The sequence below is a fragment of the Carnobacterium sp. genome, assembly GCF_040274425.1.
In genome coordinates, this window is the sequence record NZ_JBEMBC010000002.1 from 1 (window position 1) to 57,671 (window position 57,671).

General features: G+C 31.3%; 48 protein-coding genes (1 of these 48 running past the window's edge). 2 read left to right on the plus strand and 46 right to left on the minus strand.

Annotated elements, in window-relative coordinates; translation table 11 throughout:
• The 18 genes from ABS911_RS00535 to ABS911_RS00620 all read right to left on the minus strand — a co-directional run.
• Positions 1–328, minus strand: a 328-nt coding sequence (locus tag ABS911_RS00535) for a terminase gpP N-terminus-related DNA-binding protein (RefSeq protein WP_502880484.1), incomplete at its 3' end; no start/stop codon positions are given.
• A gap of 536 nt (positions 329–864) precedes the next feature.
• Entirely contained in the window at positions 865–2,334 is a 1,470-nt protein-coding gene (locus tag ABS911_RS00540) for an AcpB/EbpR/MafR family transcriptional regulator (protein WP_350465772.1), read from the minus strand.
• The gene (locus ABS911_RS00545; RefSeq protein WP_350465773.1) at positions 2,324–3,661 is read right to left on the minus strand and encodes an FAD-dependent oxidoreductase; all 1,338 of its coding nucleotides are present in this window, start codon (positions 3,659–3,661) and stop codon (positions 2,324–2,326) included. The genes ABS911_RS00540 and ABS911_RS00545 overlap by 11 nt, the downstream gene beginning before the upstream one ends.
• 165 nt (positions 3,662–3,826) lie before the next feature.
• The gene (locus ABS911_RS00550) at positions 3,827–4,966 is read right to left on the minus strand and encodes a cell division site-positioning protein MapZ family protein (RefSeq protein ID WP_350465774.1); all 1,140 of its coding nucleotides are present in this window, start codon (positions 4,964–4,966) and stop codon (positions 3,827–3,829) included.
• Between the two features lie 68 nt (positions 4,967–5,034).
• Positions 5,035–5,208: a hypothetical protein gene (locus tag ABS911_RS00555; protein WP_350465775.1), complete on the minus strand. Its 174-nt coding sequence runs from the start codon at positions 5,206–5,208 to the stop codon at positions 5,035–5,037.
• Between the two features lie 59 nt (positions 5,209–5,267).
• On the minus strand, positions 5,268–6,614 hold the full coding sequence (locus ABS911_RS00560; RefSeq protein ID WP_350465776.1) for a hypothetical protein: 1,347 nt from the start codon (positions 6,612–6,614) through the stop codon (positions 5,268–5,270).
• 16 nt (positions 6,615–6,630) lie between these two features.
• The gene (locus ABS911_RS00565; protein ID WP_350465777.1) at positions 6,631–7,629 is read right to left on the minus strand and encodes a superinfection immunity protein; all 999 of its coding nucleotides are present in this window, start codon (positions 7,627–7,629) and stop codon (positions 6,631–6,633) included.
• 649 nt (positions 7,630–8,278) lie between these two features.
• Positions 8,279–9,478, minus strand: a complete 1,200-nt coding sequence (locus ABS911_RS00570; RefSeq protein ID WP_502880485.1) for a MalY/PatB family protein — start codon at positions 9,476–9,478, stop codon at positions 8,279–8,281.
• Positions 9,479–9,492: 14 nt separating this feature from the next.
• Positions 9,493–11,049 carry a maltose/glucose-specific PTS transporter subunit IIBC gene (gene malX / locus ABS911_RS00575; RefSeq protein WP_350465778.1) on the minus strand — a complete coding sequence of 519 codons (1,557 nt, stop codon included), beginning with the start codon at positions 11,047–11,049 and terminating at the stop codon, positions 9,493–9,495.
• A gap of 144 nt (positions 11,050–11,193) precedes the next feature.
• The gene (locus ABS911_RS00580) at positions 11,194–11,970 is read right to left on the minus strand and encodes a MurR/RpiR family transcriptional regulator (protein ID WP_350465779.1); all 777 of its coding nucleotides are present in this window, start codon (positions 11,968–11,970) and stop codon (positions 11,194–11,196) included.
• A 132-nt stretch (positions 11,971–12,102) separates the two neighbouring features.
• A complete protein-coding gene (locus ABS911_RS00585) occupies positions 12,103–13,314 on the minus strand; it encodes a phosphopentomutase (protein ID WP_350465780.1) in 1,212 nt (403 codons plus the stop codon).
• Positions 13,315–13,318: 4 nt separating this feature from the next.
• A complete protein-coding gene (locus ABS911_RS00590) occupies positions 13,319–14,476 on the minus strand; it encodes a YhfX family PLP-dependent enzyme (protein WP_350465781.1) in 1,158 nt (385 codons plus the stop codon).
• 22 nt (positions 14,477–14,498) lie between these two features.
• On the minus strand, positions 14,499–14,846 hold the full coding sequence (locus tag ABS911_RS00595; protein WP_350465782.1) for a hypothetical protein: 348 nt from the start codon (positions 14,844–14,846) through the stop codon (positions 14,499–14,501).
• 17 nt (positions 14,847–14,863) lie between these two features.
• On the minus strand, positions 14,864–15,787 hold the full coding sequence (gene yhfZ / locus ABS911_RS00600) for a GntR family transcriptional regulator YhfZ (protein WP_350465783.1): 924 nt from the start codon (positions 15,785–15,787) through the stop codon (positions 14,864–14,866).
• A 4-nt stretch (positions 15,788–15,791) separates the two neighbouring features.
• On the minus strand, positions 15,792–16,922 hold the full coding sequence (locus tag ABS911_RS00605) for an aminotransferase class V-fold PLP-dependent enzyme (protein ID WP_350465784.1): 1,131 nt from the start codon (positions 16,920–16,922) through the stop codon (positions 15,792–15,794).
• Positions 16,923–16,948: 26 nt separating this feature from the next.
• Positions 16,949–17,824, minus strand: a complete 876-nt coding sequence (locus tag ABS911_RS00610) for a phosphotriesterase family protein (RefSeq protein ID WP_350465785.1) — start codon at positions 17,822–17,824, stop codon at positions 16,949–16,951.
• 74 nt (positions 17,825–17,898) lie between these two features.
• Positions 17,899–19,200 (minus strand): YhfT family protein, encoded by a 1,302-nt coding sequence (locus tag ABS911_RS00615; RefSeq protein ID WP_350465786.1) that lies wholly within the window; start codon positions 19,198–19,200, stop codon positions 17,899–17,901.
• Between the two features lie 23 nt (positions 19,201–19,223).
• Positions 19,224–19,589 (minus strand): DUF2620 domain-containing protein, encoded by a 366-nt coding sequence (locus ABS911_RS00620; protein ID WP_350465787.1) that lies wholly within the window; start codon positions 19,587–19,589, stop codon positions 19,224–19,226.
• 181 nt (positions 19,590–19,770) lie between these two features.
• On the opposite strand from ABS911_RS00620, the gene ABS911_RS00625 reads away from it, so the two are divergent.
• On the plus strand, positions 19,771–20,817 hold the full coding sequence (locus ABS911_RS00625) for an amidase family protein (RefSeq protein ID WP_350465788.1): 1,047 nt from the start codon (positions 19,771–19,773) through the stop codon (positions 20,815–20,817).
• A 307-nt stretch (positions 20,818–21,124) separates the two neighbouring features.
• Here ABS911_RS00625 and ABS911_RS00630 read toward each other — a convergent pair whose 3' ends face one another.
• The 28 genes from ABS911_RS00630 to ABS911_RS00765 form a co-directional block, all read right to left on the minus strand.
• A complete protein-coding gene (locus tag ABS911_RS00630) occupies positions 21,125–22,486 on the minus strand; it encodes an oligosaccharide flippase family protein (RefSeq protein ID WP_350465789.1) in 1,362 nt (453 codons plus the stop codon).
• Positions 22,487–23,695: 1,209 nt separating this feature from the next.
• Positions 23,696–24,760 (minus strand): glycosyltransferase, encoded by a 1,065-nt coding sequence (locus tag ABS911_RS00635; protein WP_350465790.1) that lies wholly within the window; start codon positions 24,758–24,760, stop codon positions 23,696–23,698.
• Positions 24,761–24,894: 134 nt separating this feature from the next.
• Complete coding sequence (locus ABS911_RS00640; protein ID WP_350465791.1) at positions 24,895–26,145, minus strand: glycosyltransferase family 4 protein; 1,251 nt, start codon at positions 26,143–26,145, stop codon at positions 24,895–24,897.
• Complete coding sequence (locus ABS911_RS00645) at positions 26,142–27,512, minus strand: O-antigen polysaccharide polymerase Wzy family protein (protein WP_350465792.1); 1,371 nt, start codon at positions 27,510–27,512, stop codon at positions 26,142–26,144. The genes ABS911_RS00640 and ABS911_RS00645 overlap by 4 nt, the downstream gene beginning before the upstream one ends.
• A gap of 535 nt (positions 27,513–28,047) precedes the next feature.
• Positions 28,048–29,283, minus strand: coding sequence for a glycosyltransferase (locus ABS911_RS00650; protein ID WP_350465793.1), 1,236 nt, complete (start codon positions 29,281–29,283; stop codon positions 28,048–28,050).
• Positions 29,284–30,307: 1,024 nt separating this feature from the next.
• On the minus strand, positions 30,308–31,432 hold the full coding sequence (gene wecB, locus ABS911_RS00655; protein WP_350465794.1) for a non-hydrolyzing UDP-N-acetylglucosamine 2-epimerase: 1,125 nt from the start codon (positions 31,430–31,432) through the stop codon (positions 30,308–30,310).
• 3 nt (positions 31,433–31,435) lie between these two features.
• Positions 31,436–32,545: a capsular polysaccharide biosynthesis protein CapF gene (locus ABS911_RS00660; protein WP_350465795.1), complete on the minus strand. Its 1,110-nt coding sequence runs from the start codon at positions 32,543–32,545 to the stop codon at positions 31,436–31,438.
• On the minus strand, positions 32,520–33,566 hold the full coding sequence (locus ABS911_RS00665) for a polysaccharide biosynthesis protein (protein ID WP_350465796.1): 1,047 nt from the start codon (positions 33,564–33,566) through the stop codon (positions 32,520–32,522). Before ABS911_RS00665 ends, ABS911_RS00660 begins: the two co-directional genes overlap by 26 nt.
• Entirely contained in the window at positions 33,559–34,803 is a 1,245-nt protein-coding gene (locus tag ABS911_RS00670) for a glycosyltransferase family 4 protein (RefSeq protein WP_350465797.1), read from the minus strand. The genes ABS911_RS00665 and ABS911_RS00670 overlap by 8 nt, the downstream gene beginning before the upstream one ends.
• A 10-nt stretch (positions 34,804–34,813) precedes the next feature.
• The gene (locus ABS911_RS00675) at positions 34,814–35,680 is read right to left on the minus strand and encodes an NAD-dependent epimerase/dehydratase family protein (protein WP_350465798.1); all 867 of its coding nucleotides are present in this window, start codon (positions 35,678–35,680) and stop codon (positions 34,814–34,816) included.
• Positions 35,673–36,296 carry a sugar transferase gene (locus tag ABS911_RS00680; protein WP_350465799.1) on the minus strand — a complete coding sequence of 208 codons (624 nt, stop codon included), beginning with the start codon at positions 36,294–36,296 and terminating at the stop codon, positions 35,673–35,675. Before ABS911_RS00680 ends, ABS911_RS00675 begins: the two co-directional genes overlap by 8 nt.
• Complete coding sequence (locus ABS911_RS00685) at positions 36,265–38,151, minus strand: polysaccharide biosynthesis protein (RefSeq protein ID WP_350465800.1); 1,887 nt, start codon at positions 38,149–38,151, stop codon at positions 36,265–36,267. Before ABS911_RS00685 ends, ABS911_RS00680 begins: the two co-directional genes overlap by 32 nt.
• Positions 38,152–38,284: 133 nt before the next feature.
• On the minus strand, positions 38,285–38,437 hold the full coding sequence (locus ABS911_RS00690; RefSeq protein WP_350465801.1) for a CpsB/CapC family capsule biosynthesis tyrosine phosphatase: 153 nt from the start codon (positions 38,435–38,437) through the stop codon (positions 38,285–38,287).
• Positions 38,438–38,781: 344 nt separating this feature from the next.
• Positions 38,782–38,940, minus strand: a complete 159-nt coding sequence (locus ABS911_RS00695; RefSeq protein ID WP_350465802.1) for a CpsB/CapC family capsule biosynthesis tyrosine phosphatase — start codon at positions 38,938–38,940, stop codon at positions 38,782–38,784.
• Positions 38,941–38,949: 9 nt separating this feature from the next.
• Positions 38,950–39,657 carry a CpsD/CapB family tyrosine-protein kinase gene (locus tag ABS911_RS00700; RefSeq protein WP_350465803.1) on the minus strand — a complete coding sequence of 236 codons (708 nt, stop codon included), beginning with the start codon at positions 39,655–39,657 and terminating at the stop codon, positions 38,950–38,952.
• Positions 39,658–39,671: 14 nt separating this feature from the next.
• A complete protein-coding gene (locus tag ABS911_RS00705) occupies positions 39,672–40,466 on the minus strand; it encodes a YveK family protein (protein ID WP_350465804.1) in 795 nt (264 codons plus the stop codon).
• A 141-nt stretch (positions 40,467–40,607) separates the two neighbouring features.
• A complete protein-coding gene (gene galU / locus ABS911_RS00710) occupies positions 40,608–41,492 on the minus strand; it encodes a UTP--glucose-1-phosphate uridylyltransferase GalU (protein WP_350465805.1) in 885 nt (294 codons plus the stop codon).
• Between the two features lie 30 nt (positions 41,493–41,522).
• On the minus strand, positions 41,523–42,689 hold the full coding sequence (locus ABS911_RS00715) for a nucleotide sugar dehydrogenase (RefSeq protein ID WP_350465806.1): 1,167 nt from the start codon (positions 42,687–42,689) through the stop codon (positions 41,523–41,525).
• Between the two features lie 173 nt (positions 42,690–42,862).
• Entirely contained in the window at positions 42,863–43,828 is a 966-nt protein-coding gene (locus ABS911_RS00720; RefSeq protein ID WP_350465807.1) for an LCP family glycopolymer transferase, read from the minus strand.
• A gap of 275 nt (positions 43,829–44,103) precedes the next feature.
• Positions 44,104–47,367 carry a GW dipeptide domain-containing protein gene (locus ABS911_RS00725; protein WP_350465849.1) on the minus strand — a complete coding sequence of 1,088 codons (3,264 nt, stop codon included), beginning with the start codon at positions 47,365–47,367 and terminating at the stop codon, positions 44,104–44,106.
• 484 nt (positions 47,368–47,851) lie between these two features.
• On the minus strand, positions 47,852–48,619 hold the full coding sequence (locus ABS911_RS00730; protein WP_350465808.1) for an acylneuraminate cytidylyltransferase family protein: 768 nt from the start codon (positions 48,617–48,619) through the stop codon (positions 47,852–47,854).
• Complete coding sequence (locus ABS911_RS00735) at positions 48,620–49,534, minus strand: Gfo/Idh/MocA family oxidoreductase (protein ID WP_350465809.1); 915 nt, start codon at positions 49,532–49,534, stop codon at positions 48,620–48,622.
• A complete protein-coding gene (locus ABS911_RS00740; RefSeq protein WP_350465810.1) occupies positions 49,531–50,517 on the minus strand; it encodes a Gfo/Idh/MocA family protein in 987 nt (328 codons plus the stop codon). The genes ABS911_RS00735 and ABS911_RS00740 overlap by 4 nt, the downstream gene beginning before the upstream one ends.
• Before the next feature lie 27 nt (positions 50,518–50,544).
• Positions 50,545–51,945 (minus strand): oligosaccharide flippase family protein, encoded by a 1,401-nt coding sequence (locus tag ABS911_RS00745; protein WP_350465811.1) that lies wholly within the window; start codon positions 51,943–51,945, stop codon positions 50,545–50,547.
• A 2-nt stretch (positions 51,946–51,947) separates the two neighbouring features.
• Positions 51,948–53,027, minus strand: coding sequence for a polysialyltransferase family glycosyltransferase (locus ABS911_RS00750; protein WP_350465812.1), 1,080 nt, complete (start codon positions 53,025–53,027; stop codon positions 51,948–51,950).
• Positions 53,024–54,499 (minus strand): O-antigen ligase family protein, encoded by a 1,476-nt coding sequence (locus tag ABS911_RS00755; protein WP_350465813.1) that lies wholly within the window; start codon positions 54,497–54,499, stop codon positions 53,024–53,026. The genes ABS911_RS00750 and ABS911_RS00755 overlap by 4 nt, the downstream gene beginning before the upstream one ends.
• Positions 54,500–54,549: 50 nt before the next feature.
• Positions 54,550–55,515: a glycosyltransferase family 2 protein gene (locus ABS911_RS00760; protein WP_350465814.1), complete on the minus strand. Its 966-nt coding sequence runs from the start codon at positions 55,513–55,515 to the stop codon at positions 54,550–54,552.
• 2 nt (positions 55,516–55,517) lie between these two features.
• Positions 55,518–56,366, minus strand: coding sequence for a glycosyltransferase (locus tag ABS911_RS00765; RefSeq protein WP_350465815.1), 849 nt, complete (start codon positions 56,364–56,366; stop codon positions 55,518–55,520).
• Positions 56,367–56,885: 519 nt separating this feature from the next.
• On the opposite strand from ABS911_RS00765, the gene ABS911_RS00770 reads away from it, so the two are divergent.
• Positions 56,886–57,671 carry the 5' end (the start) of a putative glycosyltransferase family protein gene (locus tag ABS911_RS00770; RefSeq protein WP_350465816.1) on the plus strand. It continues 918 nt past the right edge of the window, so 786 of the gene's 1,704 nt are visible here — the first part of the coding sequence; it begins with the start codon at positions 56,886–56,888; its stop codon lies beyond the right edge, outside the window.

Sequence of the window (57,671 nt, forward strand, 5' to 3'; positions counted from 1 at the left end):
GGATACCGTAGGTTTCGCGCACTTCTTTAACATATGATCGAATCGTACTCGATGCGGCCTCATGAAAATTAAACTGTTCTTTTAACCAATCCTCTACTTGTGCAGCGGATAAGTCAGGTTCATCACTCAGCCAGCCTACAATCGTTTCTTTATAGGGATCAAGCTTTTTAGAACGAGTTTCTTGAGCTTCAAGCCAAGAGATGCTGTCTTCTGGTTTTTTCTTTAAATATGCCGATACTGTGTTTCTATGAAGACCCAACAACCGGCTAATTTTTGTGTTTGGATAGCCTTTCTTTTTGTAATGATGTACTTTCGCTATAGTATTCAATTTTTCAAAATTCACCTTTTCCTGCTCCTTCAATTCAATAGATTAACTTTTCTAGTTTATCAAATCAAAGGAAGTAATTGGGGAAAAGTGCACATTCTTATTTAGCAATATCTGCACTATTTAGTTTAGCAGTCACAAGAGGAAAGTTACGGTATCAAATATCTATGATTGGTGCGGCGGAGTTTGTCCATTGAGAAGGATTCGATCCGTCCTACAAAAAGAATATAAGGCAGCAAATGTAGGGCGTGCACTGCATTACGTGTAATTAAAAAATCAACCATCTAAAACGACTCTTTTAGATGGTTGATTTTTTATTTGGTTTGCGTTGTGTACGGTAACTCTTATTAAAAGTTGACGTTAGAGTGCTCAAAACGGATTTATCTACCATAAACTTACCTAGTTTTTGAGGGATACGGTACGCAAACCTAGTTTGATGACCGTATCTCTTTTATAAAACACGCACATAGTAGGTAAACGCTTCTTAACTACCTTATGAACACAAATTTTTTTACTTTATGGTTGTTGGAGAGATTCCGTCAGGCGGTTAACTGTTTCACAATTGTTTGAATATTCTTCATGTCGAAAGAGGACATAATCTCAGAGAGAACATACACTCTGGCTTCACCGTATTGGTCCTTATCAGCTGGCTGCTCATTGGTGAGAATGAGATTGTATGATTTATTCGGTTGGTAGGCTTCTACATGTATACCGTTGATATGTCGCATATTCAGTATAAGCAACTGATTCAGTGTTTCAGTATAGATAGCTTCCATTTTTAGATCAATTCCAACTTGCAAAATGGTCGTCATCTTCAACGTAACAATCGCCAGTAAACTGATGTATTTTAGCAATCCTATCTTCAGTAAACTGTTGTCTTCGACTTCTTTGATGCCAAATTTATTTGTACTGATGGCAATCAATGTCTCTGCAAATGAAACCAAGTCTCTACCGGTAAATTGTTTTTCTTTGGCCAACATTCCCTCATAATCATAAATTTCCATGTCTCCTTGGAAGAAGTACAGTTTTGTGTGAATATGAGAAAGATGGTATTGCATGTCACGCTCCAACATGTAAGGCAATCTGCGGAACTTATATTGGATAATAATGGTTTCCACAATGTACGCATCCATCGTCGCAATAGGTGCACGACGGTCACGCTCTAGTGTATACTCATGAAAATCATGTTCACTCAGTATCGGAAAAGCTAGTAAAAACGCAAAGTGCAACATAGCTTCCTCTTCATCAACTTCAATAGAATAACGACTAAAGTAGCGCAAAACCATGATCCGAATTTTTTGGTACAGAGTATCCTCTAAGTAAGGCTGCATAAGTTCGCGCAAATGTGCATATTTCTTTTCTTTACTAGTGACACGATTTTTACTAATGAGCATCCAAACATTAAGACGTTGTTTATTTTCTGGTTCAATCGTAACTTGCAAGGAACTTTCCATAGCTTGTACCATTTGAGTGATCTGCTTGTCACTATGTGAAGTCATGAGGGATTCTTTGTCTTCGATATAGCTATAAAATTGAAAATAGAAATACCGAATGTGCAACTCTTCGCCATGTAACTGCCCATTACGGATTTTGACACCAAACTCTTTCAAATAGTTGTTCAACTCTTTGATTTTACGAAATAATGATGAATCGCTGATCATCAATTTTTGTGTCAGTTGAGTAATCGAGAACTCCTGATGCTTAAATAAAAACCGGATCAAGTTCACTTTGATTGATTGATTCAAATACAGCTGATGAATTTGCGGCAAAGAAAACTCATCGTTCATAGTTAAGGAAATGTATTGCCCATCGTAATTAACTTGTACTTGATCTGCAAGAGATTGAATCCTAAAAGTAATCGATTCCAAATCTTTATCCAGTGAAGCCCTAGCAACGGATAGATAGTCTAACATATCCGTATAAGAGAGTCTCCCACCGTTCAGCACGAGTTGTTTAAAAATCGTGACTTCTCTGATTTCATTTTTCTCAAGGAAGTGTTCAATTTTCATTTCCGTCGTCCCTCACTTCTGGCCAAGAAACAAAGTTGGTAGCCGAAATCATTTTGGAAAACGATGGATGGAAGAAATAATCTTTTTGTTGCAAATCTTCCAAGGTTTGTTTCGTTTGAATGGCTAACGCTAATGTATTGATTTTTTCTAAAATATCCGAAGTCGAAATCATCTGCGCACCAAGCAAAGTATGAGTTGTTGCATCGTAAACCCATTTAATTGTTACAGTATCGCTATTTGATAGACTAGTTAAACGCACTTCCTGACGATAAGTTTTCACCTTTTGATCAGTAAATACACTTTCAGCTTCAGTCATACCTGTGCTAGCAATATAATACCCGAATATGTACGTCCCAATCGTACGTAAAGAGCCTTTGAAAGCCATTTTTGGTTGGGTAAGATTAGTAGCAGCAACAATTCCTGTACGGACAGCATTATTTACAAGTGGAATATACACTGTTTCATCTTCTTCTCCATAAGCTAGTTGGATACAATCTCCCACGGCAAAAACATCTTTTACTGATGTGCGCATGTAGCGATCAACTGCAATGGTTTGGTCCATATGAAGACTGATGTGTTCATCTAAAAAGTGCAAGTCCGGTCTCACATTCACACCTAAGATAACGGCATTACTCTTAACTGTTTCATTTCCAAATCGAATAGTTGCTTGTTGATTTGCTTCAGCTTCAATCGCAGAAACCGTTTGGTTCAAGCGCAAATCAATTCCTTGTGCAATCATTTTCTGCTGCAAGGGTCGGATCATTTCTTTATCAAAATATTTGAATAACACATAGTCCATATTTTCAATCAATGTAACTTGCTTTTTCTGCTTGCTTAACAAATCGGCTGCTTCCACTCCGACTTGACCAGCTCCAATAATGGCTACACTTTGGCTAGCTTCAACTTTAGCTAAAGCATCTTCTGCTTCATGGCGCCGTTTATACTTCAAGACGTTCTCTCCATCGCTGCCGCTGATTTTTTGAGACAACTGACTTGAGCCCGTTGCAATGATCAACTTGTCATAAGTGATTGTCTCTTCTTTTCCATGTTGGAGATAGCTAATTGTTTTATGGATCGATTCAATTTTTTCAACAGCTGTTTCTAAGTAACAATGGATATTTTGCTTTTCCAATTGCACTTTCGTAATGAAGTATGCTGAATCTAAGTCAGCAATTTTATTTTCCCAGTACAAGTGCAGCCCATTCGGAATGTAACCTAAAGTAGGCTGCTTTTCCAGCAAAATAATTTCTGTATCAGACTGTTTTTTTCGTACTTCTAACGCTGCAGCTACCCCAGCAAAAGAAGCTCCTATAATAACTACTTTCATATCCTTACTCCTCATCAATGCGTTTTCAATTAGTATAACACAAGAAAGAAAAACTTTTGAAAGGTGAGTAGTTACCTATTAGAAGGCCTTAAGTTTATTTTTTAAAAAAATAGTATAGATTCCACTATTTGAATGGTCTCAATACTATTTTTATGGTTTATGAAATTACCCGTGATAATCTCCCGTTTTATTATTAACATTTACAATGTGAATAGGATTGTATCCATATTCTTCGTCTATGATTACTACGTCATAAGCATACGAATTTTCATCAACTAATTTATTTGGAACAAAATAATAATTACCATCTTCAATGTATCCATTTTCAGTTAATGAATTGATAACTTGCTCTTTTACACCTTCGCCCCATACCCAAGGTTTTTGATCGAAATTCGCTATTTTATTTGTCCATTCCTCATTATATCTCCAATCCCTGCCTTCATCCTCGTATGTGCTAAAAGTATATACTTTCCCATCTTTTGATAATCCGTACGATTCCCCAGGAGGAGCCATTCCGCTTTCTGTAAATTCATTAAAGTTAATAAAATATTTAAATTCATCTTCATTAGAGCTTGGTTCAACTACTTGCTGAAATAAGTACTGTTCTATTTGATTTGCACCTTCAGAAATCAAGAAAGCTGAAAAAATTTCTGGACTAGTAAAAATATCAGCAGTCGTGTTAAATACTTCAATCCAATCTGAAACGATCATCTCATTACCTTCATCATCAACTAATGAAATTTGAATTTCATTAACTTCCTTTGTTTCAAACGTATAAGAAATAGTTTGTACATCAGATGCAGCTATATCATCCCATTCACGACTTTCAATAATCGTATGATAACTATCGCCAGCTTCCACATATAAATCTTTTCCAGTTAATGTAACTCCTGTATCTGTTACAACTTTAATATTATCAGCTGTAATTGTATAGCTATCAGAAGTTGTCTGTCCATTATCAATATCTGGAAAAACATTAGAAGCCAACGCCATTGAGAAGGCATAGCTTTCTAATGAAGTTCCTTTTTTTTGAAACGAATCAACAACCATCGTTACATCGTCTTTGTTAAACAAGGTTCTATCAAATATATAATTATCTGGAATGTCGGTATTTTCACTTGACTCTTCGCTGGATTCTTCTTCAATAGATTCTATTTCACTTGAAGAAACTTTTATTTGCCTCTCAGAATTACCAGTGGATTCCTCTGAAACAGCTTTGTCCTCTCTTGATAAAAAGAATACCCCTTCCAAAAGTAAACCTATTGAAAACACAACTAAAAAACTTTGAATTACTTTCTTTTTCATTATTATTCTCCTTAAACATTGATTTAATTGTTTCTATTGATTGCTAGATAAGTCTACTAATTCGAAGTTCAAATTATATTTATCAATATCATATGGAAAATAGCTAATATTATCAGGGCACTTCCACCACCAATTATATAAGGATGGTAAGTAGGTCTATTTTCTAATTTATTTCCGCATTTCTCACAATAATTCCCACTTTTTTTACTTTTATGCCCACAAGCTGAACAAGCTTTATTCATTTCCGTCACTCCTTAATTAATGGCTTTATCGAAATAATTGATTTAAAAAAGCCTAAATACTATAATCCATACCCATCATTACTTATATAATCTTCACCTTCGTATTCAATATACATTTTCCCACCAATTTCTTTTAGTTTGAACTCTAAATCTAAATACTTATCTTGAGGAATACCATCTAACGGATTAGCTGATGAAAAGAGAGATACAGCTAAGGTATTTGAGTTTTTATCAAATGTTTGATCTATTATTTCTCCAAACATACCATTACCAGATTCTTGAACTGCTACAACTACGCTTTCTTCTGTTATGGTAATTAGTAAGTTATCTGTAGTCCACGTTCCCATAAAACTGGATGTGGCATATTTAGGTATAGCATCAATCATTTCTTGAGAAACTTCATCTAAAATATTCCCATCGTATTGATGCTCGATTTCTTCGAACGCAAAATTGGTTAATTGAAAATCACCATTTTCACTTACTGTATAGTTACCTTTCCCCATACCCATCATTGACCCTGGATTATAATACATGATTGTTCCAGTATTAGGAGTAGAGCTATAATCTACACTAAATTTGACCTTAGACGAATCATCTGTAATGTCAGATTTGCTAAAATAATAAGCCAAAATTCTGTTAGTCATCTCATCTTCAGTTAAATTAGCAGTATTTTTTGACGCTTTCTCTTCTTCTATTTTTTCCATAACTTCTTCTATTTCATTCAATTTGGCAGTAAATATTTCTTTTAAAGTAACATTCTTCACTGACTCATTCATACTTACTAAGCCTTCATACTCATCTCTCGTGGTGTCTCCTTTAATAGTTCCATCATTATATACAGATTCAATTTCTTTCTCTAAATTAGTATGTAAATTATACTGTTCTTGAGCTGTTGAATAGATTTCTGTATATTCCTTATAAAATGTTGGTGAATAAGTCTTTACTTTTTCGAGACTTTCTTTGATTGAGTCTAACTCTTTAATTGTTGATTTTTCATTTAATATATTTTCATCATTTAATACTTCTTTTGAACCTTCAACAACTGCTATCATACTAGTAGCTGCTGCTACATCAATAGACAATTTCTTTTTTAATTTCGAGTCATTCACATGATTAACTTTTTTAGTAGCTATTGCTATATCATCTTCAGTAATACTTTCATTTAAAGTATTACTTGAATCAAATAAATGAGCAACAGTATTCTTAGCTGTTGCTTCTTGATAGTAGTTGAATCCTACTACTCCTACCAAAACTAAAATTAAGATAACTACACCAGCTTTAAGCCCCATTTTCTGACTTTTTTTATCTTTTTTTTCTATTTTAGTTACATCTTGTTTTTCACCACAAAAAATACAAAAACTTACATCATCTTTAATTGACTTCCCACAATTAACACACTTTTTCATTCATATTTATTCCTTTCTACTCAACAGGCTTCGTACTTGATTGGATATTTATTTTGTTATTCTGTTGCATAACTTGCATTATATCCCACTTAGAATTATCATTCATAGCCCATACTAAACAAATGATCCAACCAATAATACTCCATCCAAATAACAAATTGATAATGAAAATGATTGTTTTTCCAGGTCCTCTTGAAATAAAAGTTGGTATATAATAAATCATTGAACTCAGGAAACTGATGATCAGTGTTGGCAATAATAATGACCCAGTAACGTCTATAAAAAAATAATCTGAGCTTAATATGATTGAAACTACTACTAAAATGGGAAGCATACCAAGGAATAGTATAATAGTATTAATATGACTTTTCTTTTTAGTTATACTTTCACCACCAAAAGTGATGTCTACAGATGTACTAGCTGCACTAGAACTTTCATATTTAACGTTCTCGTCGGTTACTAGTTCTTGCTGTTTAGCTTCTTCTTCAGCTCGCATCTCCAACTCTTTTTCTAATTGAATCTCATATTCTCTTTGTCTATCTTTTGTCATTTCTTCTTCTCTTTCAATTTTGGCTCTTTTTTGTTTTTCAAAATAATCTTTTATAATTATATCTGAATTTAAAAGATTGTTTTCAATCGTTTGATTAAATTTCATTTGATTACTCTCTGTTAGAAGAGGAAACAGGTATCCCCATAGCATTAAACAGATAATATAAATCCATCCTATTGCTGCAGGAGCAATCGTTAAAAGTAAATATGCTATAAAGTTTAAACAAAAAATTAAAACTAAATTTTCTTGAATGAAGGTTTTAATGATTTTTAGCTTACTTTTCTCAAAACTGATTTTTTCATACTGTAATTTTATATATTCTCTTCCATCTTTAAATGACTCTCCTTTATCTATATGGTTTGAATTAATCACACCTGTATCTAAATCAACTTTATTACCACAAATGGGACAATAGATAGTACCCTCTGTAGTTATTTTCTCGCCACAATTATTACAAAAATTCATTTTAATTTCTCTCCTTAATCTAAGTTCTTTAGAATTATTCAACTAATTTTTTATTGAGACCATTTTATGTATATTTCATACAATTTCACTTATACGAGCATACAAAAAAATTGCCATCTAATCTTTACAGAAGGCAATTTGCATCAAGTATTATATGTCTCCTATTATACTTTGTGCTTATTAATAACCTTTATAACTTAACATTCGTACTTATGTGTACCATTCTGTTAAACTGGAATTCAATTTATCCTTTTTGTTTAATTTAACTCTTTCCCAACTGGTAAAATAAATGCTAAAAGAACAGTACTAAGATAATATTTTTTTCACTTTATTCCCTTTCTAAGTTTATTTAATGTATTAAGTATACCAAATATCGCTTAATATTAAAACATTAGTTATTTTTATTTATTCATTATTTCTGAGTTAAAGTATTCCATATGAATAGAAACCATGCCCTAATATTTATTTATAAAACATCAGACTTGTGTATCCTTAATATAGAAATATATTAAATTAAAGAAACTTAAGAATAAATCTCAATAAATTACAGTTTTCAATATTAAAAAAGTACCCTAGAGAGTTAAATTATTAACAACTCTAGAATACTTTTACTTTTTGTTTACTAACATAACATTGATAATTTAACATCTTATTCAGTATTTTCTGATTCCATTCTTAAATACTCAATTACTTTTTTCAATCGCTCTAATCCATCTGTTACTTTTTCTCTTGAGCACCCTAAATTCATTCTCAAAAAGTCTTGACCTCCATAAATCGACCCATCCATAATGGCAACTGCACCTATGTTAACTAATGCTTGCTGAATCTCCTCCATATTGAAAGGAAGTTCACTTATATCTAGCCAAGCTAAAAATGTCGATTCTGGAATAGTAAATCTGATTTCCGGAATATTTTGTTTCAAATAATCGAACGTAAAATTCATATTTTCAGAAATGTACACATTCAATTCATCAACCCACTCTTGGCAGTCATTATATCCAGCCATAACACTTTCTATTCCCATTATACTGGCTGAAGATAATCCGTCTCTATTTTTTAGTATGTCTAAAAAATCATTTTGCAAGTCTATATCCGGGATTAGTGCATATGATCCAATCAGTCCAGAAGTATTAAAGGTTTTACTGGTTGAAGTACAAATAGCAATATTTGTTAACTTTTCAGCTATCCCTACAATTGGTGCGTGATGATGTCTCTCACGAACGATATCCATATGAATTTCATCTGATATTAAAAATACATCGTATTGACTACACAATGCTATCATCTTTACTAATTCACTTTTTGTCCAAACTCTTCCAGTAGGGTTATGAGGGCTACACAGCAATAATATTTTTGCTTTTTGATGAGCTAATTTTTTTTCTAAATCTTCAAAATCAATAACGTACTTACCATCTTCGTAATGTAACTTATTCTCGACTATTTCCCGTTTGTTGCTTTTTATGGTTTTAAAAAAAGCGTCATATGCAGGTGTTTGGATTACAACTTGATCACCAACAGTTGATTTCAATTCAATCAATTTCGAGATGGTATACATGACCGAAGGAGAGTAGACAATCCATTTTGCTTCTATTTTTATTTGAAACCGTTTGTTGTACCAGTTTACTATAGGTTCTTTAAAATCATTGTGATTCCATCTGGTATATCCGTATATTGGATGAGTGTTCCTTTTTTTCAATGCCTCACTGATTTTATTTGGAATTTTAAAATCCATATCAGAAATGGTAAAAGGCAATAAATTATTTACTCCAAAACGATCTTCTATATAATCCCATTGGGTACAATATGTGCCTCTTCTATCTATTACTTCATCGAATAGTTCTTTTCCCAAATAAATCAGTCCCTTTAATTAATTAATCTTTCAAGTTGATTTTTTAATGAGGCTACTTGTGTCCCAATAACTACTTGAAGATTTTGATCATCCAATTTCATGACACCTAAAGCACCATTTTCTCTTAAAACGTCTTCATTTATTTCATCCATATTATTAACAACTAACCTTAATCTGGTCACACAGTTATCTAAAGAAGCAATATTGGCTATACCACCTAACGCTGATAAAATAGCTGTAGCGTCATATTTGCCTTTCTTTTTATGACTTAACTCTTCTTGAGTATACTCAGTAGTGTTGACTTCTCTTCCAGGTGTTTTTAAATTGAATTTTACAATTGCAAATTTGAATACAAAGTAATAAATAGCAAACCAAGCAGCTCCAACTAATAGGACTAGATACCATTTAGTATCAGATCCTTGTAAAACTCCAAAAATCAAGAAATCTAAAATACCGCCATCTGTATTTCCAATTTTCACAGTCAATAAAGCCATCACCATAAATCCTAAACCAGTCATGATTACGTGGAATAAATAAAGTAACGGTGATACAAATAAAAATAAAAACTCAATTGGCTCAGTAATACCTGTGACAAAAGTTGCTAGAACTCCTGAAATCAATAATCCTTTAATCTTTGATCTATTTTCAGGCCTAGCAGTCTTATACATAGCTAAAGCAACAGCTGGCAAACCAAACATGAAGGTTGGCATTTTACCTTGTGATAAAAAGGCTGTAGCACTTGGACTAATGTCCACTCCATTTTGCAACTGAGCATAAAAAATATTTAATGCTCCTGACACAGTATTGCCGTCAACAATTTGTGTTCCTCCAGCTTCGGTAAATCGAATCATTGAAACAAGTATGTGATGCAATCCCGTTGGAAGTAAAAGCCTTTCTCCAGCACCAAAGAGGAATGGACCAAAAACTCCAGCTCTTTGAATTATGTTTCCGATACCCATAATCGCTGCACCGAATATAGGCCAAATTAATGGCAATAACAAACCGACTACTCCTAAAACGATTGAAGTAATGATTGGAACGAATCTAGCTCCTCCAAAAAATGCAAAAGCGTCAGGAAGCTGAATCTCAGAAAAACGTTTGTGCAATGAAGAGACTATGATCCCAACAATAATCCCTCCAAGTACACCCATTTCAAGGGTTTGAATTCCCATTACCATACCTTGTCCAGCTTCTCTCAAAGCTTCAGGGTCAGCCAAAAGATTAGCTTCTGTCAAATAAAAATTAATGGATAAATTCATAATGATGTAACCGACTAACCCTGAAAATGCCGCTACTCCTTTGTCATATCTGGCTAATCCTAAAGGAATCGCCATTGCAAACAACACCGGCAGATAAGTAAAAGCAAAACCACCAATCGTCGAAAGAAATCTAAAAAATAGTTGTAAGTAATCATTTCCTAAAAATGGCATGATCTCTATTGTTGTGGCACTGGTGAATGAACTCCCAATTCCTAAAATCAGACCCATGAATGCAAGCAATGCTACTGGCAACATAAATGTCTTTCCTAATCCTTGAAAAAATTCCCAAAAACTCCCCTTACCTTTTCCCATCTTCTTATCTCCTTTACTATTTATTTATAACTCTAAGTTAACGTTTTATAATTCTAGCGGCAAGCGTTTTCATTAATTTGAAAAGAGTTACATTTAATGTAAGGAGATACATCAACTTCAACGCGTCATCGACTATCCTTTGTATTATTTTTGTTTAATATATTCAAATATAATTAAATCCATTAGTAAACTGATGGAAAATCTGGAACTCATATCGATATCCTTATAATAGAAACTTTCAGAATACGCAGTGATTGTAAAATCCGCAAGTGTTTCTAAATAACTATTTTGTGTACCTGCCAACAATATAAATGGTACTTGTTTCTGTTTTAAAATGTTCGCATATTCCATCAGATGAAGAGTTTCTCCACTATGAGACAATAAAATAGCTAAATCATTTGACTTCATATTATTTGCGACTGCTCTTAATTCATCCCAGTCATTTCTGGCGGAAGAAATCTTTCCTGCAAATGTCAATTTTCTCGCGGCATCACTGCAAAATGGAAAGGATACCCCTACTCCAAAAAATTCAACTAAGTTACTATTGGTTAACAACTCGACTGCTCTCGTTATTTGTGAGGGGTTCACTTCAGCTAATGTTTTTTCTGTCTCTTTTTGAAATCGAGTGATATGTTCTGCTATGTCAGCATTCTTTTTATCCCCTTGGTGAAAGTCTTCTTTTGTTAAGTTGTATTGATCTAAAGCATACTTTAATTGTTGGTACCCTTTAAATCCTAATTTCTTGCACGTTCGGCTAACTGTTGCAGTGGAAATATAGATTTCATTAGCAAATTCATCTATAGTCAACTCTGCTACTTTATTCGGGTACTTTAATATATACTCCAATACTTGTGATTCTAATTTGCTTAAATCTTTTCGTTTCGCAATTAATTTTTTGAAAAATATATTTACTTCTGCCACTGTACTCACTTCCTTATTCTATAGTGTTTTAAAATATTCATTCACTTCTAAAATAGCTCTCTTTATCTAACAACTAACTTATAAAAACCATACACTCTCATTACAATTTGAGTTGTATGGTTTTTCATCAAATTATCTTAGTTTCTCTAGAAATGATTCGCCATGTTGTGGCTTCTTAACGCCAAAATACTCTGCTGCTGTAGCGGCAACATCTGACATCGTTTCTCTTTCCCCTATTTCTCTTCCTTCTAGACCTTTACAGTAAACCAACAGTGGAACTCGTTCTCTAGTATGTTGACTATGACCAATAGTTGGATCATTTCCATGGTCAGCCATAACAATTAAAATGTCCTCTTCATCTAACTGCTTCATTACTTCACCAATATTTGTATCACTTACTTCCAATCGATTGGCATAACGCTCAACGTCTTCTCCATGTCCTGCCAAATCAGTTTCTTGCACGTTCAAACAGATAAAACCATTGTCCATCTCGCTTATCTCTTGCAATAAGTAATTGAACAATTGCTGTGTATCGACACCAGGATAGAGGTGAGTACTTGAAGTCTGAATGATATCCGCTGCTTTACCGATCAATGCCACTGGAATGTTTTGATGATTCAAAATCGTTGGGATTTGTACCTCTGGGTTTATCCCGTATCCCAAATGAATAACTTGATACCCTTGATCGTATACGCCGGACTCCGGAGCATCCACACCAGCAAATTTATTTAGTTTCACTTTTCTGGCTTTCAATAAATCATTCAACACAATATGTTCTCCACCAAATGCTATTACACGTGATACTTTTACCACTTCACGGATAGCTCTGCCTACCCGTTTGACTTCTTCAAAAGGCATAATATCAAGGCAAGCTGATATATTATATACTTGCCCTAAATCTGTCTCTAAATTGTCTCCAACAGTTGCACATTCGTTGATGACTAATATTTCAGGCTCAGAATTTTTTCCTTCGCGCCGAACAGAATAGCCTTTTTTTACCAATTGTTGTTCTACTTCATCAATTACTTCATTAAAAGGCATATTAAAAGGAATTGGAGGAGTTGTGCCCATAATTTCCTGATGCCCTAGAAAAGAATCCGCACCTTGATGAGCTAAATTAGAAGTTCCCCAATTAGCTTTTTGTGATTTTTTCAGTTTTTCCGTTTCTTTATCAATGGCATTCATCAAACCTAATCTAACTAAATTTTTCATTTGAATGTCTGGCTTTCTTTCAATAATATGATAGGCTGTGTTACTTCCCACATCTTCTGGACGAACTTTAGCTACATCTTTCATATACCCGACTCCAAAGCTATCTAGTACGATGACGATAAATTTACCCATTTTTTCACCCTCTCAAATAGTTGCCTTGACTGTCATAGATACCTTCTATTGTTGGTTTGCCTTCTTGAATTCCACTCACTAAAGCAACTTCACTTCTTGTCACAAAAATTTGTGTACGAAAGGCCATAATAGCTGTAGCACCAACGGGCTCTGCTTCATCAATTTCTAAATAATAATCAATATTCTCATCTGAAAGAGCATTTATATGAGCTTCTGTTTGTTGTCCATGTTTATCAATTAAAACATTTTCCAGGTGCCCTCTTCTGTAGAAACCACCGCCAAAAAGGTACCCTTTCTCTTTAAAATTATGGGAAACTTCACTTACATAAACCATCGCCGGCTTTTCAGCTAATTCTTTTTCGGAGTGCATGGGCGTTGTGCCTGTTAATGCGTGTCCTGGTTCTCCTTGGGTACCTCCTATTTTTTTGATGAATGGAAGTGTGTACACTGAAGTAGCTGAAGGCATGTTCAATTCTTGAATATCGATTCCTTCATTTTCAAGTAATTTTTTAGCAGCGTTTACGGTTTCTATATTGTGTGTCGGTTCTAACGTTTCTTTTTCAGCATCGTATAAAAAACATGGAAATGAAGTTAATCCTGAGATTTCAATATATTTTAATTCCTTGAACAAGCTGATTAACGAAGGCAACTCTTTAAGTGTAAAGCCTCCGTACTGTCCAGGATAAAGTTCGTCTTCATCGCTTACTACTCTTAATAAAATCTTTTGCTTAGTACCTATTTCTTTTGCCAGTTCATTAATAGCTTGTAATTTTTCTAGTGAATAAACGGTTAAATATTTTGAGCCATATCTCATAATATCTTTTAGTAACATCTGTGGAATTTGCACGAGGTGGCCTACATTTCCCAAAGGAATATTATTTTCCATCATAATCTTTGCTTCTCGAAAATCCACTACCACAGCATTCTTTATTCCTAATTCAACCAACATTTTTGCAATAGCCGGATTTCTTCCAATTTGTTTAAGCATAAAAAATAGTTCAATATCATTTTGCTTCGCTGTCTCTATTAATTTCTTGGCATTTTCACGGATAATATCTAGATCAAGCACATACGTATCTGGAAGAATTTTCTCCGATTGATGCAGCGTTATGGCTTCTTGGATAAGTTTAGGATTTCTTTTTTTGACAACATCCATAAACATGCTTTTTCCCCCTAAACTTCTATTAATGATTCAATAATGTTACCAAATGCAAATGAAAATATTCTGCCTCATTTTCTCTAAAAGAAACTGGGGCTAATTCTGCAATTTTATTCCAGTAGTTTAAAGCTTCGTCATATTTTTGATCAGCTTTTATTTGTTCATTTATCATTTGATCTACCGAATTAATTGTTTCTTCTGTATATTGTCGTGCAGTTGCCATCGCTAAATGAGTAATAAAAGTATCTGCTTCATCTTCATTACTAATGATATTTTGAGCTTTCATAAATTTCAAAACTTCTTGCGCATAATCATATACTGAATCATTGATTACATTATTCTCTCTTAAAATGGTTAGTTTTTCTTGAATCATATTAAAGTTCTCTCCTTTTAATAACGAGGTGTCATTAACCCATTTTTTATTTTATCTTGAGTTTCCAACATTTTTTCTACTTCTATGTTCTTTCTACAAATAGATTCAATGACTAAATTATCTTTTTGACAAATAATGACAGCTTCGTTCATAGCCTTATGTTGTTCTTTCAATGGAATAAATTGAACATTTAAATCTTCATAGTTTTTATCTATAATCTCATCATAGTTCCAAATACCGGCATCAATTTGGTTTTCACGTAAGGCATAAATCAATTGATTAGCTGGAACCTCTACCAACTCTACATTTTCCCCTTCTATATGTTCATTTGTCAACATAAGGTGATCTAGTGAATCTCTGTCAATACCAACTCTCATACCATCGATAATGGACTCTTGTTCCTTTGAAGCCAATAATAAAACATGTTCTGAAAGGTACGATTTTGGTCCAAATTTTAAAGCTATATCAATAGTTCCATTTGCCCTTATCTCATGTTCAGCAGCAAATCTAGAGACTACCGCCATATCATATAATCCTTTTTTAACAGCCTCTATCCGATCTTCTGAACCACGAATATATACCATATTTAGCTTAATATCGCTTTCTTTAAACGCTAAATAAAGACCTGTAGCAAATCCTTCATAAAGTTTTGAGTAAGGTAAAGGCATGGTAGCTGTTAATTGATCTTTAACAACATACGATTGAAGAATGTGATAATCAATTTTTTTTATATACGTTCCTAAATGCCCTTTACTTTCAGTTTCAATTGCTCCTATTTCCTTTAAAAATGAAAGTGCATTTTGTACGGTTCCTCTAGACAATTCATATTTTTCTTGCAGTTCACTGATAATAGGCATTCTGTCATCTTTTGATAACAAAAATAATTCTGATGCTACTTTCTCAATAGCTAATCCTTTTTTTTGATAAAATGTTTCTTTCATAATGCTATGATCCTTTCAATTTCAAACTATTACCTGCTTTTTTAGACACAGCTATAATTGATTCATGTAAAATCCTTATGATGTTTTCACTACCTGCTCGCATTGGGTTGATTCGAATCATAGTTCTTTCTGCATCTGGATTGGCTGCTCTAAAAGTTCCAGATAAACGATAAAACATTGGTACAAACTCGTATTGTGATTCTGCGCCAACCGGATTTGGTGCTGCCCCCAGCTTTTCAGCTTCTTTCAGGACAGCACTTGCTATGGGTTCATCTAACTCAACTAAAATGACTTTTGATTGAGCATTAGCAATGTAGGCTTGTTTTACGCCCTTTACTTCTCCAGCATTCAAGCTATTTTTTACTTCTTCAAGTACTATAGCTGAGAGTGCTAGCGCTACTGGCGCATAAATCATTCCCCTCAAAACGTCGATTGCTTCATGACCTTGTACTTGCAATCCACCAGAATAATTTTCTGCTTTCAATTTTTCAATAGCTTTTTTCTTTCCAACGATACACCCAATTCCTTCAGGACCTAACAATTTAAAAGTTGAGAAACACGCTAAAGTTGCTCCCATTTGTGAGCCTATTTCCGGCGTTTTTAACACCGCATAATTATCATCTGTTACAATTGGTGTATTTGGCAAGTAATTTTGGATACACTGTATCACTTCTTTTGCATCATAAGAATCATCTGGTTTTTGGCGCGTAATTTGGATCAACACCCCATCAATAGCTTGATTTTTTAATGTGTCTTGTAATTTTTCTAAATCATTAAAATCCGTTGCAATTGTTTTTAATCCCATAGTATCAATAGATACTTTTGTAGTCGGATAAACGGGAGCATCATGTACTAACAACGTATCTCCAATATTCATTGTGGCATGTAAAGCCATACGGATTGCCATGGTTCCTGCTCCGCGGACAAGCATCGCTGCTTCAGCATTAAAGTAATTCCCTAGAACTTTTTCAACTTTGTTCGTTGTTCTAGGCTGATTTAAGCCAGGAATCACTCCTAAATCGCCACGGGTCAAAATATCACTTCCTCTAAAGACTTTAGTGATCTCATCAATTAAAGAAAATTGTTTTTTTGTAGCTTCTTCTATATTTAAACTAGTAAGAGGATACGTCTTCATTTTTTCCCACCTTTTTTGTTAGTGCTTTATAAATAAAATTTTTGCGGATTTTTGATCAACATTTCCTCAATAAAGGCTTCTGAAATGCCGCCTTTTAAAATCATTGGCACAAAAGTATCCAATAAATAAGAGTAACCAATGCCATTTTTATATTTCAGATTGGATTTTCTAGTTATATCCATGGATAAAAAAATTTTATCCGTAAATCCAGCTGCTTCTATTGCTAATAGCATTTCCAGTCGTTTCTTATCTGGCATATAGTTCTCTTTACCCACAGTGTCAAACTCAACATACACGCCTTCTTTCAGTAAAGACAATGCATAGTTAGAATCACCGGTTAAATCAACATGACCGATCACAACTTTGTTTAAATCAACTTTGTTCTCTTTAAAAAATTGAACTTGTTCTTTTCCATAAGTTCCTAGAGTTGTGTGCGTCGTAATAGGCACTCCTGTCTGACGGTGAGCAATAACAGATGCTTTAAAAACTTTATGTTCTCGTTCAGTCATTTGATTTTTACTTGTTGCAATTTCACCTATCAGCTCAGATTTGCTATCTGTTCCATCTATTCCGCTAGTAATATCTTGAATCATGACTTCTGCCATTTCTTCTACTGTGTGTTCATCTACAAAAGGCGGAAGAAATTTATCTTGATACCATCCAGTTGACTGAATGATGTTCATGCCAGATAATTCACCAACTTTTTTCACATAATCTGGATTACGATTCATTCCCATTACAGTCACATCAATGATATTTCGAACGCCTTTTTTGTACAGCTCTTTATACTCCGCAACTGTTTCGTCAAAACAATTCAAATTCGTATCTTCCGATTTTTTTAAAGAAGACAAGTCAATTGTCGTATGTTCATGAGCATATGTTATTCCTTCTTTTAAAGGCATGCTATCTCTCCTCTTTTTCAATTAAAGATAAGAGTGCTAAACAAATAGATTATTTAGCACCTCACTTTTATTCATTATCCAGCAACTGGAGCCCATAGGCCTAGTACATATAAAATATTCACAACAATTCCTAATACAATAGCAGCTACAGGTCCAACAGCCATATTAACCAATGGTTTTTTAGCTGTTTGATTTAATAAGTAAGCCCCAATCAGCCAGAAGTAACCGATTCCTGGTGCAATTTGCTCACTTGCCAACGCCCCACCAATTAGTAAAGCAATTTCTAACACACGATTCATCGAAGTACGGATATGTTCCCCCATTTCTCTAACTCCTGGGAAACGATCTAATCCTTTAGCAGCTCCGTTTAATAACATAATTTCAAAAAACATCACAATGGCTCCAGCAATGAAAGCAAATATAGGATGGCCTTGTAATAAAATACCAATAACAAAAACGAAAGTAGTTCCAGACGGACTGTATACTCCAGTTACAATAGCGGTAGAAAATACTAATGGAATGAAACCAATTCCACGAGCAAATGCAGCTAATGCTGCTTCACCAAATTTACCTTCACTCATCAAGTTCAATGAAATGGGGTCACCTGCAATAATAACTAAACTTGTTGCAGCAGCTACTAACCCTCCAGTAAGCGATAATAAAAGAGCATTTTTTTTGATTCTTGTCACACGCTCTACGAAGATACTGACAAGATTTTGATTGTCTGTTCCTTCGCCCTTTACACGAACAGCAAAGAATACCATTAAGATCATTCCAACCAATAAGGCCATACCTTCAGCACTTAATGTAAAAGTAGTTCCACTTGCTAATGTAATTATTCCAAATCTCTTAACTAATACCAAAGCTAATGTACTAAATCCTAAAGTAAGTGCTCCTTTTGTAAACCCATGTTGATAGGCAATAGCTAGTGCTGGGAAAACAGCAAATCCTATCACAATCGGTGTTCCAACTGCTCCTAAAGCATCTAAGAAGTTAACTGGCATTAAGGCAAATAAATCCACTACAACTTGTAACCCAATCGTAATTCCAATTCCCCACAAAGCTCCAATGATTCCCGCAATGACTGTTCCTTTTTTTCCTTCAGGAGCCCAAGTACCAATAATATCTGTCATTAAAAGAATACTATGAACTAAAATAACGCTCGCACCAAGTGAAACTGGGATTCCAAAACCAATAACCAACCCAAAACTAACAGCAAAACTTGTTGCGGCTAATTCCTTTTTTCCAATTACTCCCTCTAAATACTCTGGCATAACCGGGCGTAACCCATCATTAAAAACAGCAATTCCTTTATTGGCCATCATGGCTGCTAGTGCACCCAAAGCTCCTACAACTACTAATTCAATAATATCCACTTTGCTCTCTCCTCCTTAAACATTTAATTTATTTTTTTCAGCTCATCCATGATAATTGGAATAACAGTTTCTTTATGTTGAGCTGTAAATCCAAACGCTTTTTTGCCATTATTAACATTCTCTCTAATTTTTTCCTCAGACATAAGATTACTTGGCATAGATACGGTAACGGTTGCATCTCTTCCAACTAAAGCAATTGCCATCGCCAGAGCTCCTCCGCCTCCTGTGTTACAAGCACCAAAGTAATAGTCAGCTAACCCGTTTTTCAATGCCATTGCTGCTTCTAAATCACTTTTAGTTTCTATCGTAAATTTTCCTTCTCCATATTTTTCTACTAGTGCCGCTACTTCTTTTTTATCAATTTGTCCTCCGATAACAATCCTTTTCATTGTTCTCTCCCCTTTCAATTTTCAATATACATTTTTTTGTATATTTGTAAAGAAAACGTTCTCTTTAGAAAGAGTATAGCGGACATTTTAAAGAGATACAAGTATTAGTTCATAATTTATTATTTGCTTATTTAATTTTTAGAGGTACTATAAATTTAAAGACAAAAAAAGGAGTCAGACTATGAATAAAAATCCAATTATAAATGCAGCAAAAAAAAGCTTTATTGCTTTAAAGAATCCTTACCAGTCTGTAGTAAAAGTTTTCCCTGAAGCCTTGAATCATTTTGAAAAAGAGAATACAAACTACCATTACATCGGTGTAAAAAATAAAAAACACATTCCTCGTTCACTTTTAGAAAAGTTAACAAAAAACGGGAATTATCTCTTACATACACTGGATGCTTACAGTTTAGGCGGAAGAGCTGTTGATATTACTTTAAAAAATCCTATTAGTGGAAAGCCCATGACCGGTTCTTCAAGTGGTACTGCAATCAACGTCTTAGTTGGTATCAACGATTTAGGTATTGGTACGGATGGTGGCGGATCAGTATTAGCACCCGCAATGTCCGTAAACCTTTTTGGTTTTATTAGCAATTTGATTGAAGAAGAACATGTAAGAAAATTTATAAATCGTTCAACAGATAACATTTCTTTTACCGTTTCTATTGGATATATCACCCGTACTTTTCAAGAAATGCAGCGCGCATTAAATGCTACTTTCCCGGAATTGCAACTAACTGTAGAAAAAACTAACCGACTATCAATTTTTACATTAGATGAGCAAAAGATCACTTCTGCTTTAACTCAAGCAACTAAAACTGATCAGATAACTTCTCTCTCTCATCCTGATATCTATGGCCCTAGAGACCCGCTAATTGCCTTTCTAGAAATGCATCTAACCAACTGTGACTTCCTCATTTCCGAAGAAGGTCCTGTAGATTACCAAGGATTTGGAGATACAGTTATTGGACATATGGGGGAACAAACATACGAGCAACAACTATTAGCTAAAAAAGGATTGATACGTGTAGTAAATATGGCTAACGCAACAGCTATTGTTGTCCCTAAAAAAGAATTCGCTACCGGATATGTCTTGATATGTGAATCTACTACCGAAAAGATTCAACTCATGTTAAGCTTTGCTGAAAAAATAGCTTTATCTCCCGATGAATTAATTAACCGTTATTTTACTAATTTTGATCATTATTTTCCAGAAGAATTTATGTAGAGTGCTAATAGTTATCAGTATAACTATCATCTATACTGATAATTAGCTAATCTCCAGATGTTTCCCATCTGGAGATTTAGGCTTTTCTTCCGCAGCGGTTGGCTCCATGGTTCGCACTCACTGGCTCTAAGCTCCGCACAGGCGGCTCTAAGCTTTCGCAATATTCAATCATCACCAGTTCATCCGTGGTAAGATGGGTGTAGGTCATTCGTGATCACTCCTATGTCTTCTTTAGTCGGAAATACATGATGAGTGTACCACGAATGGCTTTTTTAGTTGTCTAGCTTAATTTTACAATCGGCGTAAATTAAAACTTCATAATATTTTTTAAATCATTTTTATAAAAACACAAAATAAACAATAGATATATAATATAAACTATCAGCCCATGATAAAAAGATAATATATTTACACACATATAAAAAAATAATATATGTGATATGATTAATAAACGCTCCTTATTTCCATCTTTTAGATATCTAAATTTAAAATTAGTTACTAAAAAATACCATAAAATATATGAAAATGTAGTAGCCAGTGCTATATATCCCATATTTGTGAAGAATACAGAAGCAAATGTAATCAAACTTGCAGCTAAAGCCAAAAATAATAACATATCAATCAAATACTGTTTATTATTATTTCTAGTTTTATATAAATTGATAAATACAACATTTGACACCATAATATAAGGAATTGAAATAAATGTTATAGATAAAATTCCTAAAGCGGGAGTATATTTTGAAATAAAATTAATTATGATGAAACTAAAAACAAAATAACCCAATCCACCAAAAATACCTAGTAACAATAATACTTTTTTTAAATTAATAAGCATTTTCTCATTTTCATTTTTTGCTATCAAATTAAAAAACACAAGACTAATGGCATTTACAATTAATAATAATATATTTAATAAGGAAGTTGAAAAAGAATATTGTGCAAAATCTTTAGTAGAAAAATTAAAATTTACAAACCAAGAGCCTATACTAGCAATAAAGGACACAATCATATTAGAAAAAAGAATAATTATCCCTATTTTAAATAAATTTAAAATTTCAAAATGATCTAACTTTATATATTCTCTTAATCCCTTCTTGAATTCAATATAATAATTATACTCGTAAAATAAATATGTTAGGAACAAAGCAAAAACATGAGAAAAAATAAATATAAGGTATCCACCATCACTAATAACAAAAATTGCAATTAGCATTAGAAGTACATTAAATATCGTATTATATATATTCAATTTAGAATATAATTTAAAGTTTCCAATAGCTTGTAAAAAATTTTTATGAAATTGAATCAAATTTGTAAACAAAGTAGCTAATGAGAAATAAATAAGTATACTGTCATGTTTGTAAACAGCAAATAAAAATATTAAAGAAAATATGATTCCTTGAAAAAATTTAAGAAATCTTACTTCAGAATTCAAAGTTACAACATCAATACTTTCCTTATTTCTCCCCCCATACTTAATATAAATACCATCGTTAAAACCTAAATTAAATATGAACACAAATGAAAGATATAAAATAAATTCTTTATATTTACCATAATCATATGTACTTATATACACTGGCAATATAAAACCAATAATAAAACTACTTCCTAAGCTGAAAAAATTTGCTACAGCAACACGAAAAACACTTCTTAGAGTTTCCACATTATCTACTCCTTTATTAAATTTCTACATAACTTGAATAGTTAGTTATGGATACGCTTCTTCCGAATTAATTGCGTTAGTAAAAGACCCTTATTATCTTCTTATGATGTTATTAGTAATCTAATTTGTCAAATCAAGAAATTCACATATGAAAAATGATTAACACTACATTATATAAAACAACAGAAATCATCGTTCCTGTAGGGAAATAAAACTCTAATTATAAAAAAACATTTTCATGAATTTCAAGGTTAAGTTGACCGCTTAATATTTAAATTAAATCTTGGTTTACCTTTTAGTCGTTAATTGCTAAAAGGTAAACCAAGATTTATATAATCATCAAGCACTACCGTGGTAAGCAACTTTTGAAGAAGAACGAAGTACAAAATCGCAAAACAACTGTGGTGCGTTTGGTAGTCACGTATTTTCCATAGACAATCATTTATCCAGTGTTGATTCTTATGCATTATACTTCAGTTAAACTACTGATGGCTTGATCAACTAATTTTCTATTCTTTCTCTTGATTTTAATAATTATTTCAAAACATTTTTGACATTAAACTAACATTAATAAACAGATCTATTTCTATTTTATTTCTAATGACTGAATCATTTCCCAGTGATCAAAGTTCTCTCGACTTTTTGTAAGAAAAGTTCCTGGGTTGCGAGATTGTCTTTCAAAGAGATCTATATTCGTCCATCTCATAATTCCTTTGTTGATTTATCCATTAAGAGATGTTGTACAAGGAATAATAGACTAGGCAAATACAATTAGTACACCAGTTATCCATTTTTAGCAACATCCCCAGTTCAAACGGCGCTTATCATAAGTCCCTTATCCGGCATCAGAACTGTAAATCGTTGCATAGGAATCACAGAATTTAATATTTTTTTGACGTTTAAATTGAGTAATGAATCCAAGATTTATTTCATTAACAATGGTTTGTGAAGCACGCTTTAATATATATCAGCAACTTGGCTATTAGAATACTCTCCCGTTTTAAAATTATCATTTGAACCCTTTCTGAATACGACAAGTGTTTTTCACTACTTAATAATGTGTCATCGTTAGATTGTATCAAGTGAATTCATCCTGTCTATTGAGAATAACTTCAGTATAAAATCTAGCAAAAAAATAATTTGTATTATTAAAAAAATGATATTTCCCCATAAATGCTAGTCACATTAAGTATTCATAATTGATTATACTTATTTAAGTTTTTTTGCAAGCAGTGCTGTATCTTGTATGAGCTGAATAACTTTTTCCCAACCACTTTCATCCCTTTTAAAATCTGTAGATTCTTTTAAAGTAATTTTTTCTTCAATGCATAATTTCATAAGATTAGCTAGTTCATTTGGATCATTTACATTAAAGAAAAATGCATTCTCATAACCATTGAGTATTTCTCTAGCAAAAGGTGTATCTCCAGCAAGTACAATCGTTCCCGTTGCTCTTGCTTCAGCTAATGGCAAGCCATAGGTTTCAATTAAAGAAGGAAAAATAAGTACTTTTTCCTTTAATTTATTAAACACTTCATCTTTAGATATCTTATCAATATATTCAATTCCAGAAATTCCAGTGTTTCTATCTATCGTTATTTCAACAGAATAACGTAAAGGTTTTTTTTTGAAATTTAAAATTTGACAAGCTTTTTCAATTAATTCAATATTTTTATATAAAACATCAGATGTTGGATAAAAAAAGGAATTAGTTTTCAATGTATGAATATTAGTTCTAGTAGGTAATTCTAAGTCTGGTGGTATAACTTTTATATTAGCTTTGGATTTCTTCTCCAATACGGCTTTTTTCATCCACTCAGTTTGCACTATAATTGTATTTGCTCTATCTAATCCATTAACTATTATATTTCCCAATACATATTGAATTATCGCTAATTTTCTTTCTTTTTTATTAAAAAAAGAAAATTTCTTAACTTTCTGAAATGGTAAAGATTGATGAAGATATAAAATTTGAGGAGTATCGGTTCCCCGAATAGTTATATTCTGCATTGTAAAAATAATATCAGGATTAATAGATTTCGTTATCTTTGCACATTTATAAAAATCAAACGACAAACGATTTATTTTTTTTTTCACATCTTTTATAACTATAACATGAACGTTTTCAGTTTCAGTTATATAATTATCTGATAAAATAAAATACCATTCAATATCTAATCCAAATTTTTTTACCTTTTCCGCGAAATTCTCTAATATAGTAAGAGCCCCACCTTCAGAAGCCGCAGTATTCAAAACTAACACACTTTTTTTCATGCTATTCCCCCTTTACTTATTCCGATATATCTAGTAAGTTCTTCTTTAAAAAATCAATAGTTAATAAATTTTAAAACTTAATTTAATATATCTACTTGATTCTATAATGATTTTTGAATTCTTCTACTATAATATTATTTATCTGATAGTATATCCTTATATATATTTAAAAGTGTTGCAGTATTATCATTTCTATCGTATATTTTTTCAGTTCTTTTTAAGCCAGACTTATTAAAATTTATTGCTCTATCATTATTTTTAAACAACTCAATAATATTTGAAGCTAGTATCATCGAATCATTAGAATCATATAGTATTCCATTGGTGTTATGCATAACAAAATCTTTTGTTCCTCCAACGTCAGATGCTATTGATGGTATACCCAATAATAATGCTTCACCTAAAGAATTTGGGCTATTCTCAACTAAGGAGCTCTGAACAAATAAGTGTGAACTTAAGTATTCTCTAAGAATTTCATTTTCATTTAGAATTCCCAGAAATTCCACATTATTCTGTAATCCTTTGTTTTTAATTAATTCAATTAATATTTTTCCATAACCTGATCGTTTAATTTTATCTGAAATCACTTTGTTTTGTGTAGGATCATATCCGGCAATTTTTATTAGAACATATGGATAATACTTTTTTACAATAGATAATGCTTCAAACAATTTATGGAGTCCTTTATAAGCAACAGCACCTTGGCTGCAGAATATCGTGTACGGTACACACTTTTCTATACTCCATTTTTTTGAAGTATAAAAAACGTCTCTTAAATTCTCATTACATTTTCTGTATTTATTAGATAACTCCAATGAATTAACGAAACCTTTATCCCATTCTGTTCTACCGATGATAATATCAGCATAATTTAGTAGTTTAATTTCATATTTTGACTTTCTTTGAAATATTTTCTTTTGATGGAATAGAGTAGATTTTCTAACTAAATCCTTCAAAGTTAAATTTTGGAGAATAATTTTAGAGTCTATACCTCCATAGACATATTTACTTATTTCAGTTACAATTCCCTGAATAGAAACAATAATCTTAGCAGAATGATTCAATTCCAGCAGCTGTTCAGTATGATTATTTTCAGTACCATTAATATGTATAATATTGGGACGTCTTTTACTTAGATATTCTCGCCAATGATTACCATTCCTATTTTCGGGGATTAAATAATACGTTATACCATCATCCTTAAATTCAATTAAGCTATCTACATTCGTTGGTGAAATAATATCAATTTCAATTTCTTGAAATTCGTTGAGCTTTTTCACCATAGACATTAGCCATCCTCCCATAGGAGATGGTTGTATATCAAGCTTTCCAGCTGGGTATTCTGGAACAATGTTAAAAACCATTGCAACCCTTATCATATTCATCTATTCTTTCCCCCTAATGATTTTATTATTGAATGCAAAAACCAAACTAACAATATTGCTCCAATATTCGTAAATGAAACAAACTGGTTAACCCAATTAAATGCTGATTCTCTGGGTACAAAATAAATACTTTTTAGAAAAAAAAGAGTAAAGGAAAAAATAATCCAATTGTTAAAATTTAATCTATTAATCAATTTTAACACTACACCAATAAAAACATTATAAATAAATACACCAAACAATCCAAAATCAAGATTTAACTCCGCTATATAGGAAGTTCCAAAACTTCCACCGTTCTTATAATAGATTGGTTCACGAAAATAAGTTATCGCATTCCCTAAGTTAGATTGGAATAACTTGCTCATACCTTCTTCTGGAAAAAGCGAATGAACAACTTTATCAATTACCTCCACACCATTATATAATGCTTGCAACGAAAAAATACTTCCCGTAGCTTTTAAAGAATCTTTATAATATAATGTCGACTCAATCATTGTGTATGTACCTGATTGTTGTTCAAAAAAAGTAGACAAGATATTGGTAAAATCAATTTCTTGAGAAAGTCTAGTTTGACTAATAATAATCGATATAGCAACTATAAAAAAACCAATAATTGGAATTTTTACTATTTCTTTAAATTTAAATTGATTTATGTCTTTATCTACATAGTAATTCCTTAAGATATAGTAAGTAATAACTATCATTATATTTAAAATCGCTTCTCCACGTCTGCCAGTTAAGAGATCAATTGAAAGCAATGGTAAAATTATTATTAACGTTTTTTTTAGAAATTTCTTATTTGGTAAAGTTGCGAGAAATATATATATGAAAGCAGAATTAAAGTTTGCAAGTCGTTCAATTATCATTGAACTTACATTTTTTTCAGAATATAATCCAGCATAACCCAGTATTCTAACAGCGTCTACATTTTTAAAAGCTAATATACAAGCAAATGGCGCAGTAAAAATTATCAATAACAAGGCTGAATAAGATAATAGCTTATTATTACTATATTCTGCTTCTTTTTTTTTATCCTTAATTAAAAAGAAACCTAGTTTCAATCCATTAAACGCAAGAATCAGTAATATTAAAGTTGAGAAAGAAATATTCCCCATGTATAAAGGTTCTTTGCCTAAAATTAAATTTTGAATAGGTAAATAAAGTAAAAAGGTTATCATTGAAATTATGTACATTATTAAAACAATATTTTTTTTAGTTCGCTTTAATAAAACAAATAAAACTATACCTAAATCTATAATAAGTCCTGTTGTCAATATTTTATAGTCAAGATTAATGAATGCTACGAATACGGAAAACAATGCCACTATAAATGATACCTGTATCACAATTATTTCATTTTTTTTCATAATTCACCTCATATAATTTTACAATTTCATTAGTAATCTACCTTGATAGTTTACCTAAATAATTTATTGCATATAAGAACATGTATCAATGATCCTGATGATTATCGAATTATATAAACTATTAACCAAAAGGCAAAATCAACTTCAACATATTCTATCCATTTCTATCCATAGTTGAAGTATTTAAATATTTAAAGGGAGTGGTATTAACTGATTTTTTACTAACTTCGATATTATATAAGTTGGCGAATAGAGCTTACCTCTACATTTTTAGCACCATCTCAATAATTTATTAGAAATGCCTCAAAATTATTTCCTAAAAAAAAACTAGCTACTATATAAAGAAAGAACAAAAACTAATTCCATGTTAGAAGAATAGTTTAGTTGTACCTAAGAAGATTCTATTATAGACTCCTAGTACAACTAGACTATCTTGAATTCATATGACTTGCCAAAAGAAATTGATTTCAATGAAGTCAATCTGACTTTTGTCTTTTTGGTTGTAACTAGATGGAGCAATATTCCAATAAAATTGCTAAATTACCGAATTCTTCCAAATCGCTTGAATCAAGTTATCAATGTTTTCACCATGTACTTTTACATCAAAATTAGCTATTACAAATTCCCTGTTTTTATCTCCAATTTTCTCAAGTTCCTTTACACTCATATTGCTATATTTATTGTAAATATTATCAAATGGTAAACTTAATTTTGGGTCTATATAATCAAATATACCATCAAATTTTGTACCAAAACTATCTAATTTATAGCAGACAACTGGTTTACCAGATAAAAGAAATTCTAAATTTTTAGAAGGAAATGAATACTGTGTATACAAACCATTATTAGGTCTCGGATTAATTAAAACATCCGCTTTGTGTTCTAATTTTCGAGCTGTTTTTTTTGTTACAAGTCCAAAATATTTAATATTTATATTCTCATTAGCAATATTTTTAATTGATTCAGCTAATTCGCCTGATCCACACAACCATAATTCTCTATCAAAATTTTTGTTTTCTAAAAATTCATTTACCATCTTATCTACATGATACTGAGAATTCAAGCTTCCTGAATAAAGAAAGATTCTTTTATTTTGATTGAAATTAAGTTTTTTAGTAGTATCTTCTTCATCTACTAAACCATTTATTATTAAATAGGGTTTGTTTTTTATATTAATTTGCTTTTTCATACCTTCTGAAAGCAGAATATATCCATCAAAAGAATTGGCTTTATTCAATATTCCCTCTGACTTATAATTTAATATGGCCTGTATGAAGAATAATGAATTTGATTTATTTCTTAATTTTCCAACTAAATCTGGAATTACTAAAATTACTTTTACATCTGGATATTTGTTTTTTACCCATATTCCAATTGTTAGAAAAGGTTCATACAAATCGTAAATAATAATTGTTTTATTATTGCTTTTTTCATTCTGTTGATACCAACATTGAAATTCTTTTTTTAAATTAATTTTTCTAATTAAATGTTTAATAATAAAAAAATTAATAGTACTTATTTCATTAATTTTTACTGAATTAAAAATTTTATAATTATTTGAAGCATAATATATTTTTTTACTTAATTTAGGAAAATTACCTACTGGTAGTGACGTAATTCCTGAAATTTTTATGTTATCTCTTTCAAAAATACTTTTCACAATATTATGTTGCAATATATTTGAAGCAATTCCAATTCCTATTGGATTTTCTTTTATCAATTCGTCTTCTTTGCTAATATTATACATTAATCCTAAAAATAGTGTGTTCATATACTTACCTTTCTATAATTAATTTTACACATCGATATTTGAATAATTCACAGGTTTTTCTAAAAGCGTATTGTAATGGACTTATTTAATTTATTCCACAATACCTTTTGAGTGAAATAAAAGAATCCCAATCTGTTATGGTTAAATCATCTAAACCTAAACAAAAAAAGGGATTCTCTCAATGGCTACATTACAGAAGCAAACTTAAGTTTTAACTCGAAAATAGTGTCATCTAATACTGGTGGTAATCTCTCAAAACATGCTTATTTAATTGTTGTTAAAGAATTAAGCGGCTCGATTGAATTTGCAAAACTAGCAGAATACTTTTATTAGAATTGGTGGTAACCAAACTTGGAGATAAATGTTGATCAAAGGCACAGTATGTTTGCATCAAATCTATAAAAGAAACAAATAAACTCTTATTTAAACACAAGTAGCTCCTTACAAGTCATACTGAAAACTTATTATCTAAAGTATTATTTGAGATTTATCACTAGTATGGAAGAATGGCTTTTATTTTGGCAAAACCGATAGTCCAATCTTCTTGGAAAACCATGCATGTATGATTAATTTTATGGAGGCATTTTTTTATCCAAAAAGGAAGCTGTACTCCTAGTTGGTACACCCCGGCTTCGTCTGTTCAAGGTAGCCAGAACACTAGTAAGAAGTAGTCTCAGATTGTTTCTAAATTTGTATTCTTCTCACGTTTACCAAGATTTGTTTTACCATTTATTGGAAAAGATTCAGCAATTGTGCTGGTAAATGGATTAAAAGTTATTAATTATTAAAACTGTGTCCGTTTAAGGGGATTCGTGCACTCAAAATGAGTTGAATCCATTTCATAAAATAGCAGAATGTATCGTTCATCTGGCAAACTTGAACTGCGGTTGTAAAAAAATTAGTTTGGACTATTAAAAAAGACATAACTTTCCACAAATGTTAGAATTGTGAATTATTAAAGATTAGTTTTAATTATTAAATAAATATATGAATTCTGCTTTTCAACTTAATTTTTAATAATTAGTTATTTTCTCCAAACAACGCGATTGACATAATCTGTATAACTCAATATAATTCTCAACACTTTATCAGAAACATTTGGCATACTGTAGTCAAAAATTTCCCGTAAAGTATATTTTTCTTGAGTTTCCAATATTGTCAATCCTTGAAGAATTCGTTCTTTTTTCAATCCTACCATCATTACAGAAGCCTCTTCCATTGCTTCTGGTCTTTCATGTGCTTGACGTATATTTAAAGCTTTAAATCCAAGAATAGATGATTCCTCACTAATCGTACCACTATCGCTTAATACAGCTTTAGCAGTTAATTGTAGTTTATTATAATCATTAAAACCAAGTGGCTTCATTAACTGAATATTATCATTAAATACTATGTTTTTTTCTTCAATCATCTTTTTAGTTCTTGGATGTGTGCTAACAATAATAGGATAATTGTATTTATCTGCTACTGCATTCAAAGTATCCACTAAATCCATAAAATTTTCTTCAGACCCGATATTTTCTTCACGGTGTGCAGAAACAACAAAATATTCATTTTCTTTTAAATTCAATTTCTCTAGTATAGTAGAATTTTGAATATCTGTTTTTCTAGAATTTAACACTTCAAACATGGGACTACCAGTTTTAATAATCCGATCAGCTGGCAAGCCTTCTCTTAAAAGGTATTCTCGAGCAATATCACTATACGTTAAATTAATATCTGCAGTGTGATCTACAATTTTGCGATTAGTTTCTTCAGGAACACGTTGGTCAAAGCAACGATTTCCAGCTTCCATGTGGAAGATAGGTATATGTCTTCTTTTTGCTGCAATTGCACATAGACAACTATTTGTATCGCCAAGTACTAAGAATGCATCTGGTTGGACTTCTTTCATAATTGGATCTATTTTAATTAAAATATTTCCAATAGTTTCAACTGCTGTTCCGTTTGCAGCATTCAAAAAGTAATCAGGCTTTCTTAATTTGAAATCTTCAAAAAACACTTCATTTAACTCGTAATCATAGTTTTGGCCTGTATGCACTAATATATGTTCAATAGCATCTGATTCTTCAAGTTTATTTATAACCGCTGACAATCTAATAATTTCGGGTCTAGTACCTACCACTGTCATGACTTTTAATTTTTTCATCAATTATACCTCCAAGAAATAAGTATCCGGTTGTTTTGGATCAAAGGACTCATTAACCCACATTATAGTAACCATGTCTGACTCACCAATATTTTCAATATTATGCGTGTAGCCTACTGGAATATCAACAACTTCCATTTTTTCTCCACTAACAACATATTCAATTACTTCAGTTGAATCTATTTTTCTAAATCGAATAATTCCTGTACCACTTACAACTAAAAACTTTTCGTTTTTAGTGTGATGCCAATGATTCCCTTTTGTAATCCCAGGTTTAGAGATATTAACAGATACTTGACCTCTGTCTGGAGTTCGTATGAATTCTGTAAATGAACCTCTTTGATCTACATTCATTTTTAAATCATAACTAAATTGATCCTCTGGTAGGTAACTCAGATAGGTGCTATATAATTTTTTTGTAAATTCATCAGCCATATTAGGAACGGATTTATCTAAACGGCTATTTTTAAATGAGTTTAATAAATCTACTATTTCACCTAATTGAATAGTATGTACTATTGGAACTATACAGAATGCCTCTTTTATATTTTCGTTGCCCATCAAAGCATTGATTAGTTCATTAACTACATCATCTATATATACCAGGTTCATAGCCACATTTGGATCAGTAATTTGAACAGGTAATTCATGAGAGATATTATGACAAAAAGTAGATATTGCACTATTGTAATTTGGTTTACACCATTTCCCAAATACATTAGGAAATCTATAGATTAGGATTTTAGCTCCTGTTTCTACACTGTAATCATAAAGCAAATTTTCGCCTGCTTTTTTACTCTCCCCATAAGGATTATCTAATTCTGCTTGAATTGAAGAAGAGATCATCACTGGACAAGTATTTTTATTTTTTTTAAGTGTATCCAATAATAACGAGGTAAATCCAAAGTTACCTTCCATAAATTCAGTTTGTTCTTTAGGTCGGTTAACTCCTGCTAAGTGAAAGACGAAATCAGCTTCTTCACAATATTTATCTAGGAGTATCAGATCAGTATCTTTGTCATACTTAAATATATCATTGTATCCTCTATTTTCAAGTTCTGCTACTAAATTTTTACCAATAAATCCTTTAGCTCCGGTTACTAGTATTTTCACTATAAATCCCCCACTTAACTAACTCATCTTGGATATAATCAAGTTTCAATAATTTTCCAACCAATTCATCTACCGTAAGCTGATGAGTGTTATCTGAGTTATATTCATCAATGTGTACAGCTTCTCTGTTTCCTTCTTCAAAGAATTTTCCATAATTTAAATCTCGCTTATCTGAAGGAACACGGTAAAATCCACCCATATCAATTGCATGTGCTGCTTCTTCTTTTGTAAGCAATGATTCATACATTTTTTCACCATGTCTGATTCCAATAACTTCAACAGGTACATTAGTTTTAAATATTTTTTGTAATGCTGCTACTAGAGTATCAATGGTACTTGCTGGTGCTTTTTGCACCATAATATCCCCTTGTACGGCGTTTTGAAAAGCAAAGATAACAAGATCCACAGCTTCTTCTAAACTCATCATAAAACGCGTCATGCTGCCTTCAGTAACAGTAAGTGGTTTCCCAGTTTTTAACTGTTCAATAAATAATGGAATTACACTCCCACGTGAAGCCATAACATTTCCATATCTTGTTCCACATATTAAAGTTTGCTCCGGATCAACATTACGAGACTTAGCTACAAAGACTTTTTCCATCATTGCTTTAGATGTTCCCATTGCATTAATAGGATAAGCTGCTTTATCTGTAGACAAACAAATCACTTTTTTTACTCCTGCTTCAATAGCAGCATTAAGTACATTATCTGTACCAATAACATTTGTTTTTACGGCTTCCATAGGGAAAAATTCGCACGAAGGAACTTGTTTTAAAGCTGCAGAATGAAATACGTAGTCTACATTGTACATAGCATTTCGGACACTGTTAATATCGCGCACATCACCAATAAAATATTTGATTTTGGGATTATTGTATTTTTTCCGCATATCATCTTGTTTTTTTTCATCTCTTGAAAAAATTCGGATTTCTTTAATATTACTATCAAGAAATCCTTTAAGTACTGCATTACCAAATGAACCAGTACCACCAGTTATTAACAACGTCTTATTTTTAAACATTATAAAATTCCTCCGAGTCTTTTTTGTTTTCAAAATGCTCTTCCATTTGATCCATTAAAATAGTTTTACTAAAATATAAATCTGAATAGGTTCTGGCATTTTTGCCTAGTACTAAAATTTCTTTTTCTGTTTTATCTGCCATTTTTAAAATGATTTCAGCAAGTTTGTGTTCATCACCTGGAGGAGCCGTTAATCCCGCATAGGCGTCTTCTATAATTTGGCTAGTTTCTCCCCCAGCAGAAGCAATAATAGAAATTCCGCAGGCCATATAAGATTGTAACTTAGCAGGTATGGTCATTTTAAATAAAGGACTATTTGTCAAACAAATAAACGCTGCATCATTAACTGCCATAAACTCCGGTATTTTTTCTGCAGGTTGCTTATCTATAAAATTAAACATCTCCCCAACATTGTAACTATTCACTGTTTTTATAAGTGTCTCTTTATATCTTCCATCACCAATTATATTAAACATAATTTTTTTTGTGTTGTTATATTGTTTTAATATTTCAGCAGTTTTTGGTAAAATATCTAATCCTTGAGCATTCCCTATATTTCCCGCAAATACAATATCAAAATTATTTCTTATTGAATTTCTAGTTACTTCTTTAACCTTCAAAGGCTGATAAAATTCTTCTGCATATTGAGGCCAGTATTCAATTTTTTCAATAGGGACATGTCGATTCTGTATAGATTTTTTAAAACTTTGTGATGTAGTAAATATCTTTGTTGAATTTTTATAAATGTAATCAACCATTTTACCAATAGAGTCAATAATCTTTTTATTTTTTATTCCAGTAATAATTTCAACATTTTCTGGCCATAAATCTTGTACGTATAAAAAACAAGGTAAATGATACTTTTTAGCATACCATACGCCAGGTAAAGCCTGGGTCATTGGAGATACTTCGAATATAAACACTTGGTCTGCTTTAATTTTCGTGAATAATTGCCAAAAAAAACCAGAAACTATAAATGAAAAATAATTTAAAACTAACATTAATGGGTTATTTCCTCTGGGTATAATGGGTAAACGAACTATATCGATTCCTTTATAATGTTCTTTATTTTTTTTGAATACCCCATATCCACTAAAAAACTTGCCTATTGGATAATTAGGTATTCCCGTTACTACAGTTACCTTATATCCGCGTGATATCCATTCTTCACACATATCATTAATCCGAAATTGTTCAGGGAAAAAATATTGAGAAATGACTAAAATATGTTTTTTCATTTAATTCCCCTTAATCTTCCGTAATTTTTATTGATTCATTTAAATCTCTGATTCTATATTTTTCTTTGTATTCTGATAATTCTAAATCATATATAAAACTTCCGAAAACCTTATTAATTATAATTGAGTTTTTACCTAGATTAGTTAAAATAGAATTGAATAATTTAACTAGTTTAATTTTTTTTCCAGTATTTTCTGCAATTACTCGAACCATTTCAGAAGTTTTTATATATTCTTTATTTTGAGGAAAATATATCCCTTTTTCTTCATTATCAATCATTAGTCGTATAAACTCACTTAGGTTATCAATATGTAGCATACTCCTTTGATTCTCAACATCTGGAAACACTGGAGATATTTTTGCAAATTTAGATAATAAAGGATAATTTCCTTTTGATCCTTTTCCATAAATCATTGGAGGACGTATAACAACTACATCAAAGTTATCTGATTGTAATGGTAATATTCCTTTTTCGGCTAAAAGCTTGCTGTTACCATAAAAATTAATAGGTTCAGGTATAGTTTCCCTTGTAATTACCTTTACTTCACCAATTTTACTGCTTGCTCCATAAACAATCATACTACTCATAAAAATAAATTGCTTAACACCTTCTACTTTTGCTTTAGTTGCAATATTGATGGTTAAATCAGTATTCACTTTATAGTACAAATCTTCCTGATCTGCTTTAGTATGTTGATGGGCAATCCCTGCAACATGAACAACAACATCAAAACTTGAAAAATCTATATCTTTCCATTGATCGTTGCGCACTGATTCTTTTACAACTTCATATTTCTCAGGTTCCTTATTAAGCCATTCAGCTAGTTGCTTTCCAACATAACTATTTTTACCGGCTATTAATATTTTTTTAGTCATTTTCCATTGCCTCACGATTCTTTAATGAACCAGTTCCACCTTCGATGATTCCATCGTTTTTCACTACACTTATAATGGTTCCTACAAAACATTTAACATCAAAGAGAAAACTTATCTTTTTCATATACACACCATCTAAGGCAGCTTTCTTTTGAATAGGAAGTTCATCTCTTCCATTAATTTGAGCCCATCCGGTTAATCCAGGGTAGATATCATTAGCTTTATATTTATCTCTTTCAGTTACTAAATCATATTGATTCCATAAAGCGGGTCTTGGACCGATAATACTCATTTCACCTTTTAGAATATTGATCAGTTGCGGCAATTCATCTAAGCTGGTCTTTCTTAATATTTTTCCAACTTTTGTAATAAAGAAATCAGGATTCTTCAATAGATGGGTGGGTGCATCTTTGGGCGTATCTACTTTCATTGTTCTAAATTTATAGATTTTGAATAGCACTTTATCTTTTCCAACCCTTTTTTGTTCAAACAGAATTGGGCCTTTTGAATCCAATTTTATGACTACAATAATGAGTAGCAACACCGGAGATAAAACGATTAGACCAAGTAGTGCCAATACGACATCAATAACTCGTTTGAACATTTTCTGGTACATCAGTATAAGCTCCTTCCTCTTCGTTTTGGATGTGGTGAACAGTATCTTTTACTGATTTCTCGTTTGCGAATTCAAGCAAACTTTCTTTTAGTTCTATACTATTACATTCATCTAATGTATAGACAAATTCCATAACCTTAGGTAGTGGCATATCTGTTACTTTTCCAACAAATATCTTTTCAAATACTTGCTGATCCGTTTGTTCACTATCTACTAATAACTCTTCATAGAGTTTTTCTCCAGGACGAATACCTGTTTCAATTATAGGAATTTCATTTTCTGTATAACCGCTAAGTTTAACCACTTTTTTAGCCAAATCAACTATTTTAACTGGTTCTCCCATATCTAAAATGAAAATTTCTCCACCTTGCGCTAATGCACCTGCTTGAATAACTAACCGGCTTGCTTCTGGTATTGTCATGAAGTACCTTGTCATTTGGAAATCCGTTACCGTTACCGGTCCACCATTCTTTATTTGTTCTTTAAATAATGGTATAACACTGCCTCGACTTCCTAAAACATTTCCAAAACGTACCGCTGCGAATTTTGTTTTTCCCGGTTCATTTAATCCAGTAACAATCATTTCGGCAACACGCTTTGTTGCACCCATAACGTTTGGCGGATTAACGGCTTTATCAGTTGAAATCATGACAAAACTTCCAACGCCAGCTGCTTTAGCTGCTTCTGCCATATTTTTCGTGCCATAAATATTATTCTTAACGGCTTCTCTTGGATTGTATTCCATCATCGGTACATGCTTATGAGCTGCCGCATGATAGACACGATCCGGTATGTATTTTTGCATCACTTCAAAGAGTCGTTCACGATCTTGAATATCTGCGATTACAGGAACAATTTCGATTTGACCTTTATATTTAACATTTAGTTCTTTATTGATTTGATAAATAGAATTTTCTCCATGTCCTAGTAGAATAATGCATTTAGGTGAAAACCTGGCAATTTGACGACATATTTCTGAGCCGATAGATCCTCCAGCACCACTGACTAAAACGGTTTTACCACTTAATTTAGTTGCGATTACCTGCATATCTAATTTAACTTCTTCTCGTCCAAGTAAATCAACAACATCGATTTCTCTAAATTGACTTACGGATAATTTCCCTTGCAACACATCTTCTATCGAAGGCATTTGATTTACAATGATCTCTGCTTGATTACAGATATCTACTATTCTTTCGTATTCTTTTGGTTCCAAAGATGGAATCGCAATCGTAATTTGTTGAACTCTATACTTCTTAGCTAGTTCAGATATATCATTTATATTTCCGATGACTGGTATTTCGTACATGAACGTCTTTAATTTATATGGATCATCATCAACGATTCCTACGACTTTTACATCACTTGAATTGCGTTTTAAACTACGAATAAAAATACTCCCACCATTTCCAGCACCAACAATCAATGTTCTAATTTGTTTTTCAACTGAATGGCCATGCACTTTTTTATATTGGTGTTCATTATAGATACGCCAAACAATTCTGCTTCCAACTATACTTGCTAGTGAAAAGATATAAGTTAAAACAATAAATCTAAAACTTACTGTCTTCAACAAGACTACCGAAATAAGTGCAGAAGCCATAAATGAAAAAGTAACACAAGCTACTATAGCTAACGATTCACGTATACTTGTGTAGCGATTAATCTTAGAAAATAGATTGAATTGAGCTGCTAAGATGAGATAGAGAATGATAGTTATTCCTATAGTAATAATAAAAGATTGATTTGAAAGTGCGATATAAGGATCTAAAAAGAAGTAAGCTATCAATCCTGATGCTAGTATTGAAAAACTATCAAATCCAATTAGAACGCTTTTTTTGGTTTTTCTACTCATTACTTGTCTGAACTCCTTTTTTTTAAATAACATTAGAAATTTTGATTTTTCAATCTTTTTTGGTGTATTTGGAAGAATCAGTTCATTATTACTGATATCTTTCGTTATTTGCTGAAATTCCTCTACTTTTTTTTCACCAAATTCTTTTTCTAATTATTGTTAGGCTTCTTTCATAATAAAATCTTCTTGAACTTATTTTATGCGCATCTGAAGCAATAAAGTTTACTAGCTCAGCATCAATTAATTGTTTGCTTAGCTTTTGAATTTTTTTACCAAAAGATCCCACATAGCTTCCTGCAGTTAATTTAATTGAGCTAATGCTCCTTTTTCAACCAATGACAGCAATTCATTAGGATCAGTTAAAATGGCATGATTTCTTTCTGGGTGGACAATAATTAATGTCACTACAGATTTTTGCAATTCAAAAAATAAAGATTCCGTAAAAGTCGGAATCGTGGCAGCAGGAAATTCGATTAGTAAATAGTGGTTGCCCTCATCAATAAATTGTATTTTATTGATGAGATGTCTTCTACTAATTCTCCCACGATACGCACTTCTTGTCCTGGAAAAATTATCAATGGATAGCTCAACTATCTAATTCTTGTTGTAGAATTTCAACCTGTTGATTAATTACATTTTTTCCATTCGTCCAAGTCCATTTTTATAATGTGGGGTAGCTAAAACATGAGTGATTTCTTCAGCAACAGCCATTCTAGCCATCGATAGAGAATCCTCTAAATCTTTATCCCCCATCATCAATTCCGGGTAAAACATGACAATGTAAATCAATCATCTGATTTACTCACTTTCCCCATAGTAGTAATAATAATTGTCGCCTTTCAATTCCACTCGATTGAATACTACGCCAATGACATTTGCTTTTACTTTCTCAAGTAAATCTTTTGATTTCGTCACCATTTCTTTATCAGCACCATCTTTATTCACAACAAAAATAGTCCCATCGACTTTACTCGCCATCACTTGAGCATCCGTCACCGCGATAACAGGTGGCATATCAAAAATAATCAAATCAAATAAATCTTCAAATTCTGTTATTAATTGATTCATGCGATTAGATGCTAGTAGTTCAGATGGGTTTGGCGGAATAACGCCACTTGTAATAATAAACAACCCTTCTGTATCTAAGCGATGAGCAATGTCTTTGATTTCAACGTCTCTTTCAGTTAATAAAGTTGTCAATCCATCGCGATTCGGTAATCGAAATGTCTTATGTACTGTTGGTTTACGCATATCAGCATCAACGATCAAGACTTTCTTTCCTTGCATAGCAAACGTAACAGCTAAATTAGCTGAAATCGTTGATTTTCCTGCACCTGGTCCAGCTGACGTAATAACAAGCGTTTTAAGATTTTTATCTACCATTGAAAATTGAATGTTGGTACGAATAGTTCTAAATTGCTCAGCAATTACTGAACTTGGTCTCGTTAGCGTAACTAAACTTGGACGTTCATTAGTGTCTAATTGCTTTTTCTTTTTATTGAACACTTCTCTCACCTCTTTTATACTCTACTTTTTGTTCTTCTTGAATTTAATTCTGGTCGTTTAATATTAAGCTTAGCATGTAATTCATCATTTGACATTTCAGAAACACTTCCTAAAACCGACCAACCTAAAGTTTCTGTAATAAATCGTTCATCTCTGACAGATTTATCCATAAATTCTAATAGAAAGGCAATCCCAACGCCTGCCATTAAACCAACTAACAAACCTATAACTAAGTTCAACAGATTGTTTGGCGAAATTTGATTTGTATTAGGTACTGCTTCAGAAATAATCGTAACATTATCCACATTCATAATATTACCGATTTCATTTTGAAAAATATCTGCCACTGAATTTGCAATTTTTGTAGCTTCAGTGGGACTTTCATCCGTTACTGTTAGTGAAAAAACTTGTGAATTTTCTTGTGTTGTAATTTCTATCTTTTCAGATAATTCAGTTGTTGTTAAATTTGTTCCCAAATTTTCTCGAACTTCATTTAAGATAACTGGACCTTTTATAATGTCTTTATATGTATTAATCATCTGTACATTAGTATTGATATCCGTGAGTTGCAATCCTTCTGCAGATTCAGTTGTACGATTTACCAATATTTGTGTAGTAGCATTATACTTTGGTGTTGCGATGAAAAATGTAAACCCAGCCGCTACTATTAAACCGATTAGACCCAAACTAACTATCATTGACAAACGTTTCTTTAGTGTACTAAATAATTCTGATAAACTAATTTCTTCTTCCATGTCTTCCTCCTGCGTATATCTTTTTTTGATAACTGCTTTTATTTTTAACGACATTAGATAGTATACCATATCAATTTTGACTATGAACTATAATTTTAATTTTTTATAAACATCATTTCAAATTTCCCAGTAATTGTGTTGCTGGTATTCTAAAAAAAAAGTAAAGAGCTCATTTAGCTCTTTACTTTTTTACATTTAAATTCTGCCATCTAATTGCTTACTTAATTGAATAATGTATTCTTTTAAATTATCTTTAACTTCTTTGTGTTCAAGTCCGTATTCAATATTGGTCATCATATAACCAAACTTATCTCCAACATCATAACGTTTCCCTTTAAATTCGTGAGCTAAAACTTGTTGTGTTTTATTTAATGTCTCAATGGCGTCTGTTAACTGAATTTCATTACCAGCACCAGGTTCTTGGTTTTCTAAAATCTCAAAAATCTCTGGAGTAAGTAAGTACCGACCAATAATTGCTAGGTCACTAGGAGCATCTTCTGGTTTTGGTTTTTCCACAAAGTGATTAACTTTGTATAAATCTTTTGAAACTTCTCCGTCAATATCAACAATTCCATATTTAGACGTATCTTTATGTGGCACACGCATTGTAGCAAGAACAGATGAATGTGTTGCATCGTAATGATTCATTAATTGTTTCGTTAATGGGACTTCGTCAACCATTAGATCATCTCCAAGTAATACAATAAATGGTTCATTACCAATGAAGCTTTTTCCATGTAATACTGCATCACCCAATCCCTTAGGGTACGATTGACGCACGAAGTGCAATTTGATCTTCGTTGTGCTTTCAACTAACTTCAATAATTCGAACTTTTCTTTTTCTTGAAGATTTTGTTCTAATTCAAAATTAGAATCAAAATGATCTTCAATTGAACGCTTGCTTCTTCCTGTAACAATGATAATTTCCTCAATTCCTGACTCAATTGCTTCTTCTACAATAAACTGAATAGTTGGTTTATCTACGATTGGAAGCATTTCTTTTGCAGTAGCTTTCGTAGCTGGTAAAAAACGTGTTCCTAATCCAGCTGCTGGTATAACGGCTTTTCTTACTTTTGACATAATTTTTTTCCTCCAGTTATATTCTTAAATTTAGTCTTTATGAAATAAATCTCTTGTATATACTTTTTCTTTTACGTCCAACAATTCGTCCGCAAAACGATTCGAAACGATTACATCAGAAAGTTGCTTAAACTCATCTAAGTTACGTATCACTTTCGAGTTATAAAATAAGTTGTCCTTTAAAGCCGGTTCATAAACAATTACTTCAATCCCTTTAGCTTTTATGCGTTTCATGATTCCTTGAATTGAAGAATCTCTAAAATTATCCGAATCAACTTTCATGGTTAGACGATAAATACCAACCACTTTTGGATTACGCTTTAAAATCATATTTGCAATATGGTCTTTACGCGTATGGTTTGCATCAACAATACCTCTGATAATATTATTCGGTACTTCTTCATAATTAGCAAGCAGTTGCTTAGTATCTTTTGGCAGACAATAACCACCATAACCGAATGAAGGGTTATTATAATGGGTACCTATTCTTGGATCCAACCCTACGCCTTCAACAATTGATTTCGTATCCAAACCTCTAACTTCCGCATACGTATCTAACTCGTTAAAATAAGCTACACGTAAAGCTAAATAAGTATTTGAAAATAACTTAACTGCTTCTGCTTCTGTCGAATTCATGAATAAAACAGCAACATCCTTTTTAATAGCAGCTTCTACTAACATACTTGCATAAGTTTCAGCTACTTTTGATTTTTCTCCTACAATAATTCGTGATGGATAAAGATTATCGTAAAGTGACTTACCTTCGCGTAAGAATTCCGGTGCAAATATGATATTGTCTACACCATACTTTCCTTTCGCTTCTTTTGTATACCCAACTGGTACAGTTGATTTAATAATCATTGTAGCTTTTGGATTATACTGTAAAACATCTTCAATAATACCTTCTACTGTTGAAGTATCAAAGTAATTTTTTTTGTCATCATAGTTTGTAGGTGTTGCAATAATAACAAAATGAGCATCTTTATAAGCAATTGTTTTATCCGTTGTAGCGATTAAATTCAACTCTTTTGTTGCTAGGTATTCTTCGACCTCTTTATCTATGATAGGAGATTTTTTATTATTGATTAATTTGACTTTTTGTTCAACAATTTCTAGTGCTGTAACTTCATTGTATTGTGCTAATAAAATTGCATTAGATAAACCAACATAACCTGTTCCTACTACTGTTATTTTCATAAGGATTTTTCTCCTTTTATTTTTTCTAAAATAACTTAATAAATTTATTCTAACAAATTAATAATAGCAGAATACTAGGTTAAAAACAAACCTGTGAATAGTTATTTATCTTATAACCTATTTTAATTTAAACGAATAGACATCTCGGGTTAATCACCCTAGATGTCTATTAGTTAATTTATTTCCAATTGTTCTTTCAACAATCCAGTAACTCTAGTCATTTCTTCATCAGATACAACACCGTAGTAGATTCCATCAATTGTAGTACCAGATGCTGCTAGTTGCTCTTGCTGAATATTTCCAGCAGCTGAACGATAATTATTAAATACTTTTACCATATCATCAAATTCAAGATTTGTTTGCATATTATTTTCTAATGAACCTAAAATCTCTTGATAATTTGAAATGGTAGATAGTGAAGCTACTTTTTCAACAGTTGCCTGTATAATTTGACGTTGTCTTTCTTGACGTCCATTATCTCCATTTGGATCCTCATAGCGCATTCTAGAATAAGCAAGTGCAGCTCTCCCGTCTAAGGAAGTAGAGACACCTTCTGTAAAGTTATATCCATCTGAAGAGAATGTTAGAGGACTAGTTACTTGAACTCCACCTACAGCATCAACAACATCTTGCAGCCCTTGCATATTGACTTCAACATAATAATCAATTGGTATATTCAGCATATTTTGAACTGTATTCACGGACATAGCTGTACCACCAAATGCATAGGCATGATTAATTTTATCAGTTGTTCCATGTCCAATAATTTCAGTACGCGTATCACGAGGGATACTCACAATTGTGGCTTGATCTGTATTCGGATTTACGGTCATTACCATCATGGTGTCTGAACGTCCTTGCTCTGTTCTACCTAAATCTCCGGTATCTACACCTAATAATAGAATGGAAAACGGATCTTTCTTACTAATATCAACGGAGCTTTCACGAACTTCTTCTGTTTCAACATCTTTATGAATTTTTTCAGTTGTCCCAGCTACATCGCTGTAGATTTTCCAAACAAATAAACCTAGTGCAATAAATAGTATTAATACAATAATCAGAAAAATTTTTAAACCTTTTCTTTTTTTCTTCGGTTTATTACTTGAATTACCTCTCATTTCAGATCTTGATTGTGACATTCTTTCACCCTATTCTTACTAAATTTAGTTTATTTGAATTAATTTAAAAGCCTAATTCAAAAGTTTTTTTATGTACTCAAACTGAATCTATTCTACCATAATTGTATAATACTAGAAACAAAAAAATAATTTAAATAGTAAAATTATACTTAAAATACTTAGAAGTAATCTAAATTTTACTGATACTGAGAAATTACTGCTAAGAATAATTTTAATTCCCTTAGATTTTACCAAAGAAAAAAATCATTAGAAGAAAGCTCTTCTAATGATTTCTTTTATTTAAAATAGTCAACAATTCCTTGAACTATTCCATTTGCTAATTTTTCTTGATAACTATTTGTGACTAATTTAGATCTTTCAGAGGTGTTATCTATAAAGCCAAGTTCTAGTAGAACTGCAGGCATATTAGTTTCTCTTATGACATGGAAGTTTGCTTTTTTAGCTTCTCTATTATAAGCACCTGAATAACTAATCATTTGTTGTTGAGAGCTTTTTGCTAGCTTCTCACTATTTGCTAAGCGACTAAGATTTTTTGACATAGGATTTGTTGAGTTTCCTAGAGAATTATATGAAAAAGATTCAATTCCGTAAGCATTGTTATTAAACGAATTGTGGTGAATACTTACAAAGATATCCGCTTTAGAATTATTTGCTTTTCTAGCAATTTCTGATAATTCTAAAAAGACATCTGTCGTTCTAGACATCACAACGTTATACCCTTGTTGCTCAAGTTTAGACCTTACTTTTAGAGCAACTTTTAAATTTAAATCTTTTTCGCTTACTCCACCAGACTGGGCTCCTGGGTCTTTTCCCCCATGACCAGCATCAACATAAATCGTTTTTTTGAAAGGGTTAATTTTATTTAATCCGGATTTATCAATCCAACCTAATTCTGTTCCATTAAGTGTGATTAATGCAAATGTTGAGCGTCTTGTTTTCACTTCTTCTTTTACAATTACTTCCATTCCAAGATATTTAGATGAAGAATGGTTAGTTACGTAACCTTCTGTTCCATAAGGTTTTGAATTAATTGTATCAGTAGAGCGAACAATCGTAGCTTTATAATCTGCTACATCAGTAGTAGAAAGAACTTTTTCGATATCCAATCCATTTTTATCGATCCAGCCTAGTTCTGTTCCGTTTAAACTGATCAATACATACGTTGATCGAGTCGTGACTGTTTCTTTCGTTACTTTAACATCTTGACCATAGTATTTTGACGATTGAGCTGTTGTTTTATAACCTAGTGTACCATAAGGTTTTGTGTTAATGGTATCCGTTTTACGGCTTATTTTAGCTGAATAATTAATTGATTTTTCAGACAAAATCATTTCATCATCTGATAATCCATTTGTGTCTATCCAACCTAATTCTGTTCCATTTAACGTGATAAGTGCCCAATTTGAACGTCGCGATTGAGCTTCTTTAATTACTTTTACCTTTTGTCCATAATATTTTGACGAATACGCATTCGTTACATATCCTTCGGTTCCATATGGTTTTGTATTGATCGTATCTGTTTTACTGCTTATGGTTTTAGTATACGATACATTTTTAGTAGAAGTAACTTTTTCGATATCCAATCCACTTTTATCGATCCAGCCTAATTCTGTTCCGTTTAAGCTGATCAATACATACGTTGATCGTGTTGTGACTGCTTCTTTTGTTACTTTAACTTCTTTACCGTAATATTTTGATGATTGAGCTGTTGTTTTATATCCTGGTGTACCATACGGTTTTGTATTAATGGTATCCGTTTTACGGCTTATTTTAGCTGAATAGTTGATTGGTTTTTCAGACAAAATCATTTCATCATCTGATAATCCATTTGTGTCTATCCAACCTAATTCTGTTCCATTTAACGTGATAAGCGCCCAATTTGAACGTCGCGATTTCGCTTCTTTAATTACTTTTACCTTTTGTCCATAATATTTTGACGAATAGGCATTTGTTACATATCCTTCGGTTCCATATGGTTTTGTATTAATTGTATCTGTTTTACTGCTTACGGTTTTAGTATACGATACATTTTTAGTAGAGGTAACTTTTTCGATATCCAATCCACTTTTATCAATCCAGCCTAGTTCTGTTCCACCTAAGCTAATTAATACATATGTTGATCGAGCAGTGACTGCTTCTTTCGTTACTTTAACTTCTTTACCGTAATATTTTGATGATTGAGCTGTCGTTTTATAACCTTGTGTACCATACGGTTTTGTATTAATGGTATCTGTTTTACGACTTATTTTAGCAGAGTAGTTGATTGGCTTTTCAGATAGGATGATCTCGAAAGTAGTTATTCCTTTTTTGTCTATCCAACCAATTACTTTACCGTCTAAAGTAATTTTTGCCCAAGTTGTTCCACTTTTTGTCAATGCTTCTTCAGTTACTGTTACTTTTTTATTAAAGTATCCTGAAGCATCAGCATTTACTTGTGAACCTGACGTACCTTTAGGTTTAGAATAAATCCCATCAGTATCACCTGTTATATAAGCTATATAATCTTTTACATCAGTTGTCGATGTAATTTCATCATAAGAAAGATTTTTTATATCATCTGGTAGATTTGACTCATCTTTATTATCTGTACTCTTGTTATCAAATTGGGTTAAATTATAGGTTTCTATAATAGTATTCAACTTTGATCCATAAGTCGGATCCGTAGCATATTTACCTGTAAGCGCACTAGTAGCATTTTTAAAAGATCCAGCATTTTCTTTCCATGCACCTGAATAATATTTTGGATCCCAAGAACCTTTACTACTATTCCAATCTGGGCCTTTACGCAATTTCTTAGCATAGTCTATAAAAGTATCTTTGTAAGATGGATATTTTCTAAAATTAGATTTTTCAATTGTCCAACCCTTTTCCGCACTATATTCTTTAGAATATTTCGCAAAATAAGGGTCTCCTGAACCCGCTTTTATTCCAAACAAATTATAATTCGGTGCATAAGCAAGGATACTTGTTCCCCATGCACTCTCTAATGCGGCTTGAGCAATCATAACGGAAGCATATAAATCATATTCATTTGCTACTGAAACTGCATTTGAAGAAATAGCATTAATAAAAGCATCAGTTTTTGTTACAGCTCTAGCTTTCATACTAAAAGTGCTGACCGAATTTTTTTCCTGTTCCATCATTTCAATAGCTTTTTCTCTGTTTTCTTCTATTGAAAAATATTCTTCATTTACTTCACCAACTAAATCCTCTTCATTCTCTAAAGAAGAATCACTATTAGAGGCATCATCTCCAACTATACTATCTTCTATTTCATTAACATTATTGCTATTTTCTCCTATGTAATCTTCTTCGACTACAATTTCTGCATCTAGATCTTCTGTACTTTCTATTTGTTCTTCATTTAATAGAACTGAATCTTTCTGTAACTCAACTTCACTCAATGTATTACTTTCAACATCCTCAGTTACCACACTATTATTTTCTACTGCTGATACTCCAGTGGATAACACTATAGGGCTTAACACAGTAGCAATCAGTGCTAAAGTAATAACCTTATGCATTGATTTTTTCCACACTTTCAAAAAATCCCTCCTTTAAAATTAACGTACTATATAAATATACCCTTTATTTTTCATCAATTCTAGCCATTTATGATTTTTTCATGAATAAAATTCGTGTAATATGAACATAATATGAACTTTTAAGTAGTTTTATCTTTTGGCAAATACAATTTCACAAAGTATAATTTGGTCTATCATAGAGAAAAAACCCCTACTTTTATTGCAGTGGGGTTTTTACAGTTTAGTTAAATTACTTAGATTCATAGAAAAAATTAAGCTATTATAAATTTAGATACTGCATAATTTGGTTTACTAGACTAGACAATGTAGATTACAATAATTTTTATTGTACCTACCACAAAAGTTGAAAGATACTTCCTTAAATAACACATATAGATTCACTTACTTATACAATTTCAACTTCAAACCGTTAAATTTTCAGTCATAACATTTTTTAAAAGGCTTATTTTTTATTAACTAATTATTCACAATTAAAAATTTATTCTGCAGGAAATATTATCATTTTAGGTATGTGATTGTAAATATCTTGTATACCTGTTTCTTCTTTTAACAGTTTCAAATAAATGTATTCCATCCATTTAAAGTCTTCTTCAGAATCAATATCTAAAACCATGTAGTCTTTCATTTGTATAACTCCACATTTGCCATTAAAAATATATTCATTGTCTTGTAAAAAATTTGGATCATAGAGGTACATTGAAGCATTCATATCATAGATTATAGGTGCCTCTTGCCTTGAGGTAAACGCAGATGCATTTACCAACGAAACAGATTCCCCTTCTTCTTTAACCATATTAAAGTATGGATTTCTTCTAGATTCAACTACAGAGAACACCACATCTAATTCAGGAAATGTTTTTTTCTTCTCAATTAAGTTAAAGATATCTTCTACTTTTCTTAAAGGAGAGGTCAAATCTAAATCAATTACATAATCGTATTCTTTTGATTGTATTCTTTTTGCTTCTTGGTAAGAATTACGAATAACAGACATTTTTCCTGCAGTATCTGTAGCATGTTCTTCTTTACGTTCAATAATTAAAACTTCAGGGTACTCGGCAATCATTTTTTTCAAACGATTGCTATCTGTGTTCAGTGCTACATCTACTTCATAATCAGTACGTTTTTTAAATAAATCTATAGCAGCTAAAGTATATGCAATTAAAGGGTAACCATGAAAAGTTTTCAGATTTTTACTAGCTAATCCTTTAGAGCCTGCTCTACCACAAATGGTAAATAAGATATTCATTTAGTTTGTCTCCTTAGCAATTTTTAGCACTTCATTTGCATGAACTATATTATTATTATTTTCTTTATTAGTCATTACATTGTCAATAAAATAAGTTAATTCATTAAGATACATTTGATTAGAATCTTCTTTTATCTGAATGAACTCACCTGTACGTTTGGACGTTAGACTATTTTCAAGAAAATCGCAGACTATGAAATCATCATCTGTAATAATTTCAATTTTTCGTTGTGAAAATTGACCATAATAATCTAAATGTACTTCAATAATTTTATCGGTGTAATCTAGTAAATAAGCTGCAGAGTCATTGGACTTAATTTCTAAATGGGACTTTTTCGCATACATTGCTTTAGTCTCTCTTGGAAAACCAAATAAACTGATAACATAGTCCAACTCATGAATGCAGTCTAGTTCAATTCCACCACCAAGATTCGGATCAGCAGAATAACTTTTACTATAATCATCCTTACGCCACACCGGAAGATAAGATGAGCAAATAACACGTGCATTGTACACTTGTTTATCTTCAATAAATTCTTTTAATTCTGTCATGATGCTTTTAAATCTTAAAGGAGCAGCAATGTAATATGCTTCTTGATTTTCTGTAAAAGAAGCTACATCATATGTCTTTTCAAAAATAGGCTTTTCCACAAAGAAATATTTCGCCTTATTTTTAACCATCTGAATAGTTTCCAAGTGAAGCGCAGTGGGGTTAGTAATAAAAGCAATATCATAATTGTCTTCAATTTCATTAGTATCATATATCATACTAATGTTTGAAGGTGTTTCATATTCTGCTTTTCTTGAACGATAAGCAGACACCTCTAATGGGATATCTCTTTCTTTGCAAATTATTTTTAAGTTTTGATAGTGCTTTTGTCCTATAGATCCTAGTCCAAAAAAAATCACTTTCATGTTAAATCTCCTTCAAATTGATTAATTAGGTCAATAATAGCTTGATCTTTTTTAAAAGAATACAAGGTCTCACTTATTTCGCCTTTCAATAGCGCAATATACTCCTTTATTTCTTCTAAATAAGCATCCTCAATAATGCTTTTAGAATAACTTTGATCATCCATATAACCCGAATATAAGTCTTTTTTGATCATTTCTTTACTTGATTCATCCCATTGGTACAAACCATCTGGCGAGCCATCCCAAGAAATTTGAGTATGTTCTCCAATGATATCTAAATCTCTTTTTGCAACACGAGATAGAATGTTCACATTTAATGTGCCCACAATTCCTGAATGATGTTTAACTACTAATGCGTAATTATCTGGATAGTTTATCTCTAAAGAACTAATTTTTTGTTTTTGAATCTCAAACGATTCAATGTCTCCAAAAACTTTGGAGATCCATGGCAACTCAATAGCAAATATTTCTCGACAACCATTTGTTTTCTTATTGGCTACAAAGAAGTCCTTATATGACTCCCATGGATGCCAATCTGGCAAATATTGACCCACATGATAGCGATACGTCAATTTTGAATCTTGCTTAATGGCTTTTTCAAATAATTTGATTTCCCGACGGTGAAGAAATGTTGAAGAAAGATATAGATGTAAATTCTTTTCTTCAGCTAATGCTATTGCTTCTTCATAATAATGATTCAATAAGTTAATTTCTGTAAAGACATGCAAGTTCGTTTTTAGTGCTTCTAAAATAATACTTTCATGACTAATTGGAGAAGTACAGATACAAACAGCTTCAATCTGACCTTTATTTACTGCTTCTTCTAAACTTTCATAAGTTTGAATATTAAATAGTTCTTTAATTTCTTTTTGACGATCAAGTCGAGAATCTACTCCAACTAAGGTTATTTCAGGAAAAAATTCTGTCAATAAGCGGAGTCTTCTTTTGCCCATTGAGCCTAAACCAATTACACCAATATTCATATAGATCCTCCTGTTTTAAAAAAATTATTATCTTTTTCTAATTTTTTGTGCACTAAAGTATAATATAGCCAATAATAAGACTACCATCAGGTAACGCAAAATTATATAATCCGTTAAGAAAAACATTACGAATGACAATGCTACTACAACCGTTGTTACACTAATGATCATTTTCGTATCAAATAATTGTTTTCCTATTATTTTTTTAGCTAAGAAGTAATGAAAAAGGAATAAGAAAAAATATGCTACAACTGTTGTATACCCTGCAGCAATATAACCATACCTTGGAATGAAAATAATATTTAGAACAATATTTATTATCGCACTTGCAATTGTTCCTATAGCAATATAAGTTGTTTTTTTCTCAAAAAATTCAACATTAACAGGTAAACTATATAAAAACTGGAAAAAGTATCCTAATAAAATGGGAATAATTAAAGGTATACCCACTAAATATTCTTCAGGAGCCATTATTTTAGCTATATCAATTAACAATAACATACTAACTAATGTAATTGCTCCAAATAATATCATATAATAATTCGAAGTTTTTTTAATTTTTGAATAATCTTTTTTATCCATTTCTGCATAGAACCATGGGACCCACGCATTATTAGTTGATGCCCAAACAACACTCAACACTACGCTTAAATTATATATATATGAATAGATACCAGCATCAAACGATCCAGAATATGAATTAACCATAATACGATCGAACTGACTTAGAAGGACGTTAGATAAAGAGTGTGGTATGAGAGGCAATGCAATTTTTAAAGAAAACTTCCAGTAATCTATATTGATCAATTTTTTTCCTTTAATCATTATTGCAAAGTAAATGAGTAGACCTACTAAAATAAATGCTCCAGAACTTCCGACAACTCTACCTACATAGCGATTATCTTCGAATATTGTAAAAATCATAACAATCGATAACCCTATATTTAATACAGTGCTTAGAATTGATAACATTAAAAATTTAAAGTAATGAACATTTATTGTAAAGTAGGCAGAAAGAAAATTAATTAAAAAGTTTCCATAACTTTGAAAAATCATTAGATTAAAAATTATTTGTGACAATTCAAAGAACTCATTATTGAAGAAAAAATAGGCGTTTCCTAAAATCAAGAATAGCACAAAACTTATTGTAGACAAAAACAATGTAGAAGACATAAATCCCTTTATGTCTTCTTTGAATTCAAAATTCGCGTTATTTATTGCTCCATTCAAACTTAAACCTACGAAAAGAGAAAAGATAGATGCTATTGCAGTATAGTTGTTTACTAATCCATATTCTTCAACTGTCATTATATTTGTAAATAATGGTATCGTAATAAATGTAATTCCTTTTATAAAGAAATTACCAATAGTATACCAAAAACTTGATTTCACCAAACTAGATGATTTCAATTTTTCTATTAAAGCCATGATTACTCTCCTCTTAATATTGATTTAAGTTCTCTTACATCTTTTGGCATAAGTACATTTTGATATCCGATTGATCGATATCTTTCATAAAATTCAGATACACCAATCAATACTTTCTGAGTTCTTTCATCTTCAGTAGAAAATTCCCTATCATTTCTAACCATTTCTGAAAGAAGAATAACTTCATTCTCTAAACCAAAAATCATACTAGGCGTAAATGATGCTGTTGAAATACAACTAACAATTACGGTGTTTCTTAAATCATAGGCTAAAAAACATAACTCTAATGGTAAATCAGTTTTAAATATTTTTGTATCAAGACCATATCTTTCAACACTAGTACGTGGATGTAATTTAATTAAAAAGTTTTTATCTAAACTATATTTTTTGACAAGATTTAAAATATTGTCTTCATTTATTTGATAATCATCTTTTTCGAGTGGTTGATCTAAAAACAATAATGTATTACTAATTTTTTCTTCTTTAAAAGATAAACCGAAAATCCTTTTTAGTTGTTCATAAAGGATTTCCTCTTTTTTGATTACTGGTAAACGTTTCAATGGAAAAGATTGGTCAATGTTAGTGAGTTTTGGTTCATATAAATAATATTCGGATATCTCAGCTAAAAACATACTGTAAGGATTGATGAGATTCATAATTTTTCTTCTTAGTGCTGATGTATTTAACAACGTAACATTCAAATAGGTTGCTAAACCGTCCTCAATGTATTTTAATTCCACATTAGGATTATTTTTTTTAGCTTGACCATATAGAATTTTTAAAAAATAATTACCACCTTGAGTAAAAATAATATCGTAATTAATTTTTTTGTCTAACTTTATCATACGGTTAACGTTAAATAATACGTTCAATTTACTAATGTATTTATTACCTATTTTTTTATGGTCCACTAAATAAACGTTTCGGAAAATATTTTCATTTAAAATATTTTGATAGACTTGATGAGCGCCATTAAATTCATCATAAATATATAAATCAGCCTCACTATCAGCGTAATAGGTTAATTTAGTATTAAGAATATTAATAACGTGCAAAGGAGTCCAAGCTATAAAAGCAATCACTTTTCAATCACTCCATCAGTAAACATTTTTTCTTTTCTAAAATGTTGCAGTAAACCTAGATAATACCAAAACACAATGGAAACGACATCTTTAACTTTAAAGATAATGTGACTTTCAACAAGATCTTCTGCAAATAAAGCTATAATCAGGAAAAAGATGATTGCTGTAATTTGATAATCTACAGTAACTGTTTTGTATTTAAACAGATGAATAACGTTGTCTTTTAAATGCAAAATAATAAATATTGCAATTACGATGAAACCTAAAATTCCAGACATTATCAAAGTTTGAATATAGACATTATGCATATTTCCATGTGCACGTTTTAATTCATTTTTATCTAATGTTGTTAACTTGCTCTCATCAATTTGTGTATTATGCTCTACATCATTTCTATAAAAATAAGGATCTGTAGCGCCTAAAATGGGAAATTGTTTAACTACATTAATAGCTGCTTGCCAAATAGTAAACCTCCCAGAAGAAACTTCTGCATCGTCAGGTGAGTGTTGAATGATTACTTTATCCACCGGTTTATTTTCAGATGTTGGTTCTCCATCTATTTTTTCCGGTTCCTTTATTCCTACTTGCTCTAACCCTTGTTGAACAAGCCCTGGTACATAGCTCAACCCTTCTTTTAAAATACCTGTAAATCCTAAGCTTATTGTAAAAAAAGCTAAAAAGACAATTAGGGTTCTAAAGATAACTTTTGATTTACTTTTATAGGTTTGAATGAAATATGGAATAACAATAAACACTATAGAGAACATTGAAAATACCATAATTGTTAATTCAGTTCCTCTTGATGAAGCTAGTATAAAGAATAGAACTTGAATAATTATATTGGCTATATAGAGCTTATTAAATTTATACCAAACACCTTTTTTGATTAAGTTATTCAAAATTGAAAGAACTATTGATAAAAATCCGAAAATAGCTCCAATATTAGGGCTAGTATAGATACCAAATAAACGGGAAGCAACAAAACCTTGTCTTGCCTCTGTAGCGCCACTTGGAATAATATAACCGATATTAAATATAAACATTAACACAGAGATTAAACCTGCAACAAAAACAGTATAGATCAAGATATTATTAAATTGAGTCATGTTCCTTTTAACTTCTTCATTACTTTGTTTAGTATTAATTGGATATATGATAAAGAATGTTGTTACTAAGTAAACCCAATTATATGCCCCTCTAATTAATTGATGCTCATAGTTAACGATAGTAGAGAGTAAATAAACTAGAGACATTAATACCAATATATACCAGTACTTTGATTTAAACATTTCTCTTTTTGTGAAAAAATCTACTGCTATAATCAAGCTCCCCCAAAAAAAACATATCCATAATGGGTATTGCTCTACATCAAAACTACTAGGCATAAAATAAATTAAACAAAGAAAGAGATATACTTTTCGAAAATTATCCCAGTTTAATATCCAGTCTTTAATTTTTAAACTATTTTGCATTTTTTATACTCCTTCAAGAAAACATAAATCAAATGATTCATGAATTACCATTATTTTTTTAATACTTTTTTGTAAAGATAACAATACAACGGTAAGTTGATTTTCAATAAAAATAAAGCAGCTAACTTCGCTTTACTAGAAACTTTATTTTGAAAAATCATTTTTTGATCTTTTACAATATCACTTCTTAATAACTTTATATATTCTTTTGTACATTCATCTTTTATCGAACTAGCTATTTTATATCCGGTTGAAAGATAACCGTCTAATAACTTGTCTACAGCAAGCTCAACCACTGCTGGATATTCCACTTTAATTTTTTCTACTAAAATTTTTCTTTGTAAAACATTATCATATTGTTTTGGATTAAAACTGCTGTTTACAATACTTTCTGAATTTGCTTTATAAAAATAACTAGCTTCATCAGTAACTATTAATTTATTAGCTTGTTTTAAAGCATCATAACTTAACATCACATCTTCATATAAGACACCTTCTGGAAATCTTACAGTTTTAAAAATAGATGCTCGATAAACTTTATTCCAAACATAAAATTCTATCCCATTATATTTAAAATAAAATTTTAACATTTCATCTTTAGAAGTAGTAATTTTATTTAAACTGTTTAAAGTATTTAAAGATCCGTCTGAATTAATTCTTATTACATTACAAACGGCAATATCTGCTTGATTTTCTTCAAGTTGTTTAATGAGTAACTGATACATATCTTTCTTGGTATAATCGTCACTATCCATAAAAGCTATATAGTCTCCCTGTGCTTGATTTAACCCAGCATTGCGGGCAGCAGAAGGACCAGCATTTTCCTGATGAATTATTCGGATTTTTGTATTGCTCTTCGCTAGTTCTTCACAGATGTTAGCAGTATTATCCTTTGAACCATCATTTACAATAATCAATTCAAAATCACATATATTTTGATTAAGAACACTTTGAACAGATTTCTCAATTGTTTGCTCAACGTTATAAGCAGGCATAATAAAACTTAGTACAGTCATAGTTATCTACTCTCTCTCCGAAGAAGCTTGGTATAAACATACGCTCTTAAGTGATTGGGCATCATACTAACTATGAACTGCCCAGAAGTACTTAAAAAATAATCCATATATGAATTTAAGCCAACCTCATATATTTTTTTTCTTGCTATTTTACTATCTTTAAAATAATTGTATCCACCACGACGCATAAACATTTCTTTCCCAGCTCGAGCATTCACTAGAACTTCAGGCAAGTTTTTTGCAATTGAACCATTTTTTAACATTCTAACCCACAAATAATAATCTTCAAAACCATTTAAAACCATATAGTTACCTGCCTTTAAAACTTCTTCTTTCTTATAGATAACTGTCATATGATTAAAAGGGTTTCTTCTTCTTGCAGTTTCCATAATATCCTCATGACTATGTGGAACAACTCTCTTCGTAACGATATTCGATATTCTATCTTCAAATTCATTTATGTCAGATCCTACTATTCCTAATTCTGGATTTTCCATAAATTCTCTTAATTGTTTTTCAAATCGGGTATTTACTGCAATATCATCGGTGTCCATTCGAGCAATTAAGGGATATTGACAGTATTCAATACCTATAGCTAATGCTTTTCCTAAACCAACATTTTCTTTAAGAGATTTTCTATTTAATAATTTTAGATGCTCGCTTTCAAAATCATTAAGAATCTTATATAAATCAGCTGTTAAAGGACCATCTTCTATCAAAACTATTTCATTAGGTTGAATAGTCTGTTCAGTCAAACTCTCCAAGCATTCTTTCAAATAAAGAGGATTTTCCTTCTTATAAACTGACATTAAAACACTAAATTTCAGGTTAACTTCTTCAATATCTTTCATTTATTGTATATCCCTCACACTTTTTTTTTTTGAAAATATTATTAATCTATAGTAAATAATGTACTGTACTATTTCTCTCACAGAAACCATTCTAACATAATTATTAATTATACGTAGTACATTTAAAAATGTGCTTTCAAGAAAGTATTATATCATATCTTTATAACTTGATACTTGATTATATAAAAATTTAACAATCTTGTCATGCTCAGCTAGTGAATTAGTATGAATAGTTTTTACATACTTCATTAAAAATATAAATTGAGTTCTGTCACCATCTTTTTGAAAAATATTCTCGTGAAAAAGTAATTATCCATCACGCGTTCTTTTACGATTCTAAATTCTTAGATTTCTAATATCCCACCAAAAAATAACACCTACTATTTTTTTAGTAACTCTTAAAAAAACAAAATATAAACCCGACTTATCTAGCTATTTTACTGATTTCTTGGTATATTAGGTAAGGTTATTTTTATGTATTCGTTGTGACTAATAAAATAGTATTGGAGAGTTAAACTAATGGCAATTATAAAAAAAATAAGAAAAAGAAGTAACAATTTATTTTTTTTAATGTTACTTTTTTTCTTATTAAGTGTATTAATAATTTATTTTTCTCATATTTCTGAGGGGAAACTAATAGCTGGAGATGATTTTGCATTTCATAAAATGAGAATAGAAGGTTTATACGAATCTATAATGAATGGAGTTTATTTTCCTAGACTTAATATGACGTTTATGAATTCAATGGGATATGCATCAAGTATTTTTTATTCTGATATATTTTTATATTTCCCTGCTATTTTAAGAACTTTAGGATTTTCTTTAGCAGAATCTTACGTATCACTATTAATATTATTTAACTTTATAACATTTTCAGTGGCTTATTTTTCAATGTATATAGTTGAAGAAAAAGTAAATAAAAGCTTACTTTTTTCAATATTATACACGTTGTCTACATATAGACTTTTTGATTTAACAAAAAGAGCCGCACTTGGAGAAGTATTAGCATTCGCATTTTTGCCATTAGCATTTATGGGACTTTACCAAATTCTTTATAAGAATCAAAAAAAATGGTATTACTTAACTTTAGGCATGTCATTAATAATTTTTGCGCATTTACTATCAGCAGTATTATTTGCGTTACTCATTCTCGTGTTCTTAGTTTTGAATTGGAAGGAACTGTATCATAATTCTGCACGTAGAAATAGTTTTATCAAAGCAGTTATCTTTACGATACCATTGGTGATGTTTTATCTTCTCCCAATATTAGAACAACTGAGATCACAAGATTTGAGAGTATCTACT

Excerpts from the sequence above, each read along its gene's own strand:
- ABS911_RS00635 (WP_350465790.1), bottom strand. The coding sequence starts at position 24,760 with ATGAAAAAAAGTGTGTTAGTTTTGAATACTGCGGCTTCTGAAGGTGGG.
- ABS911_RS00705 (WP_350465804.1), bottom strand. The coding sequence starts at position 40,466 with ATGTCGTTAAAAATAAAAGCAGTTATCAAAAAAAGATATACGCAGGAG.
- ABS911_RS00585 (WP_350465780.1), bottom strand. The coding sequence starts at position 13,314 with ATGGGTAAATTTATCGTCATCGTACTAGATAGCTTTGGAGTCGGGTAT.
- ABS911_RS00550 (WP_350465774.1), bottom strand. The coding sequence starts at position 4,966 with ATGAAAAAGAAAGTAATTCAAAGTTTTTTAGTTGTGTTTTCAATAGGT.
- malX (WP_350465778.1), bottom strand. The coding sequence starts at position 11,049 with ATGGGAAAAGGTAAGGGGAGTTTTTGGGAATTTTTTCAAGGATTAGGA.
- ABS911_RS00720 (WP_350465807.1), bottom strand. The coding sequence starts at position 43,828 with ATGTCACAATCAAGATCTGAAATGAGAGGTAATTCAAGTAATAAACCG.
- ABS911_RS00565 (WP_350465777.1), bottom strand. The coding sequence starts at position 7,629 with ATGAATTTTTGTAATAATTGTGGCGAGAAAATAACTACAGAGGGTACT.
- ABS911_RS00765 (WP_350465815.1), bottom strand. The coding sequence starts at position 56,366 with ATGAAAGATATTGAAGAAGTTAACCTGAAATTTAGTGTTTTAATGTCA.
- ABS911_RS00555 (WP_350465775.1), bottom strand. The coding sequence starts at position 5,208 with ATGAATAAAGCTTGTTCAGCTTGTGGGCATAAAAGTAAAAAAAGTGGG.
- ABS911_RS00650 (WP_350465793.1), bottom strand. The coding sequence starts at position 29,283 with ATGAACACACTATTTTTAGGATTAATGTATAATATTAGCAAAGAAGAC.
- ABS911_RS00680 (WP_350465799.1), bottom strand. The coding sequence starts at position 36,296 with ATGTACCAGAAAATGTTCAAACGAGTTATTGATGTCGTATTGGCACTA.
- ABS911_RS00625 (WP_350465788.1), top strand. The coding sequence starts at position 19,771 with ATGAATAAAAATCCAATTATAAATGCAGCAAAAAAAAGCTTTATTGCT.
- ABS911_RS00685 (WP_350465800.1), bottom strand. The coding sequence starts at position 38,151 with ATGAGTAGAAAAACCAAAAAAAGCGTTCTAATTGGATTTGATAGTTTT.
- ABS911_RS00760 (WP_350465814.1), bottom strand. The coding sequence starts at position 55,515 with ATGACTGTACTAAGTTTTATTATGCCTGCTTATAACGTTGAGCAAACA.
- ABS911_RS00675 (WP_350465798.1), bottom strand. The coding sequence starts at position 35,680 with ATGACTAAAAAAATATTAATAGCCGGTAAAAATAGTTATGTTGGAAAG.
- ABS911_RS00665 (WP_350465796.1), bottom strand. The coding sequence starts at position 33,566 with ATGTTTAAAAATAAGACGTTGTTAATAACTGGTGGTACTGGTTCATTT.
- ABS911_RS00730 (WP_350465808.1), bottom strand. The coding sequence starts at position 48,619 with ATGAATATCTTATTTACCATTTGTGGTAGAGCAGGCTCTAAAGGATTA.
- ABS911_RS00620 (WP_350465787.1), bottom strand. The coding sequence starts at position 19,589 with ATGAAAAGGATTGTTATCGGAGGACAAATTGATAAAAAAGAAGTAGCG.
- ABS911_RS00670 (WP_350465797.1), bottom strand. The coding sequence starts at position 34,803 with ATGAAAAAACATATTTTAGTCATTTCTCAATATTTTTTCCCTGAACAA.
- ABS911_RS00715 (WP_350465806.1), bottom strand. The coding sequence starts at position 42,689 with ATGAAAATAACAGTAGTAGGAACAGGTTATGTTGGTTTATCTAATGCA.
- ABS911_RS00610 (WP_350465785.1), bottom strand. The coding sequence starts at position 17,824 with ATGCCTTTAAAAGAAGGAATAACATATGCTCATGAACATACGACAATT.
- yhfZ (WP_350465783.1), bottom strand. The coding sequence starts at position 15,787 with ATGAAAGAAACATTTTATCAAAAAAAAGGATTAGCTATTGAGAAAGTA.
- ABS911_RS00640 (WP_350465791.1), bottom strand. The coding sequence starts at position 26,145 with ATGAATATGATAAGGGTTGCAATGGTTTTTAACATTGTTCCAGAATAC.
- galU (WP_350465805.1), bottom strand. The coding sequence starts at position 41,492 with ATGTCAAAAGTAAGAAAAGCCGTTATACCAGCAGCTGGATTAGGAACA.
- ABS911_RS00590 (WP_350465781.1), bottom strand. The coding sequence starts at position 14,476 with ATGTTTATGGATGTTGTCAAAAAAAGAAATCCTAAACTTATCCAAGAA.
- ABS911_RS00735 (WP_350465809.1), bottom strand. The coding sequence starts at position 49,534 with ATGAAAGTGATTTTTTTTGGACTAGGATCTATAGGACAAAAGCACTAT.
- ABS911_RS00645 (WP_350465792.1), bottom strand. The coding sequence starts at position 27,512 with ATGAAAAAAAATGAAATAATTGTGATACAGGTATCATTTATAGTGGCA.
- wecB (WP_350465794.1), bottom strand. The coding sequence starts at position 31,432 with ATGAAAAAATTAAAAGTCATGACAGTGGTAGGTACTAGACCCGAAATT.
- ABS911_RS00740 (WP_350465810.1), bottom strand. The coding sequence starts at position 50,517 with ATGAATATTGGTGTAATTGGTTTAGGCTCAATGGGCAAAAGAAGACTC.
- ABS911_RS00755 (WP_350465813.1), bottom strand. The coding sequence starts at position 54,499 with ATGCAAAATAGTTTAAAAATTAAAGACTGGATATTAAACTGGGATAAT.
- ABS911_RS00595 (WP_350465782.1), bottom strand. The coding sequence starts at position 14,846 with ATGATTCAAGAAAAACTAACCATTTTAAGAGAGAATAATGTAATCAAT.
- ABS911_RS00545 (WP_350465773.1), bottom strand. The coding sequence starts at position 3,661 with ATGAAAGTAGTTATTATAGGAGCTTCTTTTGCTGGGGTAGCTGCAGCG.
- ABS911_RS00540 (WP_350465772.1), bottom strand. The coding sequence starts at position 2,334 with ATGAAAATTGAACACTTCCTTGAGAAAAATGAAATCAGAGAAGTCACG.
- ABS911_RS00745 (WP_350465811.1), bottom strand. The coding sequence starts at position 51,945 with ATGGCTTTAATAGAAAAATTGAAATCATCTAGTTTGGTGAAATCAAGT.
- ABS911_RS00560 (WP_350465776.1), bottom strand. The coding sequence starts at position 6,614 with ATGAAAAAGTGTGTTAATTGTGGGAAGTCAATTAAAGATGATGTAAGT.
- ABS911_RS00605 (WP_350465784.1), bottom strand. The coding sequence starts at position 16,922 with ATGAAGACGTATCCTCTTACTAGTTTAAATATAGAAGAAGCTACAAAA.